Source organism: Dokdonia sp. (assembly GCF_039945015.1).
Classification (GTDB): domain Bacteria; phylum Bacteroidota; class Bacteroidia; order Flavobacteriales; family Flavobacteriaceae; genus Dokdonia.
Map to the genome: position 1 here is coordinate 230685 of NZ_JBDUXP010000009.1, position 57671 is coordinate 288355.

The window sequence follows — 57671 nt, forward strand, 5'->3', positions numbered from 1 at the left end:
TGAAGCTAGACCTATTGCTTCTAACAAAACGGCTGCAGGTCGTCAAGAAAACAGACGTGTAGAGCTTTCTATTCTTAAGTAATAGAAAAACCTAAACATATATTAAAAAGCCTCGCAAATGCGAGGCTTTTTTTATTGCCATACAATCACATTTTTTTAAATACTATCGCCCCTTTCTAAAGAAGTAGTTATTTTAGACCTATGTTATCATTTATAGAAGATGTTGTTACAAATTGTTTAAAAGAACAAGAGGATCTTTCTTCTACTGCATTTATAGTTCCTAGTAGACGTGCAGGAAGTTTTCTTCGAAATACAATAGCTCAGCATTTAAAAAAATCGATTTTTTCTCCTGAAATCTATAGTATAGAGGAATTTATAGAATATCTGTCTGGCCTTAAACAGGCCTCTCAAACAGATCAAGTTTTTGCCCTTTATGAAGCATATACACAAATAACTCCAAATGATGATAAAGAACCTTTCTCTATATTTTATGGGTGGGCACAGACGATATTAAGTGACTTCAATGAAATAGACAGGTATCTAGTAGACCACAAATCATTTTTTGATTATTTAGGAGCTATACAAGATTTAAACCATTGGTCTAATGAAAAGGAATCTACTTCGCTTGTCAAAAATTATTTAAAATTTTGGAAATTACTTCCTCAATACTATGCCCTTTTTACATCTACATTACTTGAGGCAAATACAGCACATCAAGGTCTTATTTATCGTAAAGCTGCAGAAGACATAGAACATTACATTCATAATAATACTACAAAGAAGCATATCTTCCTTGGATTTAATGCACTTAATACATCTGAACAGCATCTTATTCAAGCATTACTAGCAACAGGAAATAGTACTATTTATTGGGACGCAGAGACCCATTTTATGCAAAACACTTCTCATGAAGCTTCTCTTTTTATGAGAGATCATATAAAGAACTGGCCCTATTTTAAATCAAATGCATTTGATACCGTTTACAACCATTACAATTCTCAAAAACAGATTACAGTAACAGAAGTTACACAAGGATTGCAACTTGCAAAACATGTAGGGAATCTATTAGAATCATATTCTAAAGAACAACTTAATGAAACGGTTTTGGTATTAGGAGATGAAAGCTTATTACTCCCTATTATTAATGCACTTCCTAAAAACATTAAGAATCTTAATGTTACTATGGGGATACCGCTTAGACAGACACCTCTAGCATCTTTATTTGAACATTTTTTTACTCTTAAAAAAGAGTATAACGAAAAAGGATTTTATTATAAAAATGTAATTACTTTATTACAACAACCTATACTACATAAACTACTCTCAGGTCAAGTAGAAACAATCATTACATCCATTCAACGATTGAACATCATTTTTATAAAGATAGAAGATGTACAAAATATTTTAGGTGTCGCAACACTATCTAAAGAACTACAAATCTTGTTTAGTCATTGGGAAGAAAATTCTATAAAAGCTATTGAGAACTGTCTAGCTCTTATAAGTGTCCTCAAAAATGCACTTGATCCATCTCAAGATGCACTTAATTTAGAATACCTCTATGGTTTTTATAAGACTTTTAATAAACTATTTACACTTAATTCTACGTATAAATATATTGAAAACATTCCTACTTTAATTCGATTTTATAGAGACACTATATCATCTGAGACTATCGATTTACAAGGAGACCCACATCAAGGATTACAAATTATGGGTATGCTAGAGTCTAGATTACTAGATTTTAAAAACGTAATACTAACATCTCTTAATGAGGGTATATTACCCGCAGGAAAAAGTAATAATTCCTATATTCCGTACGACCTTAAATACATACATAAATTACCAACATATCAAGAAAAAGACGCAGTTTATGCGTACCATTTTTATAGATTATTACATAGGTCTGAGAATATCCATCTTGTGTATACTTCGGCATCTGAGGGAATTGGCAGTACAGAAAAAAGTAGATTTATTCTTCAATTAGAATTGGAAGGAATACATGAAATTCACCACCAAGTAGCAACTCCGATTCTCAATGTATCAAAACCGATACAACAATCTATAGAAAAGACAGACGCTGTTATTTCTACTCTTAAAAATTTATATGCCTCAGGATTATCCCCTTCATCGTTATCTACCTATTTACGCAATCCATTACATTTTTATTATAAATACGTATTAGGGATTCAGGATTTGGAAGAAGTAGAAGAGGTCGTTGCCCTCAATACAATGGGTACAATTATCCACAACGCATTAGAATACCTTTATCAACCTTATATCAATATAGAACTCACTGTACAACATATCGATGCTATACTCCCTAAAATAGAGCCTACAATCAAAGCCCAGTTTGATCTTATTTATAAAAAGATGAATCTTTCTAAAGGTAAAAATCTTATTATCTATGAGGTTATACAGCGCTATATTGTCAATTTCCTAGCTTTAGAAAGGAATAGTATTCTCAAAGGAGATATTATACGCATTGTACAACTAGAACAACAGCTTAAAACGCCCTTAGAAAGCACAGAACTTCCTTTTACTACTATTTTAAAAGGGACAGCAGATAGAATAGAGGTGCGCAATAATGAGGTCCGTATTATAGATTATAAATCAGGAAGTGTAGATAAAGGGAATCTTATTATAAAAGACTGGGAAGACTTACTCGCTCCTGAAGGTAAATATGAAAAAGCATTTCAGATTCTTTTATACACCTATATGCTTTATAAGTCTAATAAGATTACTTTTCCAGCAAAAGCGGGTATCATTTCTCTCAAGAAATTGAAAAATGGATTTATGCCTTTTACAATTAATAAAGACAGTAATATTACTGAAGAAACCCTCCTAGAATTTGAAAAAGTGCTTATAAAGCTGATTTTAGAAATTGGAAATCAGGGAGTTGTTTTTGAAGAATATTCTATGTAAACAACTTAACTTTTTAAACAAAGCTTTTTAATTAAGGGGCTTGGTATCTGTATTTATCCAAGTTATTAATTTGTTTAAACTATTTTTGGCTTCTTTCATAATAGGTAGAATTGGCCATATATGAGGCATTCCATCTCCAATAATGACTTTAAGGTTTGTATTAGAATTTTTCATTTTTTCAATTACAATCTTTTGATCAGGATACGTAATATCATTTTCTGCAGCAAATATTAACGTATTTGGAAAAGCTTCAAAACTTCCATTAATTGGTGAAATTCTCACATTGCTTAAATCATTATTATCCACACACATTTGTTTTGCACTTAAAACACCTTTTTTAGATAGCATTGGGTCAATTCTTTCAATCTTTTCAATTTCAGGATTTGATAATGTTGCATCAACAACTGGAGAAATTAAAACCAATTTTGAAGGGCGTTCTATATCTTCCAAAACTAATCTTTGTACAAGACTTATTATTAAAGTCCCTCCAACAGAATCTCCAATTAAAGTAATAGTATTAGCAATATATTTTTCAAGTGCTTTTGAATATACCTTGTCAATATTTTCACAAATAACATCTATTTTATTTTCAGGAGCTTTCGGGTAATCAATCATCCATACTATAGCATTTGTTTTAGTAGCTATTTCTCTTATAGCATCCCAATGATGTTTGGAGGGTCCTGAAATAAAAGCACCTCCATGGCAATAGATGATTAAGTTCTTCGTAGCACTAGCAGGAATAATTTCTGTTATTGATGTTTTTGCTTCAACAAACCTCTTTACTTGATGTAACTTAAACAAGCTATTCTTAGGGGTTCTAACATCTTCTTTTCGTAGTTTACTATAATTAATAGGAGTTTTACTGAATTCTTGTTTAACTCCTTTTAATTTTAATATTAAAAGCATTACATAATACGTTAGGCTCTTCATTATTGTTTTAGGAGTTTACTTTTCTAATCAATTGCACGGTTATTAATTATTCCAAATATATCTGTATAAAGACAAATTACACTTGACAAATATCAATAAACATAAAACTTCACTCTGATCAAACATCTCAAGTAAAAATTTAAACGCTTTATACCCTTATTTACTCCCTCTAATTCTACTTAATGTTTCAGGGGTAATATTTAGATATGAAGCAAGATGTTTTAAGGGTACTCTTTGAAATAAATATGGCTTTCTTTCTAATAATTTTTCATAACGTTCTTTAGCATTATGAAAGTGTAAATCATTAATTCTTTCTATTAAATTTAAATGAAGTTGTTGTACAAATAATCGACCAAACCTTTCAAATTTTGGGTTTTTAATTAGTACATTTTCTATATCAAAAAAAGAAATTTCCATAGCCTCTACATCTTCTAACGCCTCTATATTAAACTTGCTTTTTTCACGCTTTACATAACTTTCAAAAACAGAAGCAGTCTCTTGTTCTGTACAGAAATGAACCGTTATATCTTTATTTTCTTTATAGTAAAACATGCGTGTAATACCAGAAATAATGATGTACAGGTGATCACAAATGTTTCCTGTTTCGCACAACAAATGACCCTTTGTAAATTTTTTATAAACCATGATTTTTTTAAATCCTTCGGCTATTTCTGAATTTTCGAGTAATAAAGATGGGTTTTGTTCGTATAATGAGCTCATGTACTGTCCGTTTTTTTAAATACGCGCTAGCGAATCCAAGGTATTATTTATAATACAAAAACGAACTTGATATATGTCAAGAAATTAAATCTTTAAGCAAAATCAGTATTGCTATATATCAATAGATGTTATATCGCTAAGGAAATTATTTTACACAAGTAAGGCTAACCGTTAGTATCTCTTTTAATAAAAAATATGCCAATTGTAGCAGCAACTAGACCTTGAAGAGGGCCTAAATACATATTTGAACGTTCCATCCTTACAACAATTCCTGGCTCTGGATTATCAGCAAGTAAAACCCAAAGAATCACTAAGAAATAAAATAATGATATAGAAAACACAAGCCTAAAATAAAATCTATCAACCCCTCGTCTGCTAGGCGTACGATTATTTACATCCATAACAAAAATTGTAATAATAAGAGATAGTGTAGGCAAAATAGAAGAAAAAATCCAACCCCATGCTTCATTATCTTTAGGACTAAACTTATCATGTTGGGATGAAAAAAAGATCATGATCGCTAAGATTATTCCTGAAGAAATAAACCATAGAATAGCTAGTTTTTTTTGTGCTTTACTAAATTGAATTTTCATAATTTTAATTTATCTAATATTCCTGATAGCTCCATTTGTTTACCTGGGAACAAGCTTGGTATGTTTTGAGTAGCTCGTAGATCATTCTCTGATATTTCGTATTCATAAATAAAAACAGTAACAGAATGACTTTCTGTATAAAGATTCTTCCCAATAGCACTAGGTAAAACAGGTGCCCCATTAATAGCCCATTCTTTAACTGTTTCCATAGGAGTATTTTCTAAATTAGAATTATCTTTATATGGATTTGGGGAGACAACAAAAACAAAACTTCGATAATACCCTTTGTGCTTTTCTCCAATAGCTAAAATCCTCTCTAAAATACTATAATGCTCTTTATGATTATATATTTTATCTACAATCCATCGATCTCTTCCTTCTAAAGAAATTCCGTTTTTATCAGTTTGTTCCGTTTGGGTTGCAATTGCAAAACCATTTTCAACGTAATAGTAGTTTTTTTGAGCATATCCCGCTTTATCTAAAGCAGAAGTAAGCACCTCTTTTACATCAGACCAATTTTTTGCATTTTCAAAATAATTCTTTGATAGCTCTTCGGTACCAGAGGGTTGATTATTTGTTAAATCAAAATACGGAAAATCTCCCATTGAAGGCAGTATTACTTCTTCTGGGCAGCCATTATTTCCAACAATCCCTGCAATTTCTGGGCACTCATCATCTTTATCTAATATACCGTCACCATCGGCATCTCGGAAAGGACATCCGTTGTTTGCACGCGAACCTGCCTCATTTGGACAAGCATCTTCAGAATCTTTAATATTATCACCATCAGCATCTGGGCATCCACCTAGAGTTATATCACCAGCCGAAGTAGGGCAAGCATCTTTAGAATCAGGAATACCATCACCGTCGGAATCTGGACACCCATTAAATTCAAATATACCGGCAACTTCTGGACAAGCATCATTTCTGTCATATATACCATCACTGTCAGCATCCGGATTTATAAATTCCTTTATTGCTTTACAGCTAAATAGAGAGCATAAAATAAATACATATAATAGCCTGCTTAGTCTTTTCATAAACAATATGGATTTAACTCGTAATATACAAAGATTTACCAATCTCTCAATCAGGTGTTTCTACTCGATTGAGAATATTTGATATAATAATATTAAACAGAAAATCCATTTGCTTATACAAATGGATTTTCTGTTTAATGTGGAGAAGATGGGACTCGAACCCACGACCTCTTGACTGCCAGTCAAGCGCTCTAGCCAGCTGAGCTACATCCCCAAGGTGTCGATATACGCTTTTGCGCCTGCCTGTCAGCAGACAGGAAAGCCATACTTACCTTATTCTTGAACTCGTAAAATAAGTAATGGTTTTGTTGTGTAAAAATCTTTTCTTAAGACCGCATTAGCTTCCCAAAGTTTTTTGAAAAACCCACGTTTTCTGCGTACCACACAAATGATATCTGGCTCATGAGATTGAAAATGCTCTAAAACTCCTTGATATGTTGTTGCATTTTTTGTCTTGGTATAAGATGCACTTATCTTTTTTAACTTACCACTTACCTCTAACGTTTCTGGAGTACTATCTGGTGTTTCTACCTGTAAAAGATGTAATTTACTATCAAAATGCTTTTGAAACTTACAAATAGGTTCTAGAATTTTCTTTTTTGAAAATTTTCCGTCCTTAAATGCCATTAGTATTTTTTCTGGTGCTGTAAACACTTCATTTTCTGGAACGACAAGCACAGGAATATCTGTTTCTTTTACAAGTTTACCAGAGGTTTTTCCAAGATATACTTCTTCTCTCACAGAATTACTTCGAGGAGATAGTACCATCAAATCTACAGGTACGTGCTTATTAAATCGTTGTACGCCTTCTAGAACATCTCCTTTTATAGGATGTGCAATTACAGATACATCTTTCTTATCTACAGCATTAAGTACAGTGTTAATAGTCTTTTCTGTTTCTTCTTTAAGTAAAGTATTCACCTTTGACATACCACCTACTCTAGAGAACTCTTGAAAGACAGAAATCACATATACATTGGCATCAATCTTCTGTGCAAGATCAATTGCATATTGTAATGTAGTAATGGCACCATTAGATGATCCTATAGGAACTAGTATATTTTTCATAGAATAACACTTATTTTTGCTGTACGAAGCAAAAATACTCCATATCTGTGATTGTACCCGCAAAAATTTCGGAAATCCCTGAAATTCTATCCTTGACTAAAGCTTGTGCTCAGTTTATGATCTCAAAAGGGATCTTTCAATGGAACGAGCATTACCCTTCTCAATCAGCCTTTGAGAGAGATATAGACCGCAACGAACTCTATCTTTTAAAAGTAGAAAGCCGTATTCTAGGAATCGTTGTAATTTCTACATTTATGGATGAAGAATATATTCCTGTGAATTGGCTTTCGCCAAATAGTAATAACCTATACATCCATAGACTGGCAGTACATCCAGATTTTCAGAGAAAAGGCTATGCCATCCAATTAATGGATTATGCAGAAGCTTTCGCGAAAGCGCAAAAAGCCATCTCCATACGTCTAGATACATTTAGTCAAAACCCTAGAAATCAAAAATTTTATACCGCTCGCGGATATCAAAAAGTAGGAGACATCGCATACCCTAAGCAAAGTAAATATCCATTTTATTGTTATGAACTCTTACTTACATAGACTTAGTGATGCATAAAGATAATAATCTCAAAAACTAGAATTAACATTAAAAACCTCCATCTATCTACTCAAATAGCAAAATAGACATTTCTTTTAAACGAATCCAACAGCTAGCAATTCCTGCTATTATTGCTGGAATTGCAGAGCCAGTTCTCTCTAGTACAGATGCTGCTATTGTAGGAAATATGGATTTTTATAGTATAGAATCACTTTCGGCTGTAGGGATTGCGGGTGCTTTTCTCTCAACGCTTATCTGGATATTAGGGCAAACTCGAAGTGCTATATCTGCTGTTATTTCTCAAAATCTAGGGGCAGGAAAAATAGATGATATCAAAACCTTACCAGCACAAGCAGTCTTTTTTAATATTATACTTAGTCTTGTTGTTCTGGCAAGCACCTATTTTTTTGCAGAAGAGATTTTTTCCCTTCTCAATGCAGAAGGAATGATCTTGGATTTAAGTCTTGAATATTATAATATTAGAGTGTGGGGATTCCCACTTACACTCTTTACATTTGCTGTTTTCGGAATTTTTAGAGGTCTACAAAATACGTTTTGGCCTATGGTTGTAGCCATGTCTGGAGCGGTAATTAATATTGGTCTCGACTTTGCTCTTGTATATGGAGTTGAAGACATCATTGCTCCTATGGGTGTTAAAGGTGCTGCATGGGCAAGCCTTATTGCACAGGGACTTATGGCAATTATGTCGCTTATCTTTGTGCTTATAAAAACAGATATTTCGTTACGATTACGATTCCCTTTACACAAAGAACTCAATAGACTTGTTGTTATGAGTCTTAATCTATTTGTACGTTCTTTATCACTTAATATAGCACTTGTTCTTGCAGTAAAAGAAGCGACTGCATTGGGAAAAGAAACAATCGCAGCACATACCATTGCTGTTAATATTTGGTTATTTACCGCCTTCTTTATTGATGGTTATGGTGCCGCAGGTAATGTGTTAGGGGGAAGATTACTAGGTGCCAAAAGTTATAAAGACCTTTGGACATTAACAAAACGACTTAATCTATACAATCTCATTGTTGCTGCTTTATTAATGAGTGTTGCTTTTATCTTTTATACATCCTCAGGACTTATCTTTAGTAAAGACGAGACGGTACTTCAGGCCTTTTATAGTGTCTTTTTTATAGTGATCCTAATGCAACCCCTTAACTCCATAGCATTTACCTTAGATGCTATCTTTAAAGGGTTAGGAGAGACAGCTTATCTTCGCAACACACTACTAGGCGCTACATTTTTAGGGTTTATTCCTATAATCTATCTCAGTAGATATTTAGAATGGGGGTTTATAGGAATCTGGATTGCATTTGTAGTATGGATGTTTATTCGATCCAGTGCACTCATCTTTAAGTATCATAATACGTATTACAAACTCGCTAAGAAGTAAAAAACAATCTTAGTTTGTCGTATTATTTACAGTCACTTCATCTCCTATCATAGGTTTTCCTAGGTATGCTAAGGTGCACCCTTCAAAAGATTTTAACTCTAGTTCTTGTACAAACGAACTGAGAATATCAATCGTGCCATCTTTTTCTTTTACAAAGAGAGGAATCATATCTCGATCCTTTAAAAGAATATCTACAATTGCATGATACTCTTCTTCATTATTTATAGAAACCTCTTGAATGGTTGGATATTTACGAGACACCTCTGTGAGGTTTATAAAATCATCTGTGCCTGAAAAAAGACCTTCTTTAGGAATACTATCAGGCTCATCCATTTCTTTTTTTGTGATTAAGCGGAACGATCCATTTTCTCCAAACTGTTTTTTAAATCGGCTTAGTGCATAGCTATTAATCTCACTACTTCCTGTAAGTGCCATCAAATATCCTACGTGGCTCAATTCTATATTATCGGTAAGGTCATCTGAATATATATTTGCTTCGAGAGCTTCTAAGTCTAACTCTTTTGCCGCTCTTACATTACTACTATTACTGTCTAGAAGAACAACATGCCTGTTATTGCGTTGTAAATAACGGGCTATAAGCCTTGACACTTCCGAAGCGCCTACAATAAGTATTCCATCAGATTTTTTAAGAAAAACACCGATCGCTTTTGCAAAAACACGTGCCGTTGTTGCATTTAAAACCACCGTTCCTAGAACAATCATAAATACAAGAGGTGTTATATACTCGGCTCCAGGTTCTCCTTTTAAAAGGAGTTTTGATCCAAAAAGAGAAGCAATTCCTGCGGCTACAATTCCGCGAGGCCCTACCCAACTTATAAAAACACGCTCATTCATTTTAAGATTAGAACCTTTGGTACTCAGAAATACACCTATGGGTCTTATGACAAAAACAACTATTAGAAACAACGCCGCTGTCTCCCATCTGTATAGTAATTGTAAATCCTCAATATTAATATTTGCAGAGAGTAGGATAAAAAGAATAGATATTAATAATACGCTCAACGATTCTTTAAAATAAAGGAGTTCTTTAAGATTAGGAAGGTTTATATTTCCTAGTACCATCCCCATAACAACAACAGCAAGTAATCCTGATTCGTGTGCAAAAGCATCAGACATCACAAAAACACCCAGTACCGCAGAAAGGGTAAAAACGTTTAAAAGATAATGAGGGATCAAATGTTTCTTTGTAGAAAAAGCCAGTGCATGTGCAAAAGAAAACCCAAACGTACTTCCAAAAAGGACAATTTTACCAAACTCTTTGAGCGCAGTAACGGTAAACTCTCCTCCTTCTCCAGCAACAATAAATTCGTAAACTAATACAGCGACTAATGCTCCAATCGGGTCGATCAAAATTCCTTCCCATTTTAGGACAGAAGACACATCTTTTTTAAGAGGGATATTACGTAATATAGGAGAAATCACTGTAGGTCCTGTCACTATAATTAATCCAGAAAATAAGAAAGAAATTTTAAGGCTTAAACCAAAAATAAAATAAGCAGCTATTCCTGCTCCTATAAAAGTAACAAGACTTCCTATTGTAATTAATTTTGTGATTACTGGTCCTATATTGCGAATCTCGGATCGCTTAAGTGTCAAGCCCCCTTCAAAAAGAATGATACTTATAGCAAGTGACACAAAATAATAAAGACTCTCTCCGGGAAAGAACCCTTCCACACCATTCCATATCGGTTCTATCCATTTTGTTCCGTCATCAGAAAGTAAGGTAGAAAACGGCCCTACAAAAAGACCTATCAAAATAAGTGGCAATATCGCAGGTAGTTTTAATCGCCACGCGACCCACTGTGCGATGATTCCTAAAATGATGATTCCTGCTAATTCTAACATAGATGTTTGTTTTGAGGGTATACTTAATGAGCATTAAAAATAACACTCATTTTACATATTATATAGTATTATACTATTTTTAATCGTTTTTTGACAATAAAAGAATATACAATTCTTTGTTAAAAAGGCGCTTAGAACTTACTGTTAAAAAGCCTTTTTCCTTATTTTGCAAGGATTTTAAAAGTTAAAAGAAGGTAATTTATACGCTTTCGCGAAAGCGTACTCATCTCCACACATCTTTTATTTTTTTATCATCCAAAACATATAGATAACCTATGAAAATTTATCCCATAGAAGCAGGCAATTTTAAACTAGATGGAGGCGCTATGTTTGGTGTCGTTCCTAAAAGTTTATGGACACGTACAAATCCTGCAGATGCTCATAATATGATAGATATTGCAGCTAGATGTATGCTTATAGAGGATGGAGATCGTCTTATTCTTATCGATACAGGTATGGGAGATAAACAATCTGATAAGTTTTTTGGTTACTATTTTCAATGGGGAGATTATACTATAGATACATCATTGGCCAAATATGGATTTCATAGAGACGATATTACAGATGTGTTTATGACACATCTCCATTTTGATCACTGCGGTGGCTCTGTGCAATGGAATAAAGATAGAACCGGATATGAACTAGCTTTTAAAAACGCAACTTTTTGGAGTAATGAAGATCACTGGACATGGGCAACTCAACCTAATAGAAGAGAAAAAGCTTCGTTCTTAAAAGAAAACATACTTCCTATGGAAGAAAGTGGCCAATTAAAGTTTATCTCTAGAGCAGGAACTACGTATCAAGAGACATCAGAACTAGGTTTTGGTATCTTTTTTGCAGATGGTCATACAGACAAACAAATGATTCCTCACATTACGTATCAAGATAAAACAATTGTTTTTATGGCAGATTTATTGCCTACAGCAGGTCATTTACCATTGCCTTTTGTAATGGGGTATGATACACGTCCTTTACGTACACTTGATGAAAAAGAATTATTTTTGAATACTGCTGCAGATAAAGGATATTATCTTTGGTTAGAACATGATGCTCATAATCCCATTATCACAGTACAACATACAGAAAAAGGTGTACGCCTAAAAGACACCTTTACACATAATGAACTTTTTAATTTTTAATTCCTAACAATGCACACCATTTTAAAAAAACTCACACTAGCAATTACAGTATCTGCTTTTATAGTAAGCTGTGATACTCCCGCTACTCTTGTAACTGTAGCAGAAGCAAATGTTGACAGCAACCCTCTTAAAGTCTCTCCACTTACTGAAGCTCAAGAGAAATCTTGGGGAGGTAAAGATCTTGTTACCGATACCATTCCAGGAATGAGTATCGAAAAAACATACGCAGAGATTCTTCCAGGAAAATCTGGAGTACAGACTATTGTTGCTGTTATTGATAGTGGCATCGATATCAATCATGAAGATCTTAAGAATGTAATCTGGACAAACCCTAATGAGATTGCTGGAAATGGGAAGGATGATGACAATAATGGATATATAGATGATATACACGGATGGAACTTCTTAGGAAATACTGAAGCAGAGCAACTTGAACTTGCTAGAATTATTGATCGTTATGGCAATGAATTTAGCGGAAAAACAGTAGGTCAAATCTCTTCTGATAAAAAAGATCTCTTTTTAGCTTATCAAAGGGCAAAAGCAGAACGCTCTGAAGAAGTTAATAGCTTAGAAGGAACACAACAACAATATACCCAAATATCAAGACAAGCTAAGACTTCTCATAAAGCTGTTGTAAAAAAACTTGGTAAAGAAAATTATACTTTAAAGGAATTAAATGGTATAAAAAATCCAAGTCAAGAGATGCAAAACCATATTGCTTTTCTATCTCAAATGTTTCAGTATGGAGATACTATTCCTCAATTTGTAGAGAGTATCGATGGTGATTTAGAGCAGATAGAAGGTAGATTAAAAAACTTTAGCCTTAATGCTACTTATAGACAAGTTGTAGGTGATAATCCATATGATATTACAGATACAGGATACGGTAATAATAATGTAACAGGACCTAAACCAGAAGGCGCTAGACACGGAACACACGTAGGAGGAATTATTGCAGCACAACGTAATAATGGTATTGGAATGAATGGGGTTGCAAATAGCAACATTAAACTTATGGTATTACGTGCTGTACCAGATGGAGATGAATATGATAAAGACATTGCCCTTGCAATACGTTATGCCGTGGATAATGGTGCAAAAGTAATTAACACTTCATTTGGTAAGTATTATGCTCAAAATCCAGAATGGGTATATGAAGCAATTCAATATGCTGCAAAAAATGATGTTCTAATTGTGAATGCTGCTGGTAATGAAGGATACAATCTAGATGATGCTACGCACACTGTCTTTCCTAATGACCAACTAGACAATATTTCAGAAATGAGTGATACATTTTTAACAGTAGGTGCATTAGACGAAAAATATGGTAGTGAGATGGTCGCTTCTTTTTCTAATTATGGAAAATCTAATGTAGATGTATTTGCTCCTGGAGTACGAATATGGTCTACAACACCAAATAATACCTATGAATTTTTAGGAGGAACCTCTATGGCTGCTCCAAATACTGCAGGAGTAGCAGCTATGTTACGTAGCTATTACCCTAGACTTAAAGCAAGTCAAATAAAAAGAATTATCATTAGAAGTGGATTAACAACAACAACATCGGTTATTGTTTCTGGCGACCCATCAAAAAGAGCTCGTTTTAATGAGCTTTCTAAATCGGGGAAAATGGTAAATATGTATAATGCCTTTAAACTGGCAGAACTTAATAAAAAATAACAACTCATGATCAAACCTATTTTAAAACGCATCCTTTTTATAGGAGCTTTTGTTCTTATACAAACAGGAGTTTTTGCACAAAACACATCTTACTGGCAACAACATGTTGATTACAAAATGGAAATCGACATGAATGTGAATAACTATCAATATGATGGAAAACAAGAATTAACCTATACAAACAACTCGCCAGATGTACTAGACAAGGTATTTTATCATCTCTTTTTTAATGCTTTCCAACCAGGTAGTGAGATGGATGTAAGATCTCGCACTATTGCAGATGCAGATTCTCGTGTAGGAGATAGAATAAGCAAGTTATCACCCGATGAGATAGGTTTTATAAAAGTAAATAGTCTCGATCAGGATGGTAAAAGCGTATCATACACTGTTGCCGGAACCGTACTAGAGGTAACACTTGCAAAACCTATCCTTCCTGGAGAAAAAACAACATTTACAATGGATTTTACAGGACAAGTCCCTGTTCAAATACGTCGTAGTGGCCGTAATAATAAGGAAGGCGTAGCTTTATCTATGACACAATGGTACCCTAAACTTGCCGAATATGATTTTGAAGGGTGGCATGCAGATCCATATATCGCTCGTGAGTTTCACGGTGTTTGGGGAGATTTTGATGTAAAAATAACAATAGATGCAGATTATATTCTTGGTGGTACTGGGTACATTCAGAACGGGAATGACGTGGGTAATGGATATCAAGATGAAGGGGCTTCTGCTACTCCAAAAACAAAAAGAGGAAAATATACATGGCATTTTGTAGCTCCAAACGTACATGATTTTACATGGGCTGCAGATCCAAACTATATACATGACACCGTCATAGCAGAAAATGGTGTAAAACTCCATTTCCTTTATAAAAACAATCCTGAGATTATTGAAAACTGGAAAAAGCTACAACCTAAAACAGCAGCAATTCTATCCTATTTTAATAAACATATAGGCGCATATCCATACAAACAATACTCTGTGATACAAGGAGGCGATGGTGGTATGGAATATGCTATGTGTACTTTAATTACAGGAGAACGTAGTTTTGGAAGTCTAGTGGGAGTAACAGCTCATGAATTTGCCCATACGTGGTTCCAATTTTTATTAGCAACTAATGAAGCAAAGCATGAATGGATGGATGAAGGGTTTACTTCATATATTTCTGCATTAGCCATGAATGAGGTAATGGATCAGAACAGAGACAACCCTTTCTCTGGGTCTTATGGTGGTTATTATAGATTGGTAGAAAGTGGGTTTGAACAACCTCAAACCACACACGCAGATCGTTATAATAGAAACTTTGCCTATGGTGTCGCTGCTTATAGTAAAGGAGCTATTTTTCTGTCACAACTAGGATATATTATAGGAGAAGACAACTTGGCAAAAACATTAAAAAAATACTATACTGATTTTGCTTTTAAACACCCTACTCCTAATGATATAAAACGTACTGCAGAGAAAGTTTCTGGAATACAATTAGATTGGTACCTATCAGATTGGACTCAAACCACAAACACTATAGATTATGCAATTACAGAAGTAGTTGCAGATGGTAATAAAACCAAAATTACGCTTTCGCGAAAAGGACTTATGCCTATGCCTATAGACTTACAAATAGTAACTAATAAAGGAGAAACCAATTATTATGTGCCATTACGTATGATGCGTGGAGAAAAGCCAAATACAACAAACTATACACAACTCGAAGATTGGGCTTGGGCACATCCTACGTATACATTTACAATAGATGTTCCTATGTCAAAAATAAAATCAATGACTATTGATCCTAGTACTTTAATGGCCGACATTCAGAGAGAAAATAATGAATGGAAAAAATAAGATCTAAGATATTCATCCCATAGATTTCTTTAAGCAAACATTAAAGAAATTACACACAAAAGCCCATCTACTAGTAGATGGGCTTTTGTGTGTATAGTTATTAAATAACTCTTTATTTCTCTTAATGAATATAAGTGTTTCTTTTATTCATACTTCTACGATGTAGGATATATTACAACCTCATAGTAATTAGTATAAAAAAAATCCTCAGACTTATGCCTGAGGATTTTTAATAGCTATAGAATTGGTTTAAAATTCTATTATCTTAATACAACATATTATCTCTTGATAAACCTAGAGACTACTTGTTGATCGTTTTGTGTCGTTGCTCTTATAAAGTAAACACCACTTGTATAATTACTTACATCTACAGTTCCTTGAGATAGGTCATCTACAGACCCTTCTTGCACAATTCTACCTGTATAATCTATTATTTGAAATGCTGAGATACTATTTGCACCACCAATTCTAAAGTTTAATACATCACTCGTAGGATTAGGAAAAAGACTAAGGTTATTTTCTGTTGCATTCGCAGTAAGATCATCTACGGCAAGAACTGTCGCATTAGTATCATACATACCATTACCGTGAGTTCCTATAAGTAACCTGTTATCAGATGGGCGATAATTAAGATCACTTATTAAAGCCATTCCTATTTGACCAAAACCTTCAAGGGTCCAATCAGTTTGTGCTGGGTTAGGGCTACTAAATAATCCTCTTGCAGTACCCACATAATATCCTACTTGACCATTCACTTCTGTAATCGCTGCAGAGCGGATAGAGTGTGCAGATAAGTTACGCTCTACTACTTCCCATGTTGGTGTATCACTAGTAGCATCATTTGTAAGAAAGATGTTTGTAATATTATAGTTACCATATACAGCCATAACAATATCAGGATTTGTAGGGTGTATAGCAAAACCACTTACAATTGTTCCATTTGCAGTTGATGCACCTGGAGGTGTTATGTTAATCGCGTCTGATAAATCTGTTGAGTTATGCGGATCATCAAGTCTAAAAACTCCTCCTCTGTTACCTCCTACAAGAAGATAGCTACTTGCAGCATTATAATCTCCTCTTGTTGCGGCAAATCGTCTTAAACTTTCATTTGTAGATACTCCTCCTAGGTTCTCCCAAGTAGTAGGAGTAATATTCTCTGCATCTGCTGTTTTAAACATGGTATTCCCATCTGCATAATATAGCGCATTCGTATTGTCTTGATCAAGATAAAAATAAGTAACAAAAATACTACTGTTAGATCCATCTGGTCTTATATTGCCTATTAGGTTAGAACTTATAAATCCATTTTGAGATCCAAAATATACTTCAATCTGATCATTTGCCCCTCTTCTAGCAATACCAACAGCAACACCATCTCCTCCTGCAAATGAAGTATGCTGTGTTAAGTTAGGTAAACCAACATCTGTTCCTCCAAAAGTAGTTCCATTATCTTGAGCTCCTCCAAATACAAAGTCAGAACCATCTACTGGATCAAGAGCCGTATGATAATACTGATATGTTTGATAATTATTATTAAGATTTGTCCACGCAACAGTGCCTGCTGTCACATCATCTGTTCTATGTACACCTCCATCTGTTCCTGTAAAAAAGGTATTAGGATCTGTAGGATCAAAAACGAGTGCATGAATATCTGGGTGATGCGTATCTCCTCCTCCTAAATCGTATAAAGCAAAACTTTGATTGTTACGATATCCTCCTATTCTGGTGAACATAGCATCGTTTTCTATATCTTCAATCTTATATACATTAGATCCACCTATAACGACAAAATTCTCGTCATCAGATTTTACATTTATAGCCTGATCATAGGCTACTTGATGTGTATAAGGATCATTTCCACCAAGGTCTCCTCCTGGTTCATCTGGCATCGTAGAAGAAAAATCTATCCAAGTGTCAGAACTTAAGTCATAACGCCATAAATCTGCGTCTATTCCAGTTGTATTTCCATTCGTGTATAACGCATATAGCAAATTATCATTTGATGGTGCCGTAGCAATAACAATACGGCTAAGACTATTGGTCGTTGCATCCCAACCTGCAGGACTTCCGTTTTCAGCAATACGTACCCAACTACCGTCTCCAGTTTCTGAAGTATGAACACCATTCATCGATGAATTACCATTAAAAGTAGCAAATACTCTCCCTTCTCCATTTACGGCTACATCGGTAAAGCTTCCATTACCAGGTTCTTGTAATTCAACAGTAATATTTGTACCATCATATCGGTGTATTCTTCCTACAGATGCTATAAAAAGATCTCCAGTTACTGGACTTACAGCTAATGCATTGTTAAGGTCAAAAGAAGAATCAAAGTCACCAAAAACAGAATTTGTTTCAGGTATCTGTTCCCAATTTATTCCTCCGTCTTCAGATCTCCAAACTCCTTGACCAAAGAAGAATCCTCCTAAAGTTGCTGAGTTTCCACGAAGTTCTCCTGTAGCATAGTACCAAATATTTTGGAAACCATCACGAGGATCTTGAGCAATAGCAGTCACATTATGTATCTCGCCATTAGAAGATACTTTACTCCAGCTATCCCCGCCATTTATAGATCTAAAAAGACCTCCACTTACAGCACCTGCAAGCATAATATTTCCAGTAGGATCACTTATGTCAATAGCCAATGCTCTAGTACGTCCTCCTAAATTAGAAGGCCCTCTATTTACATATACGTTATCAGAAGATCGTGAAGTATCTTGATTACGAGATGATTCTAGAGATGATTGAAGCTCTAACAATTGTTGATCTCTTGGAATCTCCCCTGTCAAAGGATCTCTTTGGAATTCTAACTCGTATTCCAATCTTTCTTGTGTAAATTGACGTTTTTGCTCAATAGGTGTTTTTTCTGTTTTTATTGTAGTAACAGGTGTAAGAAGTTGAGCTCCTTCTTTTTCGATCTCTTCATTGTTAATAAAGCAATAGGATGCGATACCTATTGCCAGAGTTGCCAAGGCATACGTAGTTTTTTTCATTTTTTTTGCAATTTTTTTTTCTTGTATATATACTTAAAAGAGTATATCAGGAATTTATTGTGTCGTACTTAAAATCTTTTCATTTCATTTAAGATGCTACTTTAGGAAATATTCTCTTGTTAAATACAAGAAGAATTCCTACCCCAGTACTTATTGCCATATCCGCAATATTAAAAATAGCATTAAAAAAGGTAAATGTTTTCCCTCCTATAAAAGGCAACCAAGTTGGGAATGTCGCATTTTTTATGAATGGAAAATATAGCATATCAACTACTTTACCATATAACGGGGATGCATAACCTTCTCCCGGTAGAAAACTGGCGATATTGCCATTATCACTACTTTCAAAAATCACACCATATAGCAATGAATCTATAATATTACCTACGGCTCCTGCAAATATGAGAGAAATTGAAATGATAAGGAGTTTTGGTGCATTGTCTTTTACAGACTTATATAACCAGTACCCTATTAGGGGTGCAATAATTAATCGAAAGAGAGATAAAATAATTTTTCCATATTCCCCTGGAAGTTGAGCTCCCCATGCGGCTCCTTCATTCTCTACAAAATATATTTGAAACCAATCTAATCCAAAAACCTTAATAGATTCTCCTATATGAAAATGTGTTTTCACATAAACCTTAATGCATTGATCAACAAGTAGTATTAAAAAGATGATTAGTCCCGCCTTTTTTAGTGACATAAATTTTATTTAGGATCGTAAAAATAAGGTTTTACTGGGAATTTTCAACCGTTATATCACCATGAATACTCTTCAAATGTATTGCATGATCTCCCGTCATTCCATAAGGAATAACGATATTTCCATTACGAGATTGTGCAACGATTTGTACTTGTGTAGTCCTTATGTGTATATTTCCAGATATTGTGTTTATGTATGCGCTTTCGCGAAAGCTAAAATTAGAAAATTGACACCCACCTCTATCTAGGTTTATACGCACATTTTTATAGTTTCCACTTGCTTCAACACTCGCTAAGGCTGAGTAGATATCAATAGTCATGTATTCTGGAATCGTAATCTCTAGTACAATAGACAATATCTTATGAGCAGATAGTTTGTCATTAAAAGGAATAAAGTCTGGAGTTCGCCCCGTAGTGATATTTAATTGCTTTTCTATACGTTTTGTATTGAGTAACGAACTTTCAAAAGTTTCTCCTTCAATTACTGTATAAATGCTAATTTTATCTGTTTGAGAGGTAGTGAGTTTAATTTGAAAAATCTCATCACTTTCTATAAATAATGTTTCTATTCCTTTTGCATCATACTCCTTGAACAGTTTTTTCTGTCCAAACAGACTCCCTGAAAACACAAGGAATAGTATAAATAAATAAATGTGTTTCATAAAAAAGCGTCCCGAAGGACGCTATGTTATTTTTTAACTCTGCATATTCTTTGCTTCTATACTGAGTGTTGCATGAGGTACAAGTTTTAATCGCTCTGGATTAATAAGCTTTCCTGTTACACGACATATCCCGTATGTTTTATTATTAATACGTGTAAGTGCATTTTTGAGGTCTCTAATAAATTTTTCTTGCCTAATAGCAAGAGCGCTATTTGCCTCTTTACTCATTGTTGCACTTCCTTCTTCAAAAGATTTAAAAGTAGGAGAGGTGTCATCGGTTCCATTTGTTCCGCTATTGAGGTATGCACTCTTGATTAATTCTAAATCATGTTGTGCATTGTCAATTTTTGCTTGTATCAGTACACGGAAATCTTCTAGTTCCGCATCATTATATCTTTGTCCTTTTGTGTCTGGCATACTTAATGTTTTGATATGGTTAAATATGTAATTATATTATCAAAGCTTATTTCAAGCCCATTTGTTATTTTTTCTACTACTTCTATAGAGTCTGCTAGTGTTTCTGCTTTTATATAGTCTGCATTGTTTTTAACCGTTTGCTCAATAAGAGGTTCTTGTTGTAAAACAATATCTATACGATCTGTCACTTCAAATCCAGAATCTTTACGGAGATTCTGTATACGGTTTACCAATTCTCGTGCCACACCTTCTTTCTGAAGATCTTCTGTAATGGTAATATCTAAGGCTACCGTCATCCCATTCTGACTTGCTACTAACCATCCATCTATATCTTGTGATAAAATCTCTACGTCGCTCGATTCTAAAATAGTCATTTTTCCATTAATTTCTACTTCAATCTTACCATCTCGTTCAATTTTTGCTATCTCATCGCTCCCAAACCCTTGTATAGCGCTAGAAATCAATTTCATATCTTTTCCAAAACGTGGTCCTAAAACCTTAAAATTAGGCTTTATTTGTTTAACTAAAATTCCAGAATCATCACTTATAAGCTCTATTTCTTTAACATTTACCTCTGATTTTATAAGGTCTGCTACAGCTAGAATTTCTTCTTTATCTGTCTCGGTCAATACAGGAATCATAATACGTTGTAATGGCTGACGTACTTTAATCTTCTCTTTTGCACGAAGTGACAACACTAATGAACTAGCTGTTTGAGCCTTCTCCATCTTGTGCTCTAACGACGTATCTATATAATTAGTATCACTTTTTGGAAAATGTGACAGATGTACACTGTCAAAATTTTCTTTTCCTGTTACTTTATTTAAATCTTTATACAAACGGTCCATAAAAAATGGTGCTACAGGAGCTGCAAGTTTTGCTACTTCTATAAGGCAGGTATACAGCGTTTGATATGCGCTTATTTTATCTGTTTCGTATGATCCTTTCCAGAACCTCCTACGACTTAATCGCACAAACCAGTTAGATAAATTCTCTTGTACAAAAGTATCTATCGCTCTTGTTGCTTTGGTAGGTTCATATTCTGAATAAAACTTATCTACTCTAGCAATAAGGGTATGAAGTTCAGAAAGTACCCAACGATCTATTTCTGGACGTTCTTGTAATGGTATTTCTTCTTCTGTATATGCAAAATTATCTAGATTTGCATAGAGTACAAAGAAGCCATATGTATTATAAAGTGTTCCAAAAAACTTACGTTTTACTTCTTCAATTCCTGGTGAAAATTCTTCAAAATCTTCTCCTTTACTCGAATCGGGTTTTTCCCACGAAAACTTTAAATTATCCCAAGGGTTTGCGTTACTTATCATATACCAACGCGTTGCATCTGGACCGTACTTAGACAGCGTCGTAAATGGATCTACAGCATTGCCTAAACGCTTAGACATTTTCTGTCCATTTTTATCTAGCACAAGGCCATTAGACACCACGTTTTTATAAGCAACATCATCAAAAATCATCGTCCCTATAGCGTGTAATGTATAAAACCATCCACGTGTTTGATCTACACCTTCTGCAATAAAATCTGCTTTACGCCACGTATCTTCAACAAGTTCTTTGTTTTCAAATGGGTAATGCCATTGTGCATATGGCATAGATCCAGAATCAAACCATACATCTATAAGATCACTCTCACGATTCATAGCCTGCCCAGAAGGCGATACTAATACAATACGATCTACTACATTTTTATGAAGGTCTACAAGTTCATAATTTTCTTCACTCATATCTCCTACAGCAAATCCTTCAAAAGGATCGCTATTCATAATACCAGCATCTAGTGATTTTTGGATCTCTTCTTTAAGCTCTTTTATAGAACCTATGATGATTTCTTCTTTACCATCTTCTGTTCGCCAGATAGGTAATGGGATTCCCCAAAAACGACTACGAGATAAGTTCCAGTCATTTGCATTTGCTAGCCAATTTCCAAAACGTCCTTCTCCAGTTGCTTTAGGTTTCCAGTTTATTCCTAGATTAAGCTCATGCATACGATCTTTAAAATCGGTTACTTTGATAAACCAAGAGTCTAATGGGTAATACAACACAGGTTTATCTGTACGCCAACAGTGTGGGTAACTGTGCACATACTTTTCTACCTTAAATGCTTTATTTTCTTCTTTAAGGCGGATTGCAAGCTCGACATCCATTGATTTTTCTGGAGCTTCCCCATCAGTATAGTATTCATTTTTGATGTACTTATTCCCAAATTCTTTCATTTCTGGGCGAAACCTTCCTTGTAAATCTACAAGTGGAACTAAGTTATCATTTTCGTCTTTGATTAATAATGGCGGAACTTCAGGAGATGCTTGTTTTGCTACCATGGCATCATCTGCTCCAAAAGTAGGTGCTGTATGCACAATTCCTGTTCCGTCTTCTGTCGTCACAAAATCTCCTGCAATTACTCGAAAAGCATCTTGAGGATTGTCATGTGGTGCTACAAAATCAAATAACTGTTCATAACGTAATTCTAAAAGGTCAGCTCCTTTAAATTCACGGGTTACTAGGTATGGAATCTTCTTATCTCCTTCTTTATATGTTTCTAAGTCTGCTTTCGCGAAAGCGGTATCACCTCCAATTTCATAAAACTTGCCAGAAAATTGCTTCCCTACCAATGCTTTAGCCAGGATCACTTTGATAGGCTCAAACGTATATTGATTGTATGTCTCTACAAGGACATAATCTATCTTCTTTCCAACAGTAAGTGCGGTGTTAGAAGGTAATGTCCAAGGAGTGGTTGTCCAAGCGATAAAATAGGTTTGTCCATCTGCCAATTCTTTTGCAAGTGGATTATTTCCTTCTCCTGTCATTTTAAACTGAGCTACCACGGTAGTGTCCGTCACATCTCGATAACATCCTGGTTGGTTAAGTTCATGAGAGCTTAATCCTGTTCCTGCTTTAGGAGAATAAGGCTGGATAGAATATCCTTTGTATAATAAATCTTTATTATATACTTGTTTTAGGAGCCACCAAACGGTCTCCATATATTTGGATTTATAGGTCACATATGGGTCTGTCATATCTACCCAATAGCCCATCTTCTCTGTAAGGTCATTCCAGATATCAGTATAACGCATCACGGCTTTTTTACAAGCCTCATTATACTCCTCTATCGTAATTTTTGTGCCGATATCTTCTTTGGTAATTCCGAGTTCTTTCTCAACACCTAATTCTACTGGAAGTCCATGCGTATCCCATCCTGCTTTACGCTTTACTTGAAAACCTTTCATGGTTTTGTAACGCGGAAAAATATCTTTTATAGATCTCGCAAGTACGTGATGTACACCTGGTAATCCGTTTGCCGAAGGAGGCCCTTCAAAAAACACATAAGGTTTTGCTCCTTCACGAGTGGTGACACTCTTTTCAAACACGTTATTCTCTTTCCAAAAAGCAAGTACCTCATCGGCTACTTTTGGAAGGTTTAATCCTTTATATTCAGTGAACTTAGCGCTCATGGTATTTTCTTTTTAATAAGGGTGCGAATTTACGGAATTTGAAGGAGAAATAATACACCTTATTACGTTAAGCGATGTAACTATATATACTAGGTATATTCATTAAAAAAAGAAATACTCTTTGAATTTAAATTCAAAGAGTATTTCTAGTAGGTAAGAGACACTTTTTAAAAGCATTTCTTATGGGTATTATTTTATAATAAACTACTATAAAGTTTTTATTTATTAGCCTGCAAAGCGTTTTTAAAATCTTGTATTGTCTCTGTTGTTCTTGTGGGTGGCGTAAATGCATCATCCTCAAATGCAATAGTTCCTGAATGACCGTTCCATTCCCAAACACCTTGTACTCCAAAAGAGACATAACAACCAATAGCTGGATTTGCACCTGTTAAGTCAACATTAAAAAGGCCTACTGTTTGCCCGTTAGCATTGCTTACCATTGTGCTTACTCCTATAGAGTAAGAAGCATTTATATCTCCAATAGGAAGTGTTTGACCTTGAGCCCAAAATTCATTTCCAGATAGTGCATTATTTGGGTCTCCAAACCTAGCAAAAATGGGAGTAAATGTCTGAACAGTGCCAACAAAACAACTCCAATCAAAAGGTTCAATAGTCGTATCTGTAAACATAGCTCCCGTAGGTCCTACTGTACACGTTTGCGTCAGGACGGGTAATCCAAGAATAGGATCTAAAGTACCGTCAGTCATTAAATCCCAAGTCCCAGCAAATGTAGCATCACCAGTATCTACATAGGTGCCTAAAGCAACATCTGCTCTTTGGTCACTACGGTCTTTTACGGTTTGAATATAACTCTCTTTGTTATCTATAACAACTTGAGTGGCTACGGGGTGATTATAATCAGACACATCATAGGTAAATGAACCTCTCTCTCCAATAAATGATATTGTAGAGAATGATGTTATAGACGAACCCCTTCCCATATTTGCAAAAAAGGATAGTTTATCTCCTGTATTAGTAACAACCGTTGCATTGTATTTACCATCATTTTCTAGGTTGATCCAAATTCTACCATGAATCTCTGTGTCAGAAGAAACTACAATTCCGTGGTACATCCCCTTGGTATCTTCATTAAATCTTGCTTGTGGTAGTGTAATAATGGGATTAATCGCTCCTTTATACGTCCCTTTTATATCTGTAGATGCCTGTTCAGCAATAAGAATCTCTATGGTAATATCAAAATCTGAAGTTGTAATATCATGACTTACTTCGTCATTGCTACACGATAAACATATAGCAAAAACAAAAGCTCCAATAACTAATTTTTTCATCTTCATTTTTTTTTTGGTTAGTACTCAAATATAGCGCACTTTTTTTAAAGCCTCTCGTATGCGTTCTTGTCATCATTCAGAAATGTATAACCCATTACTACACAGTTATATCGACGTATGCAACCTTCTTAACAAGATATAATGAAACTTAAATACAATAAAAAACCTCCATAACAAAAATTTGTTATGGAGGTTTTAATAGTATAAAAAGAATACTTTTTATTTATAACAATAGTTCTTATTCTTGAAAAGTCATTCCAGACATTGCTTCTTTAAATCCTTCGTAATCTATATTTTCTACAGCTCTCATAGGAACGTCAAATGGATCATCAAAACTTGAAGTCCCTGAACGTCCATTCCAAAACCAAACTCCTTTTTCACCATCTATTGCATTACAACCAGCGACTGGAGGATCTGCAAAATCATTGTTATGCCATCCATGATTTGCAAAAGCAGTTCCATTGTTATCTACAAGAAAGCTACTTTGACCTAACCAGTATGTTAATGTAGCATTTCCTAAGGCAAACTGTTGATCTTGTGCCCAGAATTCATTACGTCCATTTGGCGTCGTCATAGGGTCTTCGTGTAAAAAGATAGGAGTTATAGGTCCAGAGGGTATAAAGAAACATGGGTATTCAAATGTTTCAAAATCAGTGTCTGAATATACATTCCCATTATTTGCAACTGTAATAACTATTTCTGTTAGATTAGGAAAACCAAATACATCTGCATTAGTACTTCCATCTGTCATCAAATCCCAAGTCCCTGAAATAATATTAGCAGGATCATCATTTGTTTCAAATGTCCCTAAGATAACTGCTGCACGTTGTCCTTCTCTATCTTTTAAAGCGGCAATGTGTGCTTCTTTAGAGTCTACAATCACATTAGTAGCTATTGGGTTTTCAATGTCTGTTACATCAAAATCAAAAGAACCTCTTTCTCCTGAAAAAGAAAATTTGGTTCCGTCACGACTCGTTGGGTTTCCTAAAAATCTAAATTTATCACCTTGATTAGAAACAACAGTAGCGTTATACTGTCCATCATTATTGATGTTTATCCAAACTTTTGCATGAAGCTGAGTATCTAATGTTACAAAAATCCCATGATAAAGACCTTCACTTGTGTTATTAAATCTACCATCTGGTTGAGCAGTTTCAGGGTTGAAATCTATTTGCTCAATAGTTACTTCTAAGTCTGTACTAGTATCATTGCTACTAATTATTTCTTCATCACTACAAGAAGCAAAAAAGACAGAAGCAAAAACACCTAAAAAAAGTATTTGTTTTCTCATTATTTTCATATTATTTATTCCAAAAAATCTCCCGTAAATATAGAATATAAAGGAGTTATAAGTTTCCAAAAAAACAGTCTAAGGGTTTTTTAACATTCTCATGTTTTTCATCCTAAAAAAATGCTTTTTGTAGATTTTTAAGGTTATTCTACGTAAGAATTATATGCCAAAATAAGAAAAAATTACGTTTTTACCGTACTATTTATAAGGTTTTTTATCATTTAATTGTCGTTTAAAAGTCTAAAAACTAATGATTAGCAGTAAGTAAAGCTTTATTTTTTGCTTTATATAAAAACAAAAAGTGTGAGAAAGATTGAACTTTCAGTTCATCTTTCTCACACAAAATGCTTATTTTTTTAAAGTCTATAAAAGCTTACTACACATGTTTTCCAACTTCAAAACCGTGCTTTCCTAAATATTGATCTCCACTTTCTATTGCATCACCTTCTAGTGTGGTGCCCATAGAATCATTCCAGCGATTAAGATATCCAAACAATGAGATTACTCCGAGCATTTCTACAATTTCTCCTTCATCCCAATATTTATATAATTCTTCCTTGATCTTAGCATCTACAGCATTGGGTATTTGACTTGCTGCAAGTGAAAAATCTAATGCAGCACGTTCTGCATCAGAAAAAGCTGTATGAGTACGATATTCCCATATATTATCTAGTTGTTCTTGTTCTGCTCCATAACGCTCTGCGGCGCGTATAGCATGTGCTTGGCAGTAACGGCATCCTGTTGCATTACTAGAAACCCAAGCGATCATTCGTTTTAGAGCAGAAGTCACATTGCCTTGATTTGCCATAACAGCTTTATTAAGGTTTATAAATGCTCGAGAAATATCTGGACGACGTTGCATTGTTAAAACTGAGTTTGGACAAAATCCTAATGTCTCATTAAAAAATGCTGCAAGTTCTTTTGTTGTTTCGTCGTGCTCAGCACTTAGTGGTGTTACTAATGGCATAATAGTATAATACGTTAAATTGTTTATTATTTAGTTATTTGTATAGTATATATAGTCGTATGATTCCTGTTTCTTTACTACAACTCTTTATAGGTCATAAAATAGTATATTCTATCTATACAGGTCTGTTAATTTATAAAATTAACGTCGCCTCTAAAGTACTAATTTCAATCTAGTTTTTGTACCTTCATTTCTTCCAATTAAAATTAAAACAATGGCATCACATACAGTTACGACTACCTACAAAAAAGACATGCAATTTGAAACCGATAGCCCTACTGGTTATAAAACATTAATAGATACTTCCCCAGAAAACGGAGGTCATAATGATGGTATGGGGCCCAAAGCTCTTATGTTATCTTCTCTTGCCGGATGTACAGGGTTAGACATCGTCTTTGTATTAAATAAAATGCGTGTTGACATTCCAAAATTTAAAATGGAAGTAAAAGGAGAACTTACCGAGGAACATCCTAAGTATTACCATAAAGTCTGGTTAGATTATCATTTTTATGGAGATAACTTAGACGAGACAAAAATTCAAAAAGCAGTTGACCTTTCAGAGAGTACATATTGTGGCGTTATGGAAATGTTTAGAAAATTTTCTACCTTAGAAGTTGGTGTACACTTTCATAAAGACAACGCCTAACTAATTATATTCCCCAAATCTTATGCGTCTTTTTTTTATCCCTATTTGCTTATTGTTGACTGTAACTCTTCCTGCTCAAAACAGTAAAGAGTTTACCAGAGTTAATGAATTTTATATACATGGGAATACTCAAGTTATAGGAAATAACAATGTAAGTAAGCACAAAAATAAAGCGATAGATGATAAAAAAGGTCTTAATGATGAGACCAAAATGAAATATGTAGATATAGATAATAATACTGCTACATATAACTCTAGTAGTGCTAATCTTACAATTCCTGAAGATGCTACATTACGTTATGCTGCATTATATTGGACAGCCACATATCCTACAAAAAAAGGAACTAAAGTAGCAAAAGGAAATCGTTATGTATATAAAGCAAACGGAGACCCTACAGAAGATATTCAAGAGATACAGTTAAAAGTTCCTGGCGCAGGTTATATTCCTATTAGAGGTGATTTAGTGTATGACGGAAAACAAGGAACTGTAAAAGGAATTACTTCTAGTAGACCCTATACATGTTATAAAGATATTACTGATATTATAAAGAATAACCAAACAATTAATGGCTCTTATAATGTTGCCAATATTGCTGCTACCCAAGGATATATATCTGGAGGAAGCTCTGCGGGCTGGATGCTATATGTTATCTATGAAAGAGACCAAGATCCACTTCAATATATAACGACTTATAATGGCTTTAATCATATTGATAAAAAAGGGGTCGCTATTGATTTTGGGAATTTTAAATCCCCAGAAAAAACAGAAACCAAAACAGCGGTCACTATAAGTGCTCTCGAAGGAGATCTTACACTAAAGAAAGATCAAATCGCGATTTATTATCCGGAAGAAAAAAAGTTTGTCACCTTAGATAATGACGTTAGAGCTTCCAGTAATTTTTTTAATAGTAGCATTACTATAGACAACACCTACTTCACAGATCGAGTTCCTAATAGCAAAAATACATTAGGGTTTGATATTGCAAAAATTACTATTCCCAATGAAATAAATAAGAGTATTGCGACAAGCAACAATGGTTTTAAATTACAATTTAAAACCAGAGCCGATAGGTATTATGTATATTTTGCAGCTTTTCAAACAACACTCAGTGAAACTTTTTATGAAGAGATCGTTGCAAATACAGCAGTAAAAACAGAAGAAAAGGAAGAAGAGGTAACATCACTTGAAGAAATTGTGACAACTCCTACTTCTACTCCTAAAGAGCTAGAAATAAATATAGAAACACCTGTTATAAAAGAAGAGATTTCTATTCAAGAAAAGCAGGAAGAAGTTCAAGTAATTCAAAAAGAAAAGACAGAAACTATAGATGACACACTTGTAGCCATCATTGATAAAAAACCTACAAAAGTCCCTGATGTATTGAGAGGATATTATATTATCTCAAATGTTTTTTCTTCAAAAACAAATGCAGATAGGTGGGCAGCCAAATTAAAAAACAAAGACATTCAATCTACTATTTTTAAAAGGCCTGAAAATAACTTTTATTACGTATCCATAGGAAATAACGAAGATCCTGTGTTGTTATACGAAGTACTAAAAAAAATGAGAAAAGATCAAGACCTCAAAGACGCCTGGATATTCAAAATAAATATACAGTAATGTATGCGATGGACCATCAAACCTATACCAGATTCTGAAAAAGCAAAAGCACTTTCTACATCTTTACAAGTTGACAAAACGGTGGCGCAACTGCTCATACAAAGAGGCATAGACAATTACGAAAAAGCAAAAACATTCTTTCGTCCTACTCTAGATGAGCTTCATGACCCTTTTCTAATGAAAGACATGGAGGAAGCAGTTGTTCGTATAGAACAAGCTATAACTCAAGGAGAAAATATTCTAGTATACGGAGATTATGATGTAGATGGAACCACTAGCGTAGCTTTAATGTCTTCCTATTTAAAAACAATACATCCCAATATAGCCACATATATACCAGACAGATATGCAGAAGGATATGGGGTTTCTTATATGGGTATAGACTATGCTTCAGATAATGACATGACACTTATCATTGCTTTAGACTGCGGCGTAAAAGCAATAGAAAAAGTAGCTTATGCTAAAGAAAAAGGAGTCGATTTTATCATTTGTGACCATCACAGACCTGGTCCTGAATTACCCGATGCTGTCGCTATTTTAGATCCAAAACGTGAAGATTGCGAGTATCCTTATGACGAACTATGTGGCTGTGGAGTTGGTTTTAAATTAATTAGTGCGCTTTCGCGAAAGCGTAATCAACCCTTTTCAGAACTACATCCTTATCTAGATCTTGTTGCCACAGCGATAGGGGCAGATATCGTACCTATCACTGGAGAAAATAGAATTCTTGCTTATTATGGCTTACAAGTTATAAATACGGCTCCCCGTGCTGGTTTTAAGGCAATCATCCAGCAACTCAAAAAAAATATATTAACCATTACAGATGTTGTTTTTATTATAGCTCCTCGTATCAATGCTGCTGGTCGTATGAAACATGGAAACCATGCAGTCACATTACTTATAGAGGAAGACTACGATATTGCATGTGAATATGCTTCAGAAATAGAACAATATAATGCCGATAGAAAAGAAGCCGACAAAGTCATCACCGAAGAAGCTCTCAAACAAATTAAAGACAATGATGAAACCTCCAGAAAAACAACCGTTGTTTATCAAGAAGATTGGCACAAAGGAGTAATCGGTATTGTTGCTTCTAGGCTTATTGAAACCTATTACCGACCAACACTAGTTTTTACAAAAAGTGGTGATATGCTCGCCGCGTCTGCAAGATCTGTAAAAGGGTTTGATGTATATAATGCTCTACATGAATGCAAGGATCATATAGAGCAATTCGGAGGTCACAAATATGCTGCAGGACTTACATTAAAAGAAGAAAACTATGAAGCATTCAAACAACGATTTGAAGAAGTAGTTTCTACTACTTGTCCAGAACAGTTACTTATTCCTGAAGTTACTATAGAATCAGAAATTAACCTTGAAGAGATTACTCCAAAGTTTTACCGTATCCTTAAACAATTTGCTCCTTTTGGTCCAGGAAATATGAGACCAATATTTATGACCAAAAATTTAATAGATACTGGATATGGCAAAAAAGTAGGTGCAGATCAAACACATCTTAAGATTACAGTAACACAAGGAAATAAAGGTAAACCTATAGGAGGTATAGGATTTAATATGGGAAATAAGTACGATCTTATTTCTAATAAAAAACCTTTTAATGTAGTCTATGCACTTGATGAAAATGAATGGAATGGAGCCGTAAGTTTACAATTACTCATTAAGGATATAAAATAATACCCCTCTAAAATAAAGTGTCTTAATTACTTTATAAACTCTAGAATCATTTGTGCGATCTCTTCTGGTTTTTCTTCTTGAATAAAGTGTTTTGCTTCAAGTAGATGTATATCTTCATCTTTAATATTTAAATCTTTTTGAAGTACTTCTTGTTGGGGTTCTAGTTTTAAAAAGGAATCGTTTTTACCCCAAATTATAGTAGCTGGTATATCCATCTTTTGAATCATAGGCTGATACTCAGGTAATGAATTACAGGTTTGAGTAAAGAAGTAATACATAGCACGTGTCTTACCCTCTTTAAGTGGTCGTTTATAACCCTCAACATCTATTTTGTTTAGATTATTCTCAGTAAGTCCTTCTTTAAAAAGCCCTTTTAACATGACATTAGTGGTGATTCCATTGCGATATCCCCACATTGCCATACGAGCCATAATTCCCGCCTCAAAACGAATAGGAGGGTCAAAGCCCTCTTCATAAATAATAGTGTTTAAAATCGCTAAGTTTTTAATTTTATCAGGAGCTTGTTCCATTAGTTCCCAAGTCCATAATCCCCCTGCATCATGCATCACATGAGTCCAAGAATCAATAGCAAGATGATTCATTAATTCTAACAATCGTTGTGCATGCATTTCTTCTGAGTAAATCTCATACCCTTTTGGAGAATCACTATTTCCAAAACCAAGCATATCCGGAGCAATGACACGATATCCTCCATCAACAAGAGGGTCAATCATTTTACGATATAACCATCCCGAAGTAGGAACCCCATGTAATAAAAGAATCACGGGTCCTTCTCCTTTATCTATATACTTAATAGCTCCTTCTGTCGTAGAAAACGATTGTTGTTGCGCTCTAAAAGTATCGTACGTTATTTGTTCTGATCTCATAGTCGTCGATTGATAAGGTTTACATGCCGTAAAAAATAAAACAATGGATAGTATAGTGAGGTAGTAACGCATAAACTCTTAATTTATAAAATATAAATATACACTTTAACCTTGTGACGGTTCAAACTCCTTTATAGAAAATAGCTCCCCATCAAAAACGCCATATGTATAATGATGAATCCAATCTCCTAAATTAAAATAGGTCGATGTCTCTCCAACTTTAATCTCCATAGGTAAATGACGATGTCCAAAAACAAAGTAATCATAATGCTCTGTTTCTAACTTACGCTTTGCATAGGTTGCTAACCATTCATTCTCTTCTCCAAGAAAAATGTGATCATCATCTCCAGAAATTAATTTATTCTTTACCGAAAAGTAATGTGCAATACGCATCCCAATATCCGGATGCCCCCATCTAAATATCCATTGAAAAAAACGTCCTCTAAACACTTTTTTCATACGTTTATATCCATTATCTCCAGGTCCTAAACCATCTCCATGTCCTAAAAAGAACTTTTTATCGTTTATCGTAAATACTTTAGGATTGTGATACACAGGAATTCCCAATTCATCTTCAAAGTAACCATTCATCCACAAATCATGATTTCCTACAAAAAAATAGATCTCTATCCCACTATCCCTAAATTCTGCCAGCTTCCCTAGGGTTCTTACAAATCCTTTAGGAACTACAGTGCGATACTCAAACCAAAAATCAAAAAGGTCTCCTAATAAAAATATAGCATGTGCGTCTGGACGAATCTCATCTAGCCATCTCAAAAATTTCTGCTCTCTAGGTCTACTCTCATTATGTGTAGGAGCTCCTAGATGATTGTCACTAGAAAAATAAACTTTCTTTCCTGCTGGAATATTCATAGGCTAATTGTCACTTGCAAACCACTCTGCATAACTCGTTCGAGTTTCTTGAAGTCGTAAAGAATGAAGTTGTATATGATCTGGAAGTAATGGTTGTATTTTTTGAGCAAAATCAATCACCATCATCTCACTCGTTGGTTGGTAATCTACCAATAATACATTATGTCCTCTTTCTGACAATTCTCTTGCGAGCTCGACATGAGGTGTATTTTTATTAAAAACCGTTGCATGATCAAAAACATCTACAATCTCTTGGTTTACAATTTTCTTTAAATCACCAAAATCGATTACCATTCCAAATTTCACATGGTTTGTATCAGAAATAGGAATTCCTATAACAGTTACACTAAGTTCATAACTATGACCGTGTACGTTTTTACACTTTCCATCATAGCCATATAAAGCATGACCTGTTTCAAATGTAAATTGTTTTGTAATGCGGATGTTTGCCATGGGTTCGCTTTCGCGAAAGCGTATTCTTATCGCTTTCTATTCTTTATTTTATTGTATAAAAATACGATAATTAATACGAGTGCAAGAAGTATAAATATGCCACTGCCACTCAAAAAATTCAAAATGTCCATACCTTCATTATTATAATATTGAGTAATCGTTATATGCCGAATCTAAAATCGACTAATAACCTACTTTGTTTCGCACTCTAGTCAACACATTATTTGCAACAACTTTTGCCTTTTCTGCCCCAATAACTAGTGCTGCATCTACCTCATCAAGGTTTGCCATATAATGGTTATAACGTTCTCGTTGCACTGCATATTTTTCTACAATCAGTTCATAAAACGCCTGCTTTGCATGTCCATATCCATAATTGCCTCCTTCATAATTTGCACGCATTTCTGCAATTTGCTCTGGAGAAGCTACTATTTTATATAAAGCAAATAAATTACACGTATCTGGATTCTTAGGTTCTTCTAACGGAGTACTATCCGTTTGAATTCCCATAATTTGCTTACGTAATTTCTTATCTGGCTGAAAAATATCTATGATATTCCCTTTGGATTTACTCATTTTTCCTCCATCTGTGCCAGGAACATACATGGTCTCCTCATTATGACTTGCTTCAGGAATCACAAAAACTTCACTCTTCATCACTGCATGGAAACGACTAGCAACGTCACGTGTTATTTCTAGGTGTTGTGCTTGATCTTTCCCAACTGGAACAACTTCTGCGTCATATAAGAGAATATCTGCAGCCATAAGCACAGGGTAATTAAATAGTCCTGTATTTACATCTTCTAGACGATCTGCTTTATCTTTAAAACTAGTCGCTAGTGTTAATCTTTTATAAGGGAAAAAACAGCTTAAATACCAAGAAAGCTCCGTTACTTGAGGAATATCACTTTGTCTATAAAAAACTGTTTTCTCTATATCCAAGCCAAAAGCAAGCCAAGTAGCGGCCGTACTATACGTGTTCTGCCTTAAAACGTCTCCATCTTTAATCTGAGTAAGCGAGTGCATATCTGCTATAAAGAGAAAAGAGTCATTTCCTGGAGCATTTGCCATCTCAATCGCTGGAATAATTGCTCCTAATAAGTTTCCTAAATGAGGCGTTCCCGTACTTTGTACGCCAGTTAATATTCTTGCCATAAATTATTGTATCACGATCGTGGACATCTATTGCTTTTGCCTTTTTATAAAGATATTCTTCTTTTAATTAAGGCTATTGTTAATAATATAAAGCAAAGTTACTTTTTTCTGAGCATAGGCTACTACCTTTTACTTATTTTTGACCTGATGAATTTTTTTAGAAAAATAGGAATTGCACTTTGGAGGATATGGTTTTATATTTTAATGCTTGTTGTTATTCTTATATTATCTCCTTTACTCATCATTAGTGTCTTAAAAGAAACGTGGTATCCTTTCTTTTTTAAACTAGCTCGTATTTGGGCAAGAGTCATTATGTTCTGCATGGGTTTTTATCCTAGTATCAAAAGAGAACAATCTTTTAAAAAGGGAGAAAGTTATATGCTGGTATCTAATCATGCTTCTATGCTAGATATTATGTTAATGCTTCACGTTTCAAAAAACCCTTTTGTTTTTGTAGGAAAGGCAGAACTTGCAAAAATTCCACTTTTTGGATTTTTTTATAAACGAACTTGCATCCTTGTAGATCGTGGTAATGCCCGTAGTCGCAAAGCTGTTTTTGACCAAGCTCAAAAAAGACTTACACAAGGCTTAAGTATTTGTATTTTTCCTGAAGGAGGTGTTCCAAATGATACATCTATCACACTAGATAGCTTTAAAGATGGTGCTTTTAGACTTGCTATTGATCATCAAATAGCGATTATTCCTATGGTTTTTTATGATAATAAGAAGTTGTTTCCATATCAATTTTATGAAGGCGGGCCTGGTAAAATGAGAGCAAAAGTACTTTCATTTATTCCTACTCAAGGAATGGATCAAAGTCATAAAAAAGAGCTTAGAGAAAAAACACGTATTGTTATTTTAAAAGAATTAGAAAACACGCTTAATATACCCTAATATATATACATGTAAAAGGCGTCGTAACCAGCGACGCCTTTCTGTAATTATTGCTTATCGCAACAACTAACCTAACCAACTAAAAAACTAACCTAACGGCAAGTGTTTTTTCTAGAAGCGATAATTCACTCCTGTATATATTCCTACGTAGTATGGCTTAAATTCTCCAACGCTATTACTATAAGCGTTAAGTTGATATTTAAGAGATGGTTCTACGTTTATTTTTATTTTTTCTGTTACTTTATAATTAAGCCCTACACCTACATTTGTTGTAAAACTTACGTCATTAAGAGCATTGGAAGTTCCTAGATTTGTACGAAGTCCGTTAGATTCTAAAAAGACTTCATTGTTATTAAGTAATAACGTGCTTACTCCTCCTATAAGCTCAACTCCCAATCGTTTATCAGAAAGCACATATACTGCTTCTAGAGGGATTTCTATATATCCTACGTTTTGTTGAATTTCTCCATTAGAAACCGAATTACCTCCTTGTCCTAAACCATCTTCACTTATTGTTGGAGAAGATGAAGGGTCTACACGATCTGTAATATCTAAAAAACTTGCGCCTTGAGAAAAATCAATTCCCCTTAATGTACGAGCACTATTACTTGCTGTAAATGAAATATCTTGAGTGTTATAATTTAAGTCTACATTACTTACTCCTGTACGTACTTTGAATTTAGAGCTCACAGCATAACTTACTTGTACACCATAACTTAAATTTAAATCACTCGTTTTTGAATTATCTTTAAACTGAGGGTCTATACCAGAGCCTCCAAAATCACCATAAAACACAGGAGCTGCTACAGCGCCTACATCCCATCTTCTTCCTACAGCATCTTTCTCTTGGTCTTCATCTTCTTGCTCCTCATTTGCGGCAATACGAGCAGCTTCTTCTACAAGTGATTTCTTCTGATCATCTTGAACTTCTTCTTGATCTTCCTCTATACTTTTATTTTCAGTAGTCTCTGTGTTTTCTGTTGTTGCTGCTATTACTTCTCCAGTACTTTGATCTATAGTAACCGTAGGATCTATAAGATCAGATCGTTTTGGAGTTTCTTGCTCCCCTATTGTTACAGTAACATCTTCTGTAGAAGATTGTACAGACGTATTCCTTGGAGTATCTACAATTCCATGATTTGATTTCTGTTGATTTGTAGTTGTTGTTTTATTAGTACCCGTTACATCATTTTGAATGTTCCCATTTTTGGGGAAAAGACCTTCTTTTTCTTGATCACTAATGTTGGTAGGGGTTGTATTGCTTTTAGGGTCGCCTGTGTTTACTATTAACTCAGATGATGTATCTGATTGTAATGAATTATCTTCATTTTGATGTGCTTCATCTGCGGGAATAGAAGGGTCACTATCAGTTTTTACTACACTGGTATCTGAATTTCCTTCTTTTTCAGTTTGTACTAACCCTGGCTCGCTATTAAGAGTATCTCCTGAAGAAGAATTCCATACTATTGTTCCTGTTGTTATCAGTAACAATAATACTGCTGCAACACCACCAAGACGCCACCATATAATAGCAACCTTACGGTCTTCTTTTTTCTTTGCTTTTGCTGCGACAATATTTTTCCACACTTGATCACTAGGATGTGCTTCAAAATTTTTAAATTTCTCCTGAAAAAGCCTGTCTAGATTCTTTTTCTCTTTCATTTGGTTTGAAATTGACTTAAGGTATAGTCTTGACTTACCTCAATTTTATTTTTTAATATTTTACGAGCACGAGCCAAATTAGATTTAGACGTGCCTTCTGAAATTTCCAATAATCCAGAAATCTCTTTATGAGAATACCCATCAAGTATATAAAGGTTAAATACCATTCTATATCTATCTGGTAACTCTTGAATAATATGAAGTAAATAATCAAGAGGCACACTTTCTTCTTCTACCTCTACATCTACTTCACTTATATTCTCTTCATTAATCAAGTTAAGAACTCCTGTTTTCCGGTAACGTTGGAGTGCTGTATTGATTGCTATTCTTTTTAACCAACCTTCAAAAGAACCTTGGTGTTTATACTGAGCAACTTTATCAAAAATGATAATAAAAGCATCTTGCAGTATGTCTTCGGCATCTGCATAGCTAGAAGCATATTTTAAGCAAACCGAAAAAAGCGTACTAGCATAACGCTTGTATAACTCTTCTTGGGCTTTTGCATGTTTCTTTTTACAATTATCAATGAGTCGTTCTAAACTCAAAATATAGTTATTGGTTAGTTACCTTTTCTATTCTACAATAGGTACATTAAATGTCAAAAATGTGGGATCGCCTTCGGCATTATTTCCCGCAAAAAAACTTAAATTTAATTGACCTACTTCTTCTGGTGTTATAACTAGTGGAGCTGTCCTCATATCATCTTGTAAACCTGAACAACTAGCTCTTCCTTGAACTACCTTTGTTACAAGAGCAATCTCTCTTACATCTCCATCTGTATTTATATCAAACCCATTAAACGCATGACATGTAGAGGGTCTTCTATATGTTACTTGTAACGTATCTGTTTGTCCCACTACAAATGTATCAGGAACATCACTTACAGTATTTACAGGCGTAACTTCAAAAAAGAAAGTAGGTACATCATCTGTACTACATCCTATTAGGAATAAAAAAACGACAAATAGTATACTTATTTTTTTCATATATTAATAAGGCATTTATACTATAGATACGTAAAACACTAAAAGGTTGCGTCCTGATGCAAAAAAACCTCCTAAAAATAGGAGGTTTTTAAAATGCTATTCATTTGATGCTTTAATTGCAGCGTGAATTTTTGTTTCGAGTTCTTCCATCAGATCAGGATTATCTAGCAACAATGCTTTGACGGCATCTCGACCTTGACCGAGCTTTGTGTCTTGATAACTAAACCAGGAACCGCTTTTCTTTACGATCTCATAATTTACACCTATATCTATAATTTCTCCTACTTTAGAAACGCCCTCTCCATACATAATATCAAACTCTGCCATTCTAAATGGAGGTGCTACTTTATTTTTAACAACCTTTACACGGGTTTTATTACCCATTACATTTGCATTACTGTCTTTAATTTGAGTAGATCTTCTTATGTCTAATCGTACAGAAGCATAAAACTTTAATGCATTACCTCCAGTCGTCGTTTCTGGATTTCCAAACATAACACCTATCTTCTCACGTAATTGATTAATAAAAATTACGGTACAATTGGTTTTGCTTATCGACCCAGTAAGTTTACGAAGAGCTTGCGACATTAATCGTGCATGTAATCCCATTTTTGAATCTCCCATTTCGCCTTCTATCTCGCTTTTAGGAGTTAGAGCGGCCACAGAATCAATAACGATGATGTCTATTGCTCCAGAACGTATCAAGTTATCTGCAATTTCAAGAGCTTGCTCCCCATTATCTGGTTGGGAGATAATAAGATTTTCTATATCAACATTTAGTTTCTCAGCATAAAAACGATCAAATGCATGTTCTGCATCTATAAATGCAGCAATTCCTCCTGCTTTTTGAGCTTCAGCGATAGCGTGAAGCGTTAGTGTTGTTTTTCCAGAAGATTCTGGTCCATATATTTCGATAACACGTCCACGAGGATACCCTCCTACACCCAAAGCAACATCTAGGCCCAAAGAGCCTGTTGGGATAGAATCTACATCTACAATAGCTTGATCTCCCATCTTCATTACGGCGCCTTTTCCGTAGGTTTTATCTAGCTTATCTAAGGTAAGTTGTAGCGCTTTTAATTTGGCTTCTTTTTCACTGCTCATTTTCTTCACTTTTTGAATTCTAAAAATTGGTAAGTAAAAGTAGGGTTTCTATTTGAAGGGGGCAAGGTACGCTTTCGCGAAAGCGTAATACTTTTTAACAAAAAATCTTTTTTTTAAAAACACGCAACCCTTTTCTTTTTTGTAGTCTACTTCATGAGAAGTAATACCAAAAATGAGTTTAAAACGAATTAAAAACAATAAAATCCAACTGAAAGCGAAGCGTTCTATGATGCTAACGCATAGCAGAAAGTTGGAAGGCGGCTAGCTTAAGCGACATTTCTGTGCTTGTAACACAAATAGAAATAAGTTTAACAAATGAATTAGCCGTTCAAAAAAATGCCCGCAGGATCAACCTCCGGGCATTTTTTGTGATCTTTTTATGAAGATATAGTACCTTTGCAAAAATTATTTCTTTTTAACTTAAATACACGTATAGCATGCAACTGTACAACACATTAAGCGCAAAGGAGAGAGCAGCCCTTATAGACGAGGCTGGAGATGAGCGCTTCACACTCTCTTTTTACCAATATGCACATATAGGTAACCCCGAACTTTTTAGAAATCACTTATTCCTAGCTTGGGACGACATGAATGTCTTAGGGCGCATCTATGTCGCCAAAGAAGGTATTAATGCACAACTATCTGTTCCTGCAACAAATTTTACTAAGTTCAAGTCCTTTATAGATAAGATTCACTTCTTATACAATGTACGTTTAAACATTGCCATAGAACAAGACAACAAGTCTTTTCTAAAACTCAAAGTAAAAGTGCGTAATAAGATTGTAGCCGATGGACTTATTGATGAAACTTTTGATGTGACTAATAAAGGAATTCATGTAGATGCACAAACATTTAATACACTTATCGAACAAGAAGATACTGTGCTTGTAGATATGCGTAATCATTATGAAAGTGAAATAGGTCATTTTAAAAATGCTATTACTCCAGATGTAGATACTTTTAGAGATTCTCTAGACATCATAGAAGATGATCTTAAAGATCATAAAGAAGATAAAAAACTAGTAATGTATTGCACGGGTGGTATACGTTGTGAGAAAGCGAGTGCTTACTTTAAACACAAAGGGTTTAAAAATGTATTTCAACTAGAAGGGGGTATTATAGAATATGCCAGACAGGTCGAACAACAAAAGCTAGATAACAAATTCAAAGGAAAAAACTTTGTTTTTGATCATAGAAGAGGAGAGCGTATTTCTGAAGATATTATTTCAAATTGTCATCAGTGTGGTAATTCGTGCGATACTCATGTTAACTGTGCAAACGAAGCTTGTCATCTCTTATTTATTCAATGTGAATCTTGTGCTTCTCAAATGGAGAATTGCTGTTCTCAAGAGTGTGCAGAAATAACACACCTTCCTCATGAAGAACAGAAAAAACTAAGAAGTGGTAAAGGCAACAGTAACAAAATATTCAAAAAAGGACGATCTGAGAAATTAAAGTTTCAGAAAAAATAAATCTCTTAGGTTTTAAAATACACTGCGTAAAAACAAAAAAGCGACATTATATAATGTCGCTTTTTTAGTATCATAAAGGTGTGTGTTTGTTTTATCTTTTGATGATCCTTAATACTGTCTGAGCATCAGAATCAATGGCTTTTGCTGTTACAAAATAGATTCCTGTTGTTAAATGAGTAAGATCCATTTCTAAACTCACTTCATTTAAGTTTTGAAAATCAAGCACTGTTCTACCTACAGCGTCTCTTATTATAACTTGTCCAAGAGCTACAGGAGCTCCTATAGTTACAATATCATTTGTCGGATTTGGAAATAGTCTAACTTCATCAAATATCTCATCTTCTACAGAAAGTTGACCTACAGTAAAGGTATGTTCGTCAACTTCTTCATTATAGGTAACAATATACGTCCACTCTCCTAGTACACTGTTTATTGTTCTTTGTTGTGCCCACCAAGAAGCGGCATAATCATCTGTAAAATTTGTCGTCCAGCTAGAAAACAAATTTCCATTAGGATCATATACTTCATTTAGAGCAGATGTTCCAGTTACCTGGTCTTTATAATACCCAATAAACCATATTGTTGATTCTGGATCAAATTGTGTGCTCTCAAAAGTCTCTTCTATTTCTGGACATGTTCCAAAATTAGGAAGGTCCGTATGCGTAAGTATTGTATTAATTCCAGTGTTAAGGTATTCTTTTTGTTCTGCCCACCAACTTGTGTCATTAAGATCATTACACGGTCCAGCATAAGGATCTATAAGATTACCCCCTGCGCTTTCATATACTTCAAAGTGTAAGTGAGGTCCTGTTGAGTTTCCAGAACTAGCAACAACTCCTAAAAATTCTCCTTGTTCTACCGTATCTCCTACATTTTTTGTTGTAAGGCTTCCGCTTTTCATATGTCCATACCAAGCAACACTTCCGTCAGAATGCTCTACAAAAACGGCGTTCCATTGTTGCCCGTTTCCACCAGCAGTACAATTTTTATCAAAGCTGCCATCATTTTTAAAAACAATTTGTCCTGCGGCTGCGGCTATAACCTCTGTTTGTTCTTCTTCTACTTGTTTCCAAGAAAATGGCCATAAAAAAATATCGACACCTTGGTGATTATATCCACTTGAAGTATCATAAGTTCGTGTACCACAGTTCCAATCTTCTAGACCTCCTGTCGTTTCATCATGATCAAAATAAACAGAAATAGCCCAAGTACTATTATAGTCAAAATCATCTGCCTGTCTTACAGGCCAAGCAAATGCTACTTGTTGTGATTCTCTTTGTAAATGAGGTCGATAAGATCGTAATTCATCTCGAGAAAGTTCTTCTATATTATTTAAAAGAGTTCCTTGATATGTTTGATACTCTCCTTCTGAAAGACAATTAAGTCCTGAAGCATTAAATATCATTTGCCCACCTTGTGTTTGATTAAATTCTTGTGCAAGACCTATATTATATATACCGAGTATACATAATAAAAGAGTTACACGTAGAATTAGTTTCATAAGGTGGAGTTTAAGTCTTAAATTTGTTCGATCGCTTTTTCAAAAAAGGAAACTAACAAAAGAAACCTTAATAAATGGTATCTTTAAACCTTAGCTAGCTATCAAAACTAAATAATAATAATGAGCAAAGTACAAAATTTATCAATTAAATATTGATTTTTAGTCTTTTGCCTTAAGATATATCTAATATATGGCGTGTGGTAATTGCGGAACAGGAGCCGATGGGCAACCTCGTGGTTGTAAAAACAACGGAACCTGTGGAACAGATGGTTGTAATAAACTTACTGTTTTCGATTGGCTTTCAAATATGACTATTCCAGAAGGTCAGACAGGATTTAACTATGTCGAAGTTCGTTTTAAAAATGGACGTAAAGACTATTATAAAAATACAGAAAGCCTATCTTTAAGTATCGGAGATATTGTTGCCACACAGGCAGCAACTGGGCATGATATAGGAATGGTTACACTTACAGGAGAACTTGTACGTGTCCAAATGAAACGTAAAAAAGTAAAAGAAGATACCGAAGAAACACTTAAAGTATACCGCAAAGCGACTCAAAAAGATATAGACATCTGGACAAAAGCTAGGGAGCGAGAAGAGCCTATGAAGGTAAAAGCGCGCCAGATAGCGATACGACTTGAACTACAAATGAAAATCTCTGATATTGAGTTTCAAGGAGACGCATCAAAAGCTACATTTTACTACACCGCAGAAGATCGTGTGGACTTTCGTCAACTCATCAAGGAATTTGCTCAAGAGTTTAGAACGCGTATTGAGATGAAACAAATTGGTCTTCGTCAAGAAGCCGCTAGACTTGGAGGAATCGGCTCTTGTGGACGTGAATTATGTTGCTCTACTTGGCTCACAGACTTTAGATCTGTAACAACAGGTGCTGCTCGTTACCAACAATTATCTCTCAATCCTCAAAAACTAGCAGGACAATGTGGGAAATTAAAATGCTGTCTTAATTATGAGTTAGATGCTTATATGGATGCATTAAAAGAATTTCCAAAAACAGACGTAAAGCTATACACAGAAAAAGGAACTGCTGTTTGTCAAAAAATAGATATTTTTCAAGGATATCTTTGGTACGCTTATGAGGGTGAATGGATGAACTGGCATCAACTTACAGCTGCTAATGCTAATGAAATTATTGCAGCAAACAAAGCAAAAGAACCCGTAGTAAGTCTAGAAGAATTTGCTGCAGAAATAGAAAAAGACACTAAAACAGACTTTGGAAACGTTGTAGGTCAAGACAGTCTTACTCGTTTTGATAAACCAAAACAAACAAACAAACGTCGTAACAACCGAAATCGAAATAAAAAACGAACAGCAGCTACGGCCACAACTACAAAATCAAATCAAAAAAAACCAACTCAAAAGAAGCCAGCCCAAAAGAATACCGATCAAAAGAAGCCAGCCCAAAAAGGAAACACAAACGCAAAGCGCTCTAATAACAGACGTAATAGACCAAAAAAGAAACCTAACAACGATGTGTAAAGTAACGATGCTTTTACTCTTTGTTATTACCTTTATATCATGTGATAACAATCGTGTCTATGATAGTTATCATACCATGAATAATGGTTGGGTAAAAGAACAACCGATCCAATTTGAGATTTCTGACGTAGATAGTATAGAACCTCATAACTTGTTTATTACATTACGTAATACAAATGAGTATAAATACAGTAATTTATTTCTTATTGCAAGAATGGATTTCCCTAATGGGAAAAGGCTTACTGACACATTGGAATATGAAATGTCAACCCCAGAAGGAGAATGGTTAGGAACAGGATTTAATGACGTAAAAGAAAATAAACTATGGTATAAAGAAGGTGTACGCTTTCGCGAAAGCGGAACCTACAAATTCTCCATAGAACATGCCGTACGTAAAAATGGAAACATTACTGGAGACGTACGATTAGAAGGGATTACCGAAGTAGGATTACGTATAGAACGTTCTCAAAATTAATAACAATGGCAAAAAAGCAAATCAAAAATAAAAAAGCAACTCAACCTCAAAACAATTTTAAAAAATTTATAAAATGGTTCTGGGGATTATTTGCTGGGGGTCTTCTGGCTATAGTGCTATTATTCTTACTTGCAAGTTGGAATGTTTTTGGAAAGCTTCCAACCTTTGAAGAATTAGAAAATCCAGAAAGTAACCTCGCTACCAAAATCATTTCGGCAGATGGTCAACAACTAGGAACTTACTATAACGAAAACCGTACACCTATTAAGTATGAAGACTTACCTCAAAATCTTATAGATGCTTTAGTCGCCACCGAAGATGAGCGTTATTATGACCACTCTGGAATAGATTTTAGAGGAACCGCAAGAGCCTTTGCATATTTAGGACAAAATGGGGGCGCGAGCACCGTGACACAACAGTTATCTAAGCTTTTATTTTCAAATCCTCCTAAATCAACCATAGAACGATTAATCCAAAAAGTAAAAGAATACGTCATCTCAACACGACTAGAGCGTCAATATACCAAAGAAGAGATCATTACGATGTATCTTAATAAGTTTGGCTTCTTGTATAATGCTATTGGGATAAGTTCTGCATCCCGTATTTATTTTAATAAAAATGTAAAAGATTTAACTTTAGAAGAATCTGCGGTCTTTGTTGCCATGCTTAAAAACCCTAGGCAGTATAACCCTCATCGCGAAATATCTAGAGAAAAGTCTAAAAGACGTCGGGATCAAGTCTTTAAACAAATGGAAAAAAACGGCTTTCTTACCACTGCCGAAAAAGATTCATTACAAGCATTACCTATGATCGTTAGGTTTACTCCAGAAGGACATAGAGATGGTATCGCAACCTATTTTAGAGAAAATCTTAAAAAGTTTCTAGCAGACTGGATTGAAGAAAATCCCAAAGGTGAAGATGCAGATGGAAATATAGAATATTACAATATATACCGTGATGGATTAACCATTACCACAACAATAGATTCTAGAATGCAGCGCATGGCCGAAGAAGCCGTACAAAAGCACATGCCAAGACTGCAATTAGAATTTGATAAACAGAATGTAAAAAATAAAACTGCACCATTTAGAGATATTGAACAACACGAAGAAGATCTCATCTTTACTCGTGCAATTAAAAGCTCTGACAGATGGCGCAAAATGAAAGCCGCTGGAAAAAGCGAGGGTGATATCCTTAAATCATTTGACATAAAAACAGATATGTCTATATTTTCTTGGCAAGGAGATATAGATACTATAATGACTCCTCGCGACTCTATACGATATTATAAAAAGTTCTTACGTACAGGTATGATGTCTATGGTTCCTCAAACTGGAGAAGTTCGTGCTTGGGTAGGTGGTATTAATATGTCACACTTTCAGTATGATCATGTACAAACAGGAAAACGTCAAGTAGGATCTACTTTTAAGCCTTTCTTATATGCTACAGCAGTAGACCAACTACACATTTCACCCTGTGATACATTACCTAATACATTGTTTAGTATTGCTGCAGGAACGCACGGAAATACCAAAGATTGGGAGCCTAAAAACTCTGACGGAAAATATGGAGGTATGATGACGATGAAAGATGCACTTGCAGGTTCTGTTAATACCATATCTGCTAGACTCATGAACGAAGTAGGACCTCAACCTATTATTGATCTTGTTGAAAAACTAGGAGTTGATGTAGAAAACATCCCTCCTGTACCCTCAATCGCATTAGGAACAGCAGACTTAAGCCTTTATGAAATGGTCTCTGCATATAGTGCTTTTGCAAACAAAGGAGTGTATATCAAACCGCAAATTGTAAGCTCTATTGCCGATAAAAATGGAACTATTCTTTATCAACATGTTCCAAATCCTAAAGATGTATTAAGTGAAGAAGCAGCCTATGTTACCTTAAAATTAATGGAAGGAGTAACAGAAGCTGGTTCGGGACGTAGATTACGTACAGGAAAATCCAACCGTGCAGATTATAAAAACGTAGTAACGGGTCATCCTTATTCTTTTAGAAACCCTATTGCTGGAAAAACAGGAACTACACAAAACCAAAGTGATGGTTGGTTTATGGGTATTGTCCCTAATCTTGTTACAGGTGTATGGGTAGGAGGTGATGATAGAGCTACACATTTTAGAACAACCCGATATGGACAAGGTGCTACAATGGCGCTACCTATATGGGGATTATATATGAAAGATGTCTACAGTAATAAAGATCTTAACGTCTCTGATGGAAAATTTGAAAAACCAAAAGACCTATCTATAGAGGTAAATTGTGAAGATTATAAAGGAAAAGGAGTAAGTGATGAACTCCCTGACGAACTAGACATGTAGTTTCTCTAAAAACAACAATTAAAAAACCTGTCAAATTTGATGGGTTTTTTTATGCTTTCGCGAAAGCGTACTCATCTCTAATTTTTGTATTTTTAAATCAAATTAAATAACGATGATCACAAAGAAAGTAAACAGTGTTCAAGAAGCATTAAAAGGCGTAAAAAGCGGTATGACCATGATGTTTGGAGGTTTTGGCCTAAGTGGTATTCCAGAAAATGCTATTGCACAACTTGTTCATCTCGATATAAATGAGCTTACCTGTGTCTCTAATAATGCGGGGGTAGATGATTTTGGACTCGGATTGCTATTACAAAAACGTCAAATCAAAAAAATGATTTCTTCTTATGTAGGAGAAAATGCAGAGTTTGAAAGACAAATGCTTAGTGGAGAACTAGATGTAGAGCTCATTCCTCAAGGAACACTTGCAGAGCGCTGTAGAGCTGCCCAAGGAGGATTCCCTGCTTTTTATACCCCAGCTGGTTATGGAACCGAAGTAGCAGAAGGAAAAGAGACACGGTTATTTAATGGAAAAATGCATGTATTAGAACACGCATTTGATGCAGACTTTGCTTTTGTAAAAGCTTGGAAAGGGGATGCTGCGGGAAATCTTATTTTTAAAGGAACTGCACGTAATTTTAATCCCAATATGTGCGGTGCTGCAAAAATAACAGTCGCAGAAGTAGAAGAACTTGTTCCCGTAGGAACATTGGATCCTAATCAAATACATATTCCCGGCATTTTTGTTCAACGTATTTTTCAAGGAGAACGCTATGAAAAACGTATTGAACAAAGAACCGTAAGAACAAGAGAGTAATTTGTTTTTTGCTCAAAAAAAACCAACAATAGTATCAAATTGATTATGGCATTAAATAAAAATCAAATCGCACAACGTATCGCTCAAGAAGTAAAGAATGGGTATTATGTAAACTTAGGTATAGGTATACCTACACTCGTAGCAAATTATGTACGCAATGATATTGAGGTAGAATTCCAAAGTGAAAATGGGGTTTTAGGAATGGGACCTTTTCCATTTGAAGGAGACGAAGATGCAGACATTATTAATGCAGGAAAACAAACCATCACAACATTACCTGGTGCCAGTTTTTTTGATAGTGCAACAAGTTTTAGTATGATACGAGGTCAACACGTTGACCTTACAATATTAGGCGCTATGGAAGTCGCAGATAATGGAGATATCGCAAACTGGAAAATACCAGGCAAAATGGTAAAAGGAATGGGAGGCGCTATGGACCTAGTCGCTAGTGCAGAGAATATCATTGTCGCTATGATGCACACCAATAAAGCTGGACATTCTAAATTACTTAAGCAATGTAGCTTACCTCTTACTGGAGTAGGCTGTGTAAAAAAAATAGTAACCAACCTAGCTGTTATAAAAGTCACCTCTGAAGGCTTTCTTCTTTTAGAAAGAGCTCCAGGAGTTTCTGTAGAAGATATTCAAAATGCTACCGAAGGAAAGCTCACCATACCAGATGAAGTCCCAGAAATGAATCTATAGATAACTATGACTATATACGATCTTCAAAAACAACCTCACCTTTATACATATATCGAAGATCGTAATTATGATATTATTTCAGATCGTTTTATACGTAATACATTTAAAGCATTAGATTTTTTATATAAAACTAATGCGCTCACTATTACATATGAAGATGATGGAGTCATGGAAACAGTAGATATTATAGATGTATTGGTAGCAGATACGATACACGATATTAAACTTGTGTACTCCAAAGGCAAAAACTTTTATAGCCCCAAAAATAATACTGTAGGTTTTTATGACACCCATGGCCTTGTCTTTAGAAAAAATCATCGTAAGAAATGGTTTATAAAAAACAAAGGCTATAATTCTCCTATGGCCGTGCTTGCTCATGAATTAATACATTGCTATAATGAGCTTTTTGAAACAGAAGATTATATAAGACGTAAAGGAGATCTTTCTCCAAGAGGTAAAAAATTAGATCATGCTGGACGTGATCTTTCTTTCCCAAATAAAGAAGAAGAGTTTGTGATTAAAATGACAAACCAAGTTGCAAAACGACTTCAAGAAGACAAACGCTCTAATTATGGACGTTCTTATTACCAAGTAGCAGATGTTCGTTATGTGAGAAAACACACAGAAAACAAAAATGGCAGGTTTTCTAAAATTTTCAAATAATTTTCTCCTTCAATTTTATTAATTCTGATGGCTTATTTTTTCTATTTATTATGTTTTGACGATTAAAAACTCAATAAAATCGATGAAATACACAAAATTTTAACATTTAAAGAAAAAAATTAAGATTAAAATTTGGATAAGTAAAAAAATATACTACATTAGCACTCCCCAAATGAAATAATTGATATCGATAAAGTGTTTAATTAACCAGACAAGTGACCAGTTAAACCTTTATCAAAACCGAATAGCTTTAAAACTCATACGAGTGTTTAATGTTATGATTTGTTAGAAATCCGCGGGGGGAGCCCTGCGGATTTTGTTTTACCCCTAATCGAAACAAATTACTATGGAGCCTAATTACTCTTTAAACCCTATCAAATCATTTTTCAACAGCCTTAAAGAAGCATTTAACTTTATAGGCAACTGTTTATATCTTGCCAAAAAGGTATTTCTATTTATGATTTAAGCACCTTTAGGAATAGCATCTATAAGATTCTTTGTATATGCTTTATCAGGGTTTTTATAAATACTATCTGCTTCTCCTATTTCTTCTATCTTTCCTTTATTCATAACCACAAGTTGATCAGACATATATTTGACCACTGCCAAATCATGTGATATAAATATGTAAGTAAACTTAAAATCTTGTTTTAGTTCATTAAGTAAATTTAAAACTTGCGCTTGAACAGAAATATCTAATGCGCTTACAGATTCATCACATATAATTAATTTAGGTTGTACTGCTATAGTACGTGCAATTCCTATACGTTGTCGTTGACCTCCGCTAAACTCATGCGGATATCTATTATAATGTGAACTTTCTAAACCTACTCGATGTAATATCTCCATCGCTTTTTCTTTACGCTCCTTTTTTGTCGAAAATAATTTATGCACTTCCATAGGTTCTGTTATAGCCTCGCCTACAGTAAGTCTAGGGTTTAAGGATGCATAAGGATCCTGAAAGATAATCTGTATCTCTCTGCGTAAAGCTCTTAATGCTTTTCCTTTAAGAGTTGTAATATCATTTCCTCTATATATAATAGAGCCCGCAGATGCTTTATCTAGTTGCAAAATAGCATTCCCTAAAGTTGATTTTCCGCAACCAGATTCACCTACAAGTCCTAATGTCTCTCCTTCATATAAAGAAAAAGAAATATCATTTACCGCTTTTACAATTCTAGTTTTACCAAATAACCCTGTTTTAGAAATATATGTTTTTTCTACATTCTGCACTTCTAATAATGGTGTTGTCTCATACAATTCTTTTAATCGTTTTGTACGTTCTTCAGGAATTTCAACCTGAGAATCTATCATATTTGTAAGATAGTCTGTAATTGTAGGCAGTTTAAGTAAGCGATTTTCTAGAGACGGTCTTGCATTTAATAATGCCTTTGTATAATTATGAGTGGGTGTTTTAAATAACACCTCTGCTGGAGCCTCTTCTACTATATCTCCTTTATACATAACAAGTACTCTGTCTGCAATCTCTTTAACTAGCGATAAATCATGAGAGATAAAAATAATACTCATTCCTGTCTCTTCTTGAATATCTCGAAGTAATTGTATGATCTCTTTTTGTACAGTAACATCGAGTGCTGTAGTAGGCTCATCGGCAATAAGGATTTCTGGGTCACACGCAATCGCCATCGCAATCATCACACGCTGTTTCTGCCCTCCACTTATTTGATGTGGATATACATTAAACAAACTTTCGGGATCGGGTAATTTAACTTTCTCGAAAAGTAGAATAGTCCTTTCTTTGGCCTCTTGGTTTGTTAATGCTGTATGCTGTTTCAAAATCTCAATCACTTGATAACCACAAGTAAGCGATGGATTTAAAGAACTCATGGGTTCTTGAAAAATCATAGAGATTATTCGGCCTCGTAAATTCCTATATGCTTTCTCAGAAAAAGAAAGAAGCTCTGTACTCTTAAATAAAATACTTCCTTTTACTATTGCTTTTTTATCAAGAAGTCCCAAAGTAGCTAGGCTTGTAATAGACTTTCCAGATCCAGATTCACCTACAATAGCAAGAATCTCATTTCTTCTAAGGTCAAAAGATATCTCATGTATAACCTCTTCAATACTTCCTTTTTGAGGGAATGAGATTGAGAGTTTATTTACAGAAAGTATCGTGCTTTGTTCCATCATTTCAAAAGTACATATTAATTATAGTGTTTTGTCGATAAACAAGCATACTTGTTTACTCAATATGTGACTTTTTCAAATCATTATTTGGAAAATACCGTTTTTCTAAAAACAGTAATAATATATTGTATGTCTCCTTAATTTATAAATATAGTTGTGTGTATTCTTCTCATTTTGAGGTAAAACCTTATTTAGGTTGTTGTTTTAAATCAAATTCACAAAAATCAAATGTTAATTTTGAGTATTTCATCGATGAAATTTTTACCAGTTTTACTTGTAAAAGATTTTTTCGTGCATTTTGTCGAAAATTTTTTTTCTTTCTGTTTTTTTGATTGACTTTCGCCGCCGTAGTAAAAACATTGTAATGTAATTACTTACCCCGAACCATAAACAACAATCATGAAAAAAAACTACCTAAGAGTACTATCTCTAGGATTGGCATTATGTGCAACACAAGTAAATGCGCAAACGCCAGACCAAATCGCACAAATCAAAAAAGAAAACAATCAGGAACGACTTGCTCAATTAGAACAGCAGTTCTTACAAATTAATTCTCAGCAACGTCAACTTGCAAAACAACAAGCCACTCAAAAAGGTCTTGAAACTCTGCTTACTTTAGAAGATGGAGGTCTTGCAGAACTACAACGTATTCTTCCTGACGGAACACCTGTATATTATCGTACATTTAATGCAAATACTGCTGTATCAACAAGAACAACTCATATTAATGCTGGAGGTTCATTAGGATTAAACCTAATGGGTCAAAATATGACAGCATACGTATGGGATGGTGGTCATGCAAGAGCATCTCACCAAGAGTATGATGGAACAGGAGGAACAAATCGCTATACTGTTCAAGATGAAGCAAGTGAAGGAATTCAGCTTAATTACCATGCTGCTCACGTAACTGGAACCATTATGGCTTCTGGTGTTCAAGCAGAAGCACAAGGAATGGCTCCTCATGTTACAACCAATGGATATCGTTGGAATGATGATGTTGCAGAAGCAACAGCTGCAGCTGCTAATGGAATGCTTATCTCTAATCACTCATATGGACTACTAGGAACGACTATTCCTGATCAATGGTTTGGATCTTATTCTAGTGAGTCTCAAAGCTGGGATGAAATTATGTATAACGCACCATTTTACCTTATGGTTGCTGCTGCAGGTAATGAAGGAAACATAGATTCATTTAACGGCGCTCCACTTGGCGGAAATCCTACGTATGACAAGCTTACCGGTAAAGCAATTACAAAAAACAACTTAGTTGTTGCAAATGCGCAAGATGCCAGTGTCGGAGTAGATGGATCTTTATATAGTGTTACTATTAATGGTGGAAGTAGTGAAGGACCTACAGATGATTTCCGTATTAAGCCAGATATCGCTGGTAATGGAACAGAAGTATACTCTACATTCCAAAACAGTGATACTGCATATAATTCCCTTTCTGGAACGTCTATGGCTTCTCCTAATGTAATGGGATCTTTATTATTGCTTCAACAACACTATAATGATGTTAATGGCGCTTTCGCGAAAGCGGCAACACTTAAAGGTCTTGCTTTACACACAGCAGACGACGCTGGATCTAATGGTCCTGATGCAATCTTCGGATGGGGATTATTAAATGCAAAAAGAATGGCAGAAACAGTTACTGCTAATGGAACTACAGCGACAATTGATGAGCGTACATTAACTGATGGTGATTCATATCAAACTCAAATTACTGTGCCAGCAGGTAAGATTTTACAAGCATCTATTTCTTGGACAGATGCTCCAGGAACTCCTGTAACTGGAACAAATGATCCTACCCCTGTACTTATTAATGACCTTGATATCCGTATTACTAAAGATGCAGACACATTTATGCCTTGGAGATTAACGGGTGTTGACTCAAATGCAAAAGAAGATAATGTTGTAGATCCTTATGAGCGTGTAGATGTTGAAGGAGCAGATGGAACATATACAATTACCGTAACTCATAAAGGAAGCTTATTCTCTGGAAGTCAGAACTACACGCTTATTATAACCACGATAGATACTCCAGTAGAACCTGTAAACGAATGTATCGTACAAGTGAATACTTTCCCTTATACCCAAGGGTTCAATAATACATTAGGACAGTGGACTCAAGATTCTAACGATGATTTTGATTGGGCAATAAATAGTGGAATTACACAGTCTAATGGAACAGGGCCTTCGGACGCAATAGAAGGATCTCATTATATATATATGGAAACTTCAAGCCCTAACAATCCTGGGAAAACGGCTATCTTAAATTCTCCTTGTTTCGACTTTACTGGAATGACAGAAGCACAAGCTACTTTCCAATATCATATGACTGGAGATGCTGTAGGTTCTATTCGTTTAGAAGCAAGTACAAACAGTGGAATTTCTTGGACAGAAGTATGGCATAAATCAGGAAATCAAGGTTCAAACTGGCAAAAAGCTACTGTAGACCTAAATGCTTATGTGGGCGGAACAGTTTCTTTAAGATTACAAGGAGGATCCGGAAACGGCTGGCAAGGTGATATAGCTATAGATGATTTAATGATCTCTGAAGGAGCTTTTGTAGATATTATTGCACCTTCTACTCCTATTAACTTAAGTACTTCCGATATTACAGAAACAACATTAAATCTAACTTGGGATGCTTCTACAGATAATGTAGCTGTTACTGGATATGATGTATATGTAGACAATGTTCTTTTTAATACAACAGCGACAAATTCAATAAATATTTCTGGATTAGTAGCTGAAACAACGTACGCGCTATCAGTAAGCGCTAAGGATGAAGCAGGAAATGTTTCTGCAACAAGCGCCTCTATAAATGCAACAACATTAGCTGCGGAATCAAATCAAATCCCTCCTACTGGGTATTGCTCTTCAAATGGAAATATAATAAGTGATGAGTATATCCAAAGAGTACAGATAGGAACTATTGATAATACAACTGGTGCTTCTGCCGGAGGATATGGTGATTTTACAAATTTATCTACAGAACTAGGAACAAATAATACAATTACAATTACTCCTCAATGGACAGGAAGAGTATATAGTGAAGCATATGCTGTATTTGTAGATTGGAACCGTGATGGTGACTTTGGAGACGCTGGAGAAACAGTATACACTAGAGCAGCAACAACAGCTACTCCTATCACAGGAACATTTAGCGTGCCTGCTGGTGCAGCTATAGGAGCTACACGTATGCGTGTATCTATGAAGTATAATGGATTACCTACAGCTTGTGAAAGTTTCCAATATGGAGAGGTTGAGGATTATATTGTAACTGTGGGTGCTTCTAGTGGTACTTTCTCTGATGGAGATACTACTACTAGCGCTTTTGAAACAAATTCAAATACATCATTTGAGTTTAGTGTATTCCCTAATCCAGTTACTAGAGGACAACTTTCAATACACGTTACTGGAACAGATGTAGAACGTTATACTATCTACAATATGTTAGGTCAAGTTGTAAGTTCAGATACTTTTAGTAATACATTAGATGTATCAAGACTTAAAGCCGGTATGTACATTATAGAAATTGCTATAGGAGATCAAACTCAAGCTAAGCGATTTATTAAAAAATAAAAAGGAATACTACTTGAGCACTATAAAACTAGTGTTAAGAAAAGCCCGATGTTGTAATGACATCGGGCTTTTTGCTTATAGATAATATATTTTCTCTTCTTATTTTAAAACAAGATAAGGAGGATCTCTTTTTTAATGGATAATATGATCTTCTAAAAAAGCATATTGAATATCATTTTTTAAAAAATGACACATTCTAATTATTCAATTTATAACGTTAAAATGCAAAAAACAAAATGCATACTTTTTAACAATTACATCAAAAATTGATCAAAACAATACGTTTTCTGTAAAATTATAAAGAAATGCATACTTTTTTTAATGATTGTTTAACAATTTTTGTGTAGTTAGTCGAAAAAATTTTTGTAATCACAAACAATTCATTTTTTTTGCAGAAATGTTTAAGAATCCTTAACCATTCAACTAAAAACACTAACTAAAATCAAAACAATTATGAAAAAAATGTACTTAAAGAGATTATCTCTTTTAGTGGTATTTTTAGGATCAATGTCTGTCTATGGACAAACACCCTCACAAATCCAAGAAATCACCAAAGATTACGATCTAGCTAACCTCACTCAGTTAGAACAGAAATTTTCCCAAATTAATCAACAACAAAAACAATTAGCAAAACAACAAGCTACACAACGAGGTCTTGCTACAACACTACTTCTAGAAGATGGGGGTTTTGCTGAATTGCAACGTATTTTACCAGATGGAACTCCTATTTATTACCGCACATTTAATACAGACGCAGCTAGATCTACACGTACAGATCATCTAAATGCAGGAGGTTCCTTAGGGCTTAATTTAATGGGTCAGAACATGACAGCTCACGTATGGGACGGTGGTCATGGACGTGTTACACATCAAGAATATGATGGTCCTGGAGGAAATAATCGCTTAACAATAAGAGATATTGCTTCAGAAGGAGGAACACAATTAAACTTTCATGCCGCTCATGTATCTGGAACTATTATGGCTTCAGGTGTACAAGCCAACGCTCAAGGAATGGCACCACATACAAAAGTAGATGGGTATATGTGGAACAATGATGTTGCAGAAGCAACTGCTGCTGCTGCAAACGGGATGTTAATCTCAAACCATTCTTATGGTTTTAGAGGAGATCTTGTTCCTGATCAATATTTTGGAGCATATATTGACGAGTCTCGTAATTGGGATGAAGTTATGTATAATGCACCTAACTATCTTATGGTTGTTGCAGCTGGTAATGACGGAAATCAAAATAGTTATAATGGAGCTCCTTTAGACGGGAACTCATCATATGATAAACTAACAGGACATTCTACTTCTAAGAATAATCTTGTGGTAGCAAATGCTCAAGATGCAAATATTGCAGCAGATGGAACATTAATAAGTGTTACTATTAATAGTGGTAGTAGTGAAGGACCAACGGATGATTATCGTATCAAGCCAGATATTACAGGTAACGGAACACAGTTATATTCTACATATCAAAATAGTGATACTGCTTACAATTCTATTACAGGAACATCAATGGCTTCTCCTAATGTAACTGGATCATTATTATTACTTCAACAACATTATAATAATACTAATGGCGCTTTCGCGAAAGCGGCAACAATTAAAGGTTTAGCATTACATACTGCAGATGACATAGGACCTGCTGGACCAGATCCAGTTCACGGTTGGGGATTATTAAATGCTAAGAAAGCAGCAGAAACAATTTCTGGAAATGGAACTTCATCTATCGTAGATGAACGAACGCTTGCAAATGGTGGGTCATACCAAATACAAGTTGATGCAAACGGAGGTCCACTTTTGGCTTCTATTTCATGGACGGATCTTCCTGGAACAGCTACAACAGCTACAAACTCTAATACATCAAGATTAGTAAATGATTTAGATATACGTATTACACAGAACGGAACAACGTCTACTCCTTGGAGATTAACTGGAGTTACTACAAATGGAAAAGGAGATAACACTGTTGATCCATATGAGCGTGTAGATATCGCAAATGCATCTGGAAGTTATACTATTACAGTAACACATAAAGGTTCTCTTTCTGGAGGAAGTCAAGCATTTACTTTGGTTGTAACAGGTAACGGAACTTCAACTCCACCTCCACCAATAACATGTGATGCAACAATTTCTAATTTCCCATATGCAGAAGGTTTTGAAAACACTTTAGGTGCATGGTCACAAGGTTCTGGAGACGATTTTGATTGGGCAATAAATAGTGGAGGTACTCCTTCAAATGGAACAGGTCCTGCTGCTGCTGCTGCTGGTACATATTATGTGTATGCAGAAACTTCAAATCCTAATAACCCATCAAAGGTTACTATTTTAAACTCTCCTTGTTTTAATCTTACAGGAGTAAATGCTCCTTCGGCTACTTTTCAGTATCAAATGACAGGAACTGCAGTAGGTAATGTAAAATTAGAAGCTAGACTTGATGGTGAAAATACATGGACACAAATATGGTCCCAAGCTGGAGATCAAGGAGCCGCTTGGATAGAGGCAAATGTTGATCTTGCTGCTTATAGTGGTAATACAGTACAATTACGTTTTGTAGCAACTTCAGGAAGTTCTTGGTCTGGTGATATTGCTATTGATGCTTTTGGAATTGAAGGAGCACCAACTACAGATACACAAGCGCCTACAGTGCCTACAAATCTTTCAGTAACAGGAGTAACAACAACTACCGTAGATATCGCTTGGAGCGCATCGACAGATAATGTAGGAGTAACTGCTTATGATGTATTCCAAGGAAGCTCTAACTTAGGAGAAGTAACAGGAACTTCTGCAAACATTACTGGTCTTGCAGAAGGAACAACATACCAATTCTCTGTAAGAGCAAAAGATGCTGCTGGTAATGTATCTGCAAATAGCAACACAGTATCTGCTACTACAGATACTACATCTCCACCATCAGGCGGATGTGTAGGTGGAGAAAGTG

At 34.8% G+C, this 57671-nt stretch carries 43 protein-coding genes, 1 tRNA gene and 1 pseudogene (2 of these 45 cut by a window edge); 20 read left to right on the forward strand and 25 right to left on the reverse strand.

Translation table 11 applies throughout. The annotated features are described in order from the left end of the window. Both ABJD27_RS08620 and ABJD27_RS08625 read left to right on the forward strand, forming a co-directional pair. A protein-coding gene (locus ABJD27_RS08620) for an OmpA family protein (RefSeq protein WP_348173983.1) crosses the window boundary here: on the forward strand, positions 1-82 show its 3' end. 1325 nt of this gene lie to the left of the window's left edge; the window shows 82 of its 1407 coding nt (coding positions 1326-1407); its start codon lies beyond the left edge, outside the window; it ends in the stop codon at positions 80-82. Between the two features lie 119 nt (positions 83-201). Continuing rightward, positions 202-2922: a PD-(D/E)XK nuclease family protein gene (locus tag ABJD27_RS08625; protein WP_348173981.1), complete on the forward strand. Its 2721-nt coding sequence runs from the start codon at positions 202-204 to the stop codon at positions 2920-2922. A 27-nt stretch (positions 2923-2949) separates the two neighbouring features. Here ABJD27_RS08625 and ABJD27_RS08630 read toward each other — a convergent pair whose 3' ends face one another. The 6 genes and pseudogenes from ABJD27_RS08630 to ABJD27_RS08655 form a co-directional block, all read right to left on the reverse strand. Next, complete coding sequence (locus ABJD27_RS08630; protein ID WP_348202029.1) at positions 2950-3852, reverse strand: alpha/beta hydrolase; 903 nt, start codon at positions 3850-3852, stop codon at positions 2950-2952. A gap of 156 nt (positions 3853-4008) precedes the next feature. Then, on the reverse strand, positions 4009-4572 hold the full coding sequence (locus tag ABJD27_RS08635) for a Crp/Fnr family transcriptional regulator (protein WP_348173977.1): 564 nt from the start codon (positions 4570-4572) through the stop codon (positions 4009-4011). A gap of 164 nt (positions 4573-4736) precedes the next feature. Then, positions 4737-5165 (reverse strand): hypothetical protein, encoded by a 429-nt coding sequence (locus ABJD27_RS08640; RefSeq protein WP_348173976.1) that lies wholly within the window; start codon positions 5163-5165, stop codon positions 4737-4739. Positions 5166-5788: 623 nt separating this feature from the next. After that, positions 5789-6124, reverse strand: a pseudogene (locus tag ABJD27_RS08645) (thrombospondin type 3 repeat-containing protein); the annotation flags it as partial. A gap of 221 nt (positions 6125-6345) precedes the next feature. Continuing rightward, positions 6346-6419: transfer RNA gene (locus ABJD27_RS08650), tRNA-Ala, on the reverse strand. A 59-nt stretch (positions 6420-6478) separates the two neighbouring features. Further along, the gene (locus ABJD27_RS08655) at positions 6479-7273 is read right to left on the reverse strand and encodes a universal stress protein (RefSeq protein WP_348173975.1); all 795 of its coding nucleotides are present in this window, start codon (positions 7271-7273) and stop codon (positions 6479-6481) included. Positions 7274-7320: 47 nt separating this feature from the next. Here ABJD27_RS08655 and ABJD27_RS08660 point away from each other — a divergent pair, with 47 nt between their 5' ends. Both ABJD27_RS08660 and ABJD27_RS08665 read left to right on the forward strand, forming a co-directional pair. Beyond that, a complete protein-coding gene (locus tag ABJD27_RS08660; protein WP_348173974.1) occupies positions 7321-7824 on the forward strand; it encodes a GNAT family N-acetyltransferase in 504 nt (167 codons plus the stop codon). A 62-nt stretch (positions 7825-7886) separates the two neighbouring features. Next, positions 7887-9230: an MATE family efflux transporter gene (locus tag ABJD27_RS08665; RefSeq protein ID WP_348174067.1), complete on the forward strand. Its 1344-nt coding sequence runs from the start codon at positions 7887-7889 to the stop codon at positions 9228-9230. Positions 9231-9239: 9 nt separating this feature from the next. On the opposite strand, the gene ABJD27_RS08670 is transcribed toward ABJD27_RS08665, so the two are convergent. Then, entirely contained in the window at positions 9240-11096 is a 1857-nt protein-coding gene (locus ABJD27_RS08670; protein WP_348173972.1) for a cation:proton antiporter, read from the reverse strand. 275 nt (positions 11097-11371) lie between these two features. On the opposite strand from ABJD27_RS08670, the gene ABJD27_RS08675 reads away from it, so the two are divergent. The 3 genes from ABJD27_RS08675 to ABJD27_RS08685 are packed head-to-tail and all read left to right on the forward strand — an operon-like array spanning position 11372 to position 15760. Continuing rightward, positions 11372-12235, forward strand: coding sequence for an MBL fold metallo-hydrolase (locus ABJD27_RS08675; RefSeq protein ID WP_348173970.1), 864 nt, complete (start codon positions 11372-11374; stop codon positions 12233-12235). A 9-nt stretch (positions 12236-12244) separates the two neighbouring features. Then, a complete protein-coding gene (locus tag ABJD27_RS08680) occupies positions 12245-13915 on the forward strand; it encodes a S8 family peptidase (protein WP_348173968.1) in 1671 nt (556 codons plus the stop codon). Positions 13916-13921: 6 nt separating this feature from the next. Next, positions 13922-15760, forward strand: a complete 1839-nt coding sequence (locus ABJD27_RS08685; protein WP_348173966.1) for a M1 family metallopeptidase — start codon at positions 13922-13924, stop codon at positions 15758-15760. A gap of 278 nt (positions 15761-16038) precedes the next feature. Here the strand turns inward: ABJD27_RS08685 and ABJD27_RS08690 are convergent, their stop codons facing one another. The 8 genes from ABJD27_RS08690 to ABJD27_RS08725 form a co-directional block, all read right to left on the reverse strand. Further along, the gene (locus ABJD27_RS08690) at positions 16039-18753 is read right to left on the reverse strand and encodes a T9SS type A sorting domain-containing protein (RefSeq protein WP_348173964.1); all 2715 of its coding nucleotides are present in this window, start codon (positions 18751-18753) and stop codon (positions 16039-16041) included. A gap of 88 nt (positions 18754-18841) precedes the next feature. Then, on the reverse strand, positions 18842-19456 hold the full coding sequence (locus tag ABJD27_RS08695) for a lipoprotein signal peptidase (RefSeq protein ID WP_348173962.1): 615 nt from the start codon (positions 19454-19456) through the stop codon (positions 18842-18844). 31 nt (positions 19457-19487) lie between these two features. Beyond that, entirely contained in the window at positions 19488-20117 is a 630-nt protein-coding gene (locus ABJD27_RS08700; RefSeq protein WP_348173961.1) for a hypothetical protein, read from the reverse strand. A 33-nt stretch (positions 20118-20150) separates the two neighbouring features. Then, positions 20151-20534 carry a TraR/DksA C4-type zinc finger protein gene (locus tag ABJD27_RS08705; protein WP_348173959.1) on the reverse strand — a complete coding sequence of 128 codons (384 nt, stop codon included), beginning with the start codon at positions 20532-20534 and terminating at the stop codon, positions 20151-20153. Between the two features lie 2 nt (positions 20535-20536). After that, the gene (gene ileS / locus ABJD27_RS08710) at positions 20537-24004 is read right to left on the reverse strand and encodes an isoleucine--tRNA ligase (RefSeq protein WP_348173957.1); all 3468 of its coding nucleotides are present in this window, start codon (positions 24002-24004) and stop codon (positions 20537-20539) included. A gap of 218 nt (positions 24005-24222) precedes the next feature. Further along, complete coding sequence (locus tag ABJD27_RS08715) at positions 24223-25293, reverse strand: hypothetical protein (RefSeq protein WP_348173955.1); 1071 nt, start codon at positions 25291-25293, stop codon at positions 24223-24225. A 238-nt stretch (positions 25294-25531) separates the two neighbouring features. After that, the gene (locus tag ABJD27_RS08720; RefSeq protein ID WP_348173953.1) at positions 25532-26584 is read right to left on the reverse strand and encodes a hypothetical protein; all 1053 of its coding nucleotides are present in this window, start codon (positions 26582-26584) and stop codon (positions 25532-25534) included. Between the two features lie 376 nt (positions 26585-26960). After that, positions 26961-27551: a carboxymuconolactone decarboxylase family protein gene (locus ABJD27_RS08725; protein ID WP_348173951.1), complete on the reverse strand. Its 591-nt coding sequence runs from the start codon at positions 27549-27551 to the stop codon at positions 26961-26963. 214 nt (positions 27552-27765) lie between these two features. On the opposite strand from ABJD27_RS08725, the gene ABJD27_RS08730 reads away from it, so the two are divergent. The 3 genes from ABJD27_RS08730 to recJ are packed head-to-tail and all read left to right on the forward strand — an operon-like array spanning position 27766 to position 31513. Further along, the gene (locus ABJD27_RS08730) at positions 27766-28197 is read left to right on the forward strand and encodes an OsmC family protein (protein ID WP_348173949.1); all 432 of its coding nucleotides are present in this window, start codon (positions 27766-27768) and stop codon (positions 28195-28197) included. Between the two features lie 22 nt (positions 28198-28219). After that, a complete protein-coding gene (locus ABJD27_RS08735; RefSeq protein WP_348173947.1) occupies positions 28220-29818 on the forward strand; it encodes an SPOR domain-containing protein in 1599 nt (532 codons plus the stop codon). Between the two features lie 3 nt (positions 29819-29821). Further along, complete coding sequence (gene recJ, locus ABJD27_RS08740; RefSeq protein WP_348173945.1) at positions 29822-31513, forward strand: single-stranded-DNA-specific exonuclease RecJ; 1692 nt, start codon at positions 29822-29824, stop codon at positions 31511-31513. 26 nt (positions 31514-31539) lie between these two features. Here the strand turns inward: recJ and ABJD27_RS08745 are convergent, their stop codons facing one another. The 4 genes from ABJD27_RS08745 to trpS form a co-directional block, all read right to left on the reverse strand. After that, on the reverse strand, positions 31540-32400 hold the full coding sequence (locus tag ABJD27_RS08745) for an alpha/beta hydrolase (protein WP_348173944.1): 861 nt from the start codon (positions 32398-32400) through the stop codon (positions 31540-31542). A 105-nt stretch (positions 32401-32505) separates the two neighbouring features. Further along, a complete protein-coding gene (locus ABJD27_RS08750) occupies positions 32506-33273 on the reverse strand; it encodes a UDP-2,3-diacylglucosamine diphosphatase (RefSeq protein ID WP_348173942.1) in 768 nt (255 codons plus the stop codon). A 3-nt stretch (positions 33274-33276) separates the two neighbouring features. Then, entirely contained in the window at positions 33277-33726 is a 450-nt protein-coding gene (locus ABJD27_RS08755; protein WP_348173940.1) for a 6-carboxytetrahydropterin synthase, read from the reverse strand. A gap of 183 nt (positions 33727-33909) precedes the next feature. Next, positions 33910-34881: a tryptophan--tRNA ligase gene (trpS, locus tag ABJD27_RS08760; protein ID WP_348173938.1), complete on the reverse strand. Its 972-nt coding sequence runs from the start codon at positions 34879-34881 to the stop codon at positions 33910-33912. A 147-nt stretch (positions 34882-35028) separates the two neighbouring features. Between trpS and ABJD27_RS08765 the strand changes: the two genes are divergently transcribed. Beyond that, positions 35029-35775 carry a lysophospholipid acyltransferase family protein gene (locus tag ABJD27_RS08765; RefSeq protein WP_348173936.1) on the forward strand — a complete coding sequence of 249 codons (747 nt, stop codon included), beginning with the start codon at positions 35029-35031 and terminating at the stop codon, positions 35773-35775. Between the two features lie 111 nt (positions 35776-35886). Here ABJD27_RS08765 and ABJD27_RS08770 read toward each other — a convergent pair whose 3' ends face one another. The 4 genes from ABJD27_RS08770 to recA form a co-directional block, all read right to left on the reverse strand. Then, the gene (locus ABJD27_RS08770) at positions 35887-37437 is read right to left on the reverse strand and encodes a hypothetical protein (protein ID WP_348202030.1); all 1551 of its coding nucleotides are present in this window, start codon (positions 37435-37437) and stop codon (positions 35887-35889) included. After that, positions 37434-37982 (reverse strand): sigma-70 family RNA polymerase sigma factor, encoded by a 549-nt coding sequence (locus ABJD27_RS08775; RefSeq protein WP_348167614.1) that lies wholly within the window; start codon positions 37980-37982, stop codon positions 37434-37436. The genes ABJD27_RS08770 and ABJD27_RS08775 overlap by 4 nt, the downstream gene beginning before the upstream one ends. A 27-nt stretch (positions 37983-38009) precedes the next feature. Continuing rightward, complete coding sequence (locus ABJD27_RS08780; RefSeq protein WP_348167612.1) at positions 38010-38423, reverse strand: hypothetical protein; 414 nt, start codon at positions 38421-38423, stop codon at positions 38010-38012. A 96-nt stretch (positions 38424-38519) separates the two neighbouring features. After that, positions 38520-39527 (reverse strand): recombinase RecA, encoded by a 1008-nt coding sequence (recA, locus tag ABJD27_RS08785; RefSeq protein WP_348167609.1) that lies wholly within the window; start codon positions 39525-39527, stop codon positions 38520-38522. A gap of 437 nt (positions 39528-39964) precedes the next feature. Between recA and ABJD27_RS08790 the strand changes: the two genes are divergently transcribed. Next, positions 39965-40999, forward strand: coding sequence for a rhodanese-related sulfurtransferase (locus ABJD27_RS08790; protein ID WP_348167606.1), 1035 nt, complete (start codon positions 39965-39967; stop codon positions 40997-40999). A 91-nt stretch (positions 41000-41090) separates the two neighbouring features. Here the strand turns inward: ABJD27_RS08790 and ABJD27_RS08795 are convergent, their stop codons facing one another. After that, a complete protein-coding gene (locus ABJD27_RS08795; RefSeq protein ID WP_348167603.1) occupies positions 41091-42500 on the reverse strand; it encodes a peptidoglycan DD-metalloendopeptidase family protein in 1410 nt (469 codons plus the stop codon). 190 nt (positions 42501-42690) lie between these two features. Between ABJD27_RS08795 and ricT the strand changes: the two genes are divergently transcribed. From ricT to ABJD27_RS08825, 6 genes are all read left to right on the forward strand, one after another. Continuing rightward, a complete protein-coding gene (gene ricT / locus ABJD27_RS08800; protein ID WP_348167600.1) occupies positions 42691-44001 on the forward strand; it encodes a regulatory iron-sulfur-containing complex subunit RicT in 1311 nt (436 codons plus the stop codon). Next, on the forward strand, positions 43994-44476 hold the full coding sequence (locus ABJD27_RS08805) for a gliding motility lipoprotein GldH (RefSeq protein WP_348167597.1): 483 nt from the start codon (positions 43994-43996) through the stop codon (positions 44474-44476). Before ricT ends, ABJD27_RS08805 begins: the two co-directional genes overlap by 8 nt. Positions 44477-44481: 5 nt before the next feature. Beyond that, positions 44482-46812 carry a transglycosylase domain-containing protein gene (locus tag ABJD27_RS08810; RefSeq protein ID WP_348167595.1) on the forward strand — a complete coding sequence of 777 codons (2331 nt, stop codon included), beginning with the start codon at positions 44482-44484 and terminating at the stop codon, positions 46810-46812. 112 nt (positions 46813-46924) lie between these two features. Next, positions 46925-47626 (forward strand): CoA transferase subunit A, encoded by a 702-nt coding sequence (locus ABJD27_RS08815; protein ID WP_348167593.1) that lies wholly within the window; start codon positions 46925-46927, stop codon positions 47624-47626. Between the two features lie 45 nt (positions 47627-47671). After that, complete coding sequence (locus ABJD27_RS08820) at positions 47672-48328, forward strand: CoA transferase subunit B (protein ID WP_348167591.1); 657 nt, start codon at positions 47672-47674, stop codon at positions 48326-48328. Positions 48329-48334: 6 nt separating this feature from the next. After that, on the forward strand, positions 48335-48991 hold the full coding sequence (locus ABJD27_RS08825) for a hypothetical protein (RefSeq protein WP_348167590.1): 657 nt from the start codon (positions 48335-48337) through the stop codon (positions 48989-48991). 462 nt (positions 48992-49453) lie between these two features. Here ABJD27_RS08825 and ABJD27_RS08830 read toward each other — a convergent pair whose 3' ends face one another. Then, positions 49454-51139: an ABC transporter ATP-binding protein gene (locus tag ABJD27_RS08830; RefSeq protein ID WP_348167617.1), complete on the reverse strand. Its 1686-nt coding sequence runs from the start codon at positions 51137-51139 to the stop codon at positions 49454-49456. 399 nt (positions 51140-51538) lie between these two features. Between ABJD27_RS08830 and ABJD27_RS08835 the strand changes: the two genes are divergently transcribed. Both ABJD27_RS08835 and ABJD27_RS08840 read left to right on the forward strand, forming a co-directional pair. After that, a complete protein-coding gene (locus tag ABJD27_RS08835) occupies positions 51539-54727 on the forward strand; it encodes a S8 family serine peptidase (protein ID WP_348167588.1) in 3189 nt (1062 codons plus the stop codon). 453 nt (positions 54728-55180) lie between these two features. After that, on the forward strand, positions 55181-57671 hold part of the coding region annotated (locus ABJD27_RS08840) for a S8 family serine peptidase (protein WP_348167585.1) (this coding region is incomplete at its 3' end). Its footprint extends 164 nt past the window's final position; 2491 of 2655 annotated nt are visible.

Excerpts from the sequence above, each read along its gene's own strand:
- ABJD27_RS08625 (WP_348173981.1), top strand. The coding sequence starts at position 202 with ATGTTATCATTTATAGAAGATGTTGTTACAAATTGTTTAAAAGAACAA.
- ABJD27_RS08630 (WP_348202029.1), bottom strand. The coding sequence starts at position 3,852 with ATGAAGAGCCTAACGTATTATGTAATGCTTTTAATATTAAAATTAAAA.
- ABJD27_RS08635 (WP_348173977.1), bottom strand. The coding sequence starts at position 4,572 with ATGAGCTCATTATACGAACAAAACCCATCTTTATTACTCGAAAATTCA.
- ABJD27_RS08640 (WP_348173976.1), bottom strand. The coding sequence starts at position 5,165 with ATGAAAATTCAATTTAGTAAAGCACAAAAAAAACTAGCTATTCTATGG.
- ABJD27_RS08655 (WP_348173975.1), bottom strand. The coding sequence starts at position 7,273 with ATGAAAAATATACTAGTTCCTATAGGATCATCTAATGGTGCCATTACT.
- ABJD27_RS08670 (WP_348173972.1), bottom strand. The coding sequence starts at position 11,096 with ATGTTAGAATTAGCAGGAATCATCATTTTAGGAATCATCGCACAGTGG.
- ABJD27_RS08675 (WP_348173970.1), top strand. The coding sequence starts at position 11,372 with ATGAAAATTTATCCCATAGAAGCAGGCAATTTTAAACTAGATGGAGGC.
- ABJD27_RS08680 (WP_348173968.1), top strand. The coding sequence starts at position 12,245 with ATGCACACCATTTTAAAAAAACTCACACTAGCAATTACAGTATCTGCT.
- ABJD27_RS08685 (WP_348173966.1), top strand. The coding sequence starts at position 13,922 with ATGATCAAACCTATTTTAAAACGCATCCTTTTTATAGGAGCTTTTGTT.
- ABJD27_RS08690 (WP_348173964.1), bottom strand. The coding sequence starts at position 18,753 with ATGAAAAAAACTACGTATGCCTTGGCAACTCTGGCAATAGGTATCGCA.
- ABJD27_RS08695 (WP_348173962.1), bottom strand. The coding sequence starts at position 19,456 with ATGTCACTAAAAAAGGCGGGACTAATCATCTTTTTAATACTACTTGTT.
- ABJD27_RS08700 (WP_348173961.1), bottom strand. The coding sequence starts at position 20,117 with ATGAAACACATTTATTTATTTATACTATTCCTTGTGTTTTCAGGGAGT.
- ABJD27_RS08705 (WP_348173959.1), bottom strand. The coding sequence starts at position 20,534 with ATGCCAGACACAAAAGGACAAAGATATAATGATGCGGAACTAGAAGAT.
- ileS (WP_348173957.1), bottom strand. The coding sequence starts at position 24,004 with ATGAGCGCTAAGTTCACTGAATATAAAGGATTAAACCTTCCAAAAGTA.
- ABJD27_RS08715 (WP_348173955.1), bottom strand. The coding sequence starts at position 25,293 with ATGAAAAAATTAGTTATTGGAGCTTTTGTTTTTGCTATATGTTTATCG.
- ABJD27_RS08720 (WP_348173953.1), bottom strand. The coding sequence starts at position 26,584 with ATGAGAAAACAAATACTTTTTTTAGGTGTTTTTGCTTCTGTCTTTTTT.
- ABJD27_RS08725 (WP_348173951.1), bottom strand. The coding sequence starts at position 27,551 with ATGCCATTAGTAACACCACTAAGTGCTGAGCACGACGAAACAACAAAA.
- ABJD27_RS08730 (WP_348173949.1), top strand. The coding sequence starts at position 27,766 with ATGGCATCACATACAGTTACGACTACCTACAAAAAAGACATGCAATTT.
- ABJD27_RS08735 (WP_348173947.1), top strand. The coding sequence starts at position 28,220 with ATGCGTCTTTTTTTTATCCCTATTTGCTTATTGTTGACTGTAACTCTT.
- recJ (WP_348173945.1), top strand. The coding sequence starts at position 29,822 with ATGCGATGGACCATCAAACCTATACCAGATTCTGAAAAAGCAAAAGCA.
- ABJD27_RS08745 (WP_348173944.1), bottom strand. The coding sequence starts at position 32,400 with ATGAGATCAGAACAAATAACGTACGATACTTTTAGAGCGCAACAACAA.
- ABJD27_RS08750 (WP_348173942.1), bottom strand. The coding sequence starts at position 33,273 with ATGAATATTCCAGCAGGAAAGAAAGTTTATTTTTCTAGTGACAATCAT.
- ABJD27_RS08755 (WP_348173940.1), bottom strand. The coding sequence starts at position 33,726 with ATGGCAAACATCCGCATTACAAAACAATTTACATTTGAAACAGGTCAT.
- trpS (WP_348173938.1), bottom strand. The coding sequence starts at position 34,881 with ATGGCAAGAATATTAACTGGCGTACAAAGTACGGGAACGCCTCATTTA.
- ABJD27_RS08765 (WP_348173936.1), top strand. The coding sequence starts at position 35,029 with ATGAATTTTTTTAGAAAAATAGGAATTGCACTTTGGAGGATATGGTTT.
- ABJD27_RS08770 (WP_348202030.1), bottom strand. The coding sequence starts at position 37,437 with ATGAAAGAGAAAAAGAATCTAGACAGGCTTTTTCAGGAGAAATTTAAA.
- ABJD27_RS08780 (WP_348167612.1), bottom strand. The coding sequence starts at position 38,423 with ATGAAAAAAATAAGTATACTATTTGTCGTTTTTTTATTCCTAATAGGA.
- recA (WP_348167609.1), bottom strand. The coding sequence starts at position 39,527 with ATGAGCAGTGAAAAAGAAGCCAAATTAAAAGCGCTACAACTTACCTTA.
- ABJD27_RS08790 (WP_348167606.1), top strand. The coding sequence starts at position 39,965 with ATGCAACTGTACAACACATTAAGCGCAAAGGAGAGAGCAGCCCTTATA.
- ABJD27_RS08795 (WP_348167603.1), bottom strand. The coding sequence starts at position 42,500 with ATGAAACTAATTCTACGTGTAACTCTTTTATTATGTATACTCGGTATA.
- ricT (WP_348167600.1), top strand. The coding sequence starts at position 42,691 with ATGGCGTGTGGTAATTGCGGAACAGGAGCCGATGGGCAACCTCGTGGT.
- ABJD27_RS08805 (WP_348167597.1), top strand. The coding sequence starts at position 43,994 with ATGTGTAAAGTAACGATGCTTTTACTCTTTGTTATTACCTTTATATCA.
- ABJD27_RS08810 (WP_348167595.1), top strand. The coding sequence starts at position 44,482 with ATGGCAAAAAAGCAAATCAAAAATAAAAAAGCAACTCAACCTCAAAAC.
- ABJD27_RS08815 (WP_348167593.1), top strand. The coding sequence starts at position 46,925 with ATGATCACAAAGAAAGTAAACAGTGTTCAAGAAGCATTAAAAGGCGTA.
- ABJD27_RS08820 (WP_348167591.1), top strand. The coding sequence starts at position 47,672 with ATGGCATTAAATAAAAATCAAATCGCACAACGTATCGCTCAAGAAGTA.
- ABJD27_RS08825 (WP_348167590.1), top strand. The coding sequence starts at position 48,335 with ATGACTATATACGATCTTCAAAAACAACCTCACCTTTATACATATATC.
- ABJD27_RS08830 (WP_348167617.1), bottom strand. The coding sequence starts at position 51,139 with ATGGAACAAAGCACGATACTTTCTGTAAATAAACTCTCAATCTCATTC.
- ABJD27_RS08835 (WP_348167588.1), top strand. The coding sequence starts at position 51,539 with ATGAAAAAAAACTACCTAAGAGTACTATCTCTAGGATTGGCATTATGT.